The following is a 57671-nucleotide window of genomic DNA, read 5'->3' as shown; positions in this document are numbered from 1 at the left end:
TGTACTGTTTTACCAATAATATCTGTTGTTCCAAAGGTTCTGTTAGCCATACTATTGGTCATTATGATAGCATTTTTATCATTTAAGGGGCTATCATTTCCTTTTTCTATTGGAAATGAGAAAAGGTTTAAAAAATCTGGATCAACCCAACTCATATCTGCGGTAAGTTGTTTTTCGTCATTGATCAATAGTGTTTTGCCATCCAAATATCTTGTGATCATTGCGACACCTGGTACTTCATCTTGCAATGTAGGGGCAAAAGGCATGGATTGTGATGTATAAATGTCTGAGCCTTCTGGAATTTGCCACTTGGCATAAACTTGATATATCGAATCTCCTTTTTCATGAAAATTATCGTATGACAATTCAAAAAAGGCCGCCATGCTTAATAATATAGACACCCCAAATGCAACAGATAACCCAATAATGTTAAGCGTAGTAAAACCTTTATTTTTCCAAAGGTTTCTCCAGGCTATTTTGATATAATTCTTAAACATAATCGTTTGTTTTTTATACCGAAATATGTTCGGTTGATTTGATGAATTTATTCTGCTCGCAGGCTTTTAACTGGATTCACACTTGCAGCTCTAAAAGCCTGAAAACTTACGGTTAACAATGCTATTACAACTGCCATAAATCCAGATAAACAAAACACCCACCAATTAATAGGAATTTGATAAGCGTATCCTTCTAGCCATTTTTGCATTGCATACCACGAAAAAGGTGTCGCTACGACTATGGCAACAACCACCAGTTTTATAAAATCTATAGATAGTAGTTTTACTATACTTGATACTTCGGCCCCTAGTACTTTTCTCACTCCAATTTCTTTGGTTCTTTGTACAGCACTATACGTTGCCAAGCCCAATAACCCTAAACAAGCTATTAGAATAGCCAAACTAGAAAACAGTGTAAATAATTTCTTGAACCTGATATCTGCAACATATTGTTTATTAAAAGAATCGTTCAAAAAATTATAAAGGAATGGGCGATGCGGAACCATGGATTTCCATTGGTTTTCAATTTCTGCAATGGTATTAGGTAAATTTTCGGATTGTATTTTTAGAGTTAGATATCTGCTACTCAAAGGTTCAAATCGAAGCGCCATGGGTTCAACATTTTGATGCAAAGAAAGATAGTTAAAATCTTTTACCACCCCGACAACTCTTCCTTCTTTTCCCCATTGAGAAAATCGTTTACCAATAATCTGGTTAGGGTTTTTATAACCATACAACTTGGCAGCGGCTTCGTTGATTACCATTGATGAAGCTGTATCTGCCGGGAAATCTCTTGAATAAGGTCTTCCAGCGGCCATATCGATACCAAAATGAGGAATAAAATCAACATCAACCTCAAAAAGTGAAAGAGTTTGATGTACCATATCGCCTTCAGGTATTTCTATTTCTGTACCCGCTCCCGGAAAATAACTACCGGGTACACTTCGTGAAGCAGAAACCGAACTCACGTTAGCATTCGATAGAAAAGCACTTTTGATAACGTCCAATTTGTTAAGAACTTGAGCATCATAATTAAAATCAACCGTAAGCATGTGCTCTCGATTAAATCCTAAACTTTTATTAAGCATATACTCTAATTGCGAATACACAATTACTGTACTGGCAATAAGAGCAATAGAAAGACTAAATTGAAAAATCACAAGGCCTTTTCTTAAAACGGCCCCCTTTGGAGATGTTCTAAAAATTCCTTTCAATACACTTGCTGGTTTGAAACCGGATAAAATAAATGCTGGATACATCCCTGCCAGAAAACCAGTACATAGGACTGTAGCAAAATAAATTATCATGGTAAATCCATCAAAAACATGCCTTAATTCGAAGTCTTTTCCTGTTAATTCTTGCATTCCTTTGAGAGCAATAATGACAACTATAAGACCAATGATCGACGCCAAAAAGACCATGACCAGAGATTCTCCCAAAAATTGATAAATCAGTCCTTTTTTGTCGGCCCCAATCACTTTTCTTATGCCTACTTCTTTTGCTCTTTCTAAAGATCGAGCAGTTGCAAGGTTCATGAAATTGATACAAGCTATTACTAGGATAAACAGGCCTATGACCATAAAGACATAGATGTTTGAAAGATTTCCGGTAATTCCCGGTTGCCTATCAGCATCAGAATATAAATAAGCTTTTTTAAGCGGTTCAAAAGATAAAGAATAGGTTTCCGCCTCATCTTCCGGAAGGTTTTCTTTTAGATATTGATCTACTTTGGATTGAAATGAAGGAAGATTAAACCCATCTTTTACCAGAAAATAGGTGTAGAAGTCTACATAACCCCAAAATTCGAAAATATTTTCGTTGGATTGACGAAACGAACTCATTGACATCAATACATCAAAACTAAAATGAGAATTTGAAGGGACATCTTTCATAACCCCAGTGACTGTATAGACTCCTTCATTGGCTCTACCCCCTGTTCTTCCTCCTTCTATGGTTTTACCTATCGGATCTTGATTACCAAAATACTTTTTTGCTGTGCTTTCTGTCAATACTACAGAGTAAGGAGCTTCTAATGCTGTTTTTGGGTTTCCAGATATAAGTGGCCAGCTAAAAACATCTAAAACAGATGCGTCTACATAAAAACAATTACTTTCTTGAAATGATATATTTTCATGTGTAAGCAAAATGTCACATCTCCCAGAAAATTGTACCGTCTCTTGTACTTCAGAAAAATTTGATCTTAATGCTTCGCCGATTGGTGCACTACCCCAAATCTGACTAACTTCAGAATTTTTGTTTTTAAAATGATGAACTGCTCTATATATATTATTAGCATTATCATGATATAGATCATAAGAAAGTTCATGTCTAATAAACATGGTTATTATTAAAAAACATGCCATACCTATAGCCAGCCCACCAATATTAATAAAGGAATAAACTTTATTCTTTATTAGGTTTCTCCACGCTATTTTGATATAATTCTTAAACATAATCGTTTGTTTTTTATACCGAAATATGTTCGGTTGATTTGATGAATTTATTCTGCCCGCAAGCTTTTAACTGGATTTGCAATTGCTGCTCGAATGGCCTGATAACTTATAGTAGCTATTGTAATTATTGTGATCCCTACAATAGCAACGGCAAATACCCACCAGTCTATAGTAATTCGATATTGATAATTTTCTAACCAGTTGTTCATAAAATACCAGGCAACTGGTGAAGCAATCGTTCCGGCTATTAAAATAAGTTTGAAAAAATCTTGGGTGAACAATAACAAAATATCGCTTACTTTCCCCCCTAATACTTTCCGGATTCCTATTTCCTTGGTTTTTTGTGCTACAAAAAATGAGATTAATCCATAAAGTCCCAAACAGCTTATAAAAATTGCCAATCCCGAGAATAACTTAGAGAGTGATAAAAACCGTTGTTCTTCTTCGTATTGTAATGCTACACGTTGATCAAGAAAATTAAAATCATATATAAACTTGGGAAAGACCTCTTTCCATAATTTTTCGATCTGCGCTAGTGTTGCACTTGTATTTCTAGGGTTTATTTTTATACCATACTCATAGTAGTTTTGGTTTCGAGGCGCAATAAACACTGGTGAAATACCTGATTCAAAATTCTGGTCATGAAAGTTTGCTACCACTCCAGAAATTGTAGCTTTAATACGCCCTCCATTTAACTCCAGATATTTGCCAATTAATTCCTGGGGAGAAGCAAGTCCCAATTTTTCGGCTAGTCTTTCGTTAACTACAACCTCGGTAATAGAATCAGAAACGATAAAATTTCTGCCAGCGATTAGTTGTAAATCAAACGTATTTATATAATTTTCGTCTGCCAACTTCGCAGAGATTGAAAACTCTTCACTCTCTGGACGATGATCATATTTTATATTAGTTCCCCAGTTATTAAAAGACCCTCCAGGGCTTGTAATACATGCCGTGGCATTTTTGACTCCTGCAAGGTTAGTAAAACGATCTCTTAGTCCCTCAATTTTGACAAGTTTAGTATCTCTAGGAATACTAAGCATTACAATGGCATCTTTGTCAAATCCCAAATCGGCATTTACAGCATAATTGATTTGCTTTCCTACCACAATAGTTGCCACAATTAATATTATAGAAATTACAAATTGAGCGGTTACCAAAACTCTTCTTGTGAGGTGGCCTCCCGTATCACTTTGTTTAAGTTTACCTTTTAATGCTAGTGTAGGTAAAATTCGAGCCAGCAAAACTCCTGGATAACTTCCCGCAAATAGAGAAACGCCTATTAATAACAATAAAACGAATAGCACAAACTTGATGGTAAAAAGTGATTGTAAGGAAAGGCTTAAATCAAATACCTGATTAAATTTTGGTAATGCCAAAAATGTAATCATTATACCTATAATCAATGCAAAAAGACTTATGATAAATGTTTCTGAAATAAATTGCCAAAAGAGATGTTCTCTTTGTCCGCCTAATACCTTTCTTACTCCTATTTCTTTGGATCTGGTAAATGCCTGAGCCGTAGAGATATTAATGAAATTAATACAGGCTATTGTAATAAGAAATACGCCAATAAGCCCAAAAATCCATAACAAATTAATATTAACCCCGCCATAATCACTATTTAAATGAATGGTTTTGAGTTGTTGAAGTTTATAACGATGTACGTTTTTACTTTTGGGTCGATGTTTTGATACCAAAGGAACCAAAGAAGCTTCTATATGATCTATATTCTGATTGGGATGTAAAACAGCAAAGCACTTTAAATCACTATTGATGCCTCCCCAGGATTGACTAGAAACAAAATTGTCGTATGCCTTTAAGGTTTTAAATGAAATAAAAGCTTCTCCTTGAATTGTAGAATTTTTAGGTAAATCCTTTAATATTCCAATTATTTGGATCGTCTCCAGGTTTTCCAAAACAAAGCTTTGCCCTAAAGAGTTTTCTTTACCAAACATTCTTTTGGCAAAACTTTCGGTTACATACGCAGTATTGGGTTCAATTAAACTTCGATTGTCTAATTCTTCTGTCTTCGAAAAACTAAAAACCTCAAAAAACTCAGAATCAGTAAAAGCAACATCGCTTACAAAACGCTTAGAAGAATTATCTTCAATGGTGCTTACTTGCCATTCATCTCTAAAATAAATACTGGTTACTTTTTGAGCATAATTAAAATCATTTCTAAAGGCATTGGCAAAACCAGGAGGTACGGCCGCTTCATATTCAATTTCGTCACTACGCTCTTCGGTAACGATTCTATAAATTTGATCAGAATTTTCATGAAAGTTATCAAATTGGAGGTGATGATTGATGAATAGGAATATCAACATCCCACAACCAAAACCAAGTGCCAATCCCAGAATATTGATAAAGGCAAATACTTTCCTTTTTCGAAGGTTTCTCCACGCTATTTTGATATAATTTTTAAACATAACTGTTTGTTTTTTGATGATTTATTCGGCTCGTAAGCTTTTTGTGGGATTAACCATGGCTGCTTTTATACTTTGAAAACTCACGGTGAGTATTGAAATTACAATCGCCAATAATGTTGCAATGACAAAAACCCAAATATTAATTTCTATTCGATATGAAAAACTTTCTAGCCATTTTGCCATGGCATACCAACCCAAAGGAAGTGAAACCAAAATAGCAACTCCCACCAATCGCAAGAAATCGATAGATAACTTATATGTTATTTGCCCTACACTTGCCCCAAGTACTTTGCGAATGCCTATCTCTTTAATGCGTCTTTCGGCATTAAAAGTGGCCAAACCAAATAATCCAAGACAAGCAATGATTATTGACAGTAACGTAAAGGTCATGAAAATGCGACCCAATCGTTGTTCTGCCTGATAGGTATTATTAAAGGATTCATCCATGAAGTAATAAGCAAAAGGAGCTTCTGCAGCCATATCATTCCATATTCTTTCTATTTGTGCAATGGACTCAGAAAAACTCCCTGCCCGTAATTTGGCAACCATTACATCAGAATCTCTTCCCAAAGAAAGACTTAAGGATGCTATATCATTTTTTAAAGATGTGAAATGAAAATTCTTTACCACTCCTATGACTGTAGAAAGCGTTTGATTTCCTTCCCCTAAATTACGTTTAAGTCTCATTCCTAGAGCCTCTTCTGGTGTAACACCCATGTTTTTTACCGCAGTCTCATTAAGAATAATAGCCGTAGAATCTGAAACAAACTGGCGATCAAAATCTCTACCGGCAATAATCTCAAGACCTAATGTGTTTATGTACTCATGATCTACCCGCCAGGCTTGCATGTTGATTGCATGCTCTTGATCCATTACCCCTTCTATGAAAAAAGAACTATCGGTTCGTGCAGAAGGTGTAGGCAAAAAACTACTTATAGAAGCACTTTTTACCGAGCCAAGTTTTTGTACTTCTTCTTTAAACGACAAAGCTTGATCACCAGCACTATACACATCTTCAATCACCAAAACCTGATCTCTAGAAAAACCTAAATCTTTATTTTGAATAAATTTGAGCTGTTGAAAAACGATCAATGTACTTACAATCAAAAAAATTGAGATGGTAAACTGTACAACAACCAATGAATTTCTAATCCCACTACCACCTATATTACTTTTTCCTGATCCCTTAAGTACTTTGGCAGGAACAAATTTTGACATAAAAAATGCGGGATAAGATCCCGAAAGAATCCCTAACAGCAAGGCCGAAATCAATAGTAAAATCCAGAAATATGGATTTGTAAAAGGAATTGCTATGCTTGTATCTGCCAGCTCATTAAACAAAGGCAACACCAAAGTTGCTAGTAGTACTGAAAACAGCAATGAAATGAATGAGATCAAACCAGATTCTGTAAGAAATTGTCTAATTAATCCAGCTTTATTGGACCCTAATGTTTTACGAATTCCAATTTCTTTTGCTCTTTTTAGAGATACCGCTGTTGACAAGTTCATAAAGTTAACGCATGCCAAAACAATCAGGAATATTGCTATAACCGCCAAAATGTATACATTTTGTATACTACCGTTTCTACTTAATTCTGCAGATCTATCTGAATAAAGGTGAATATCTGTTAAGGCAATTGTATCATATAGTAGATGGTTTCCTGCTGCGATAAATTGTGCTTCGGTGATCCCTGGAAAATAATCTTGTGCCCACGGTATTACGTAGGCTCCTAAAACGGTGTTTAGATACTCTTGAAAACCTTCAATGTTGGCGTCAGGTCTCAGTTTAATAAATGTAGGATAATTATGATTTCCCCATTCGCCATTTCTAGAATCCTGATAGCTGGCCATTGACATAAAAACCCCATGATCTCTTAGGAATGAGTTTTTAGGCATATCTTCAATAACCCCGGTAACCGTATAGGTAAATTCATTATCCATTAATAACGTTTGCCCTACAGCATTAACAAGGTTAAAATGTTTTTCTGCTGCCGTTTTGGTCATTACAAGAGTATTAGGTTCGGTTAATGCGGTTCTTGCATCTCCGTGCAGCAAATCAATGCCAAACATTTTAAAAAAGGTAGAATCTGTAAAAGCAACACCGTTTTCTTTTACATTTAGAGATTCATCCCTTTTTCTAATCAGCATACTACCGTTATTTCTGAAACGTGTGGTCAACTCGATGTATGGATAATCTTTTTGAACCGCTTCTGCCATAGGGGCCGATACCTCGGCAAACACTTGTTCAGTTCCTCCAAATTTTACATCGGCATTGATTCGATAGATGCGATCTGCATCTTTGAACATGGTATCAAAACTAAGTTCGCTGTGTATGTATAAAGAAATAAGAATACCCCCAGCCATACCTAAGGCAAGCCCAAAAGTGTTCAAAAATGTGAAGAATGGCTGTCTCTTCAGGTTTCTCCAGGCGACCTTGATATAATTTCTAAACATAACTGTTTGTTTTTTGATTGATGTAACGACCTCGATTGATGAACTCTTACTTCATTTTTTGAATTTTTGCTTTGCCAATAATGATCCCTTTATTGATAGAGGGGTTCCCGTTATATGCCACTGTAGCTTCTCCATAGGCAGTTACCTTTAAATTATCTGAAACATTAATTCTAAAGTTTCCTTCACCGTATGCGGTAATCTTGGTTCTTCCATTATTCATCCCTAACGTATTTACTTCTCCTTCACCATAAACAGTATACTTTTGACTATCCACACTTCCTTCTTTTACTTCAAGATATCCTTCGCCATACATGGTTACATTTAACCCTTCAGTCTTCAAAGCATTCATCGTTATTTTGGGTTCTCCATAAACTTTGAGTTTGAAGTCTTCTTGCTCGATTGGGCTTTTACAAACAATAATTTCCTCACCTCTTATAGAAAGTTCTTTGATATTCTTGTAGGTTACTTTGGCTACCACTTGAGTTCCTTTGTAGATAGGTTTTCTGGTTTTCCAACCCTTATGATTGTATTCTTTTTCGGTTTTGGTAATCATTTTGGCTCCATCCAGATAAATTCTAAGTGTTTTTCCTTCAACTTCAATATTGATTTTGTCTCTGGACACGCTTGCACTTTCGATGGTCACACTTTCTTCAGGTCCTTCTTCAAAAGTTACCTGGATATGTGGGCTTATAATTGCTTTATTAAATTTTTCAACTGAAATAATTTCTTGAGCATAGCTTGTGATGATCGATACTAGAAAAAGAACAATTGCTACTAGGTATTGAGATACTTTTGTCATGATTTATGATTTTTTTGTGTGTTGTATAGTATTATTTAAGCGTTCACTTCGAATGGCTTATTTTGACTTTCGGTTACTATTTGGCCATCAAAAAGGTTAATTATTCTATGGGCATAATGAGAATCTCTATCAGAGTGGGTAACCATAACGATTGTTGTTCCTTCTTGATTTAGCTCGGTAAGTAAATTCATTACTTCAATCCCATTTTTTGAGTCGAGATTTCCGGTAGGCTCATCGGCAAGGATCAATTTTGCATTGGTTACTACCGCTCTTGCGATTGCTACACGTTGTTGCTGTCCTCCTGATAACTGCTGCGGAAAATGTTTTTCGCGATGTGCAATTTTCATTCGTTCTAAAACTTGTTTTACTTTTCTTTCTCGCTCGCTTTTTTTCATATTAAGATAGATAAGCGGAAGCTCGACATTTTCGAAAACAGTAAGTTCATCGATAAGGTTAAAACTCTGAAACACAAACCCAAGGTTTCCTTTTCTTATTTTGGTACGCTGGTTTTCTTTTAACCCCCCTACTTCATGATCACCAAAGTGATAGGTGCCTTCTGTAGGATTATCCAGCATTCCTATAATATTAAGTAAAGTAGATTTTCCACATCCAGATGGTCCCATAATGGCAACAAACTCTCCTTCTTCAACGTTTAGGTTTACGCCATTTAGCGCTAGGGTTTCAACTTCTTCAGTTCTAAAACTCTTTTTTAAGTTTTCTATCTTTATCATTTCTTGATTGATTTATTTTAATACTATTTTTTCGGCATCGCCAAAACTGTCATAGTTTGAAGTGATTACTTTTTCTCCTGCCTCAAGGCCTTCTAATAATTCGTAGTACCTCGAGTTTTGTTTTCCAATTCTAATTGGTCTTTTCCAGGCGGTTGTACCCGAACCATCTACTACAAAAATCCATTGTCCCCCGGTACTTTGAAAGAAGCTTCCTTTTGGTAATAGAAGTGCATCATTTGAAGCCCCTAGTTGAAGTCTTAAGTTATAACTTTGACCTGATCGGATCGTTTCGGGTTTTTGATCTACAAAAACAAGATCGACATTAAACTTACCATTTCGAACTTCGGGATATACTTTGCGCAACCGTAATTGATACTCTTTTCCATTACGTTCTAGAACCGCGATAAGGTCTCTTTTTACACGATCGATATAATGCTCGTCTATAGAGGCTTCGATCTTATAATCTGTTAATACATTTACCTGACCTATTCGTTGCCCTTGTTGAATGTTTTGCCCAATTTCGGCATCTAGAAACCCCAATTGCCCATCTGCCGGTGCTCTTACATTAAGGTGATCTATACGCTCGTATACCATCGATAGTGTTTTTTTCATTCGAGCCAAATCTGCATCCAACTCTTTTAAAGAAGTACTACGCAAAACATTATCTTGGTCTGTTTGTAATTTGATGATTTCGAACTGCTTTTGCGATAATTCGTAATTTTCTTTAGACGTAAGATATACTTCTTTCGATATCAACTCGTCTTCGTACAACGCTTTATTTTGTTCGTAGGTTCTCTTTAACCTTTGTAATTCATACCTAGAATTTACCAGATCTTTTCTTCCTTCAACCTGTCTTGCATCAAAGGTAAGTTTGGTAGATCGCAGGTCATTTTGTTTCAAAGCCAGGTTGTTTTCGCTTGCCAATATTTGCTCATAAAGCGCTCTGTTTTCAAGCTTCAAAATAATATCTCCTTTTTTGACCATGGCTCCTTCTTCGATTAATTTTTCTGTAACACGACCTCCTTCATATGCATCCATATAAATAGTACTTATAGGAGCAACCGATCCATTTATAGTGATATAATCATCAAACTTCCCGAAGGAAACTTCAGCAATTGATAATTTCTCTTTATCGGTCCTAAAAGTAGCTGCAGAGTTACCAAAAGCGATTTTCCAACCTAAAAAAAGCAAGAGCACTGCTATAACAATGTACCCATAATGTTTAGGTCTTAATCCTTTTTTCTTTTCAATTTTTATATCCATTTTATTGTGTTCTATTGATGTTAAATACAGGCAATCCTTTATAAAAGTCTAAGGTACTTTCATTAACCTTTAATCGCAATTGCACCTGCAAGTTTTCATTTTGTGAGTTAGCAAAAAGGTTTTTTGATTGATTTAGTTCTATAGCATTGATTAATCCTTTTTGATATCGTTTTTGAGCAATCTCGAATGCAAGCATTTGTGCTTTCATTTTTTGCGAGCTTTGTTCGTATTCTGTTTTTAAGGCCTCTCCTTCTTGCACAAGTTGCTGTATTAATTGATACATTTCTTGTTTTTGAATATTGTAATTATTTTCTGCTCGCATTTTTTCTATTTTCTGCTGCTTCACTCTAGACCAATTTGAAAATCCATTACTAATAGGAATATTAAGTGAAAGACCCACTGCCTGCGCCGAATTATCTTTTATTTGCGTAGAAAAGGGCACAAGGATACCTGTATCATCATCAAAATTATTATCTACATATCGTGTTCGTATCCCAGCAAACAAAGAAAGTGTAGGATATAATGCCCCTTTGGCTGATGCGAGTTGCTTTTTGGCTGCCTCAAACCTAAACTCTTGTGCTTTGATAATTGGCACAAACTCTTTTGCTTTATTAAAGATCGAATCATTATCTGTTAAAACAAACTCTTGATCAATAATTTCATTGGTCAAAGATTTTACAGAAATGGTTGTTGCTCCTTCTAAGTTCATTTCTTGCATTAATCTTAATTTTGCAGCCGTTACATTGTTTTGATTTTGAGTAACCAATAATTGATCGGCTATAAGTGCGGATTCTGCTTCATATAAATCGGCTTTGGCCATCTGTCCTAACTCTACTTGCCTTTTAACCAAATCAAAGTTTTCTTTGGACACTACTTCCTGTTCTTTTGAAATAGAAAGTAGTCCTTCCATAAATTGAATATCATAAAAAGCAGCCATTACCCTAAAAGCTAAAAGGTATTTCTGATGAAGTACTTCTTCAGTAGTGGCCTTGTATAAATATTTTGAAGCTCGTATTGCATTCACTTTTTGAAACCCTTGAAACAAATCCAATTGTGCATTTAAACTATACGATGTAGAAAGAAACTCGGTATTTTCAAAAACATTGGTATTCGGGTTCGGAGATCGACCAAAATTCTTTGTAACATCAGAAGCTCCATTAATTGTTGGTAAAAGATTTCTAACAGACTGTCTGTAGTTTTCTTTATTTACATCTTTATTATATTTAAAATCTTGTAACTGAAGATTATGTTGTATCGCGTAGGTTACACAGTCATCCAATGACCAGGATTCTTGCGAGTAACTTATGCCTGATATAAGCAGTACTAAAAATAATATGATTTTGTTTTTATGATTCATCGATTATGAATAAGTAAATAACTTTTTGATGCCATACCATACCCTAATGTCATGCCATAATCACAAACTATTAAAAATCAATTCTTTACAATTTTATTTTAAAATATCGAAACGACCTCATGTAAAAAAATTATACAAATAGTGTCCAATTTTTTTACATATTAATAGATCTAACATTTCAAATTAGTAGTTTTATTCAACTATTTTAAATTCTTTATCATGCAGGACGGGAAAATCTTAGTAATCGATGATAACAAAAGTGTCTTAAGCGCACTAGAAATTTTATTGCAGTTTGAGTTTAAAACGGTAAATACAATTTCTAATCCGAATCAAATTTCCTCTTTAGGAGACCTTAATACATTTGATCTGGTATTGCTGGACATGAATTTTTCTGCAGGAGTAAACACGGGTAATGAAGGATTATTCTGGTTGCGTGAAATTAAAAAGAAAGCTCCGCTCATTTCGGTAATAATGATGACGGCCTATGGTGCTGTAGATCTTGCCGTACAAGCCTTAAAGGAAGGAGCAACCGATTTTATATTAAAACCCTGGAATAACGAAAAATTATTGGCTACTATAAAATCTGCCTATTTACTTCGTAAATCACAAGATGAAGTAAAAAAGTTGAAACAAAAAGAAAGTCATCTCAAACAAGTCATCAATCAGGACACCAACTATATTATCGGAAATTCAAAAGCTCTTAACGCTGTACTTAACCTAGTAAGAAAAGTAGCCAAAACCGATGTAAATGTTCTTATTACAGGAGAAAACGGGACAGGAAAAGAATTGATAGCACGAGAACTACATAGACTTTCCTCCAGACAAAATGAAGTCTTTATTGGAGTGGATATGGGTTCGATATCAGAGACTTTATTTGAAAGTGAACTTTTTGGGCATACCAAAGGAGCTTTTACCGATGCCAAAGAAGATCGCGCAGGTAAATTCGAAGCTGCCAACAAAGGCTCTTTATTTCTTGATGAGATAGGAAATTTATCCCTACAAACACAAGCCAAATTATTATCGGCTATACAAAATAGAACTGTAGTGCGAGTAGGGTCAAATAAGACCATACCTGTAGATATACGTTTAATCTGTGCTACCAATTGTAATCTGGATCAAATGGTAAACGACGGTATTTTTAGGGAAGATTTACTTTACCGAATCAATACCATACATATTGAAGTACCTCCATTGCGAGAAAGAGAAAATGATATTATAGTTTTAGCAGATTTTTATCTCAAAAAATTTGCTTCAAAGTACAACAAGCCTTCATTAAGAATAAACCATACGGCCGAAGAAAAATTGATGTCTTATCAATGGCCTGGAAATGTTCGAGAATTACAACATACCATCGAACGTGCGGTAATTCTATCTGAAGGAAATGTGCTTAAGCCCACCGATTTCTTGCTTAGCAAAAATGCCGAAATCTCGCTAGAGACCGGTCCCGAAACTCTTGATGACATGGAAAGATTAATGATCAACAAAGCTTTAGATCAACATAATGGAAACTACAGTGCGGCAGCAAACCAATTAGGTGTATCCAGGCAAACATTGTATAATAAAATCAAGAAATTTGAGAACTAATGATAAGTAAGACTTTTTATGTAAAATTGGTTATCAGAGTACTCATGCTTGTATTGGTCGCTCTGCTTATGGTATTCTTTTTCTTGAAGGAACAATACGTACTATCGGCATTTTTGTTGTTGGTCCTTTCATTACAAACCATGTTTATGATTAGGTATCTTAATCATAATAACCGGAAAATAGCCTTCTTTTTTAATGCGATAAAAAATGAAGATTTCACACTGAGATTTCCCGAAAAAGGAGATGTTGGATCTTTTAACGAATTAAATCGTAGTCTAAATGCGCTTAACGCTATGATGCAGGACGTATATTTAACCCATCAGGCTCAAGAACAATACTATCAAGAAATCATAAAACAAGCAGAAATTGGTATGCTTACCTTTAATAATAAGGGACATATTCTTTTTGCAAACCCAAAGGTAGAAAAGTTATTAAACTATACTCCTTTAAATCATATAAAACAATTAGCTCAGGTTGATGAGGAGCTTTATAACCTATTTAGAAATATCGAACCTTTTGAGCGAAAGCTTTTTCAATTCACCAACGAAAGGGAAACAATACAATTGGCCATAAAATCAAACGAAATTCTACTTAACAAAGAAAGACTGAACCTGGTTACCATTCAGGATATTAATAATGAACTTGATAAAAAGGAGACCGACTCATGGATAAAATTAATACGGGTTCTTACTCATGAAATCATGAACTCGGTAACACCTATTACCTCTATTTCTGAAACCATATTAGGTTATTTTAAAGATGAAAAAGGTATTGTAATGGCCGATCAAATCGATAAAAATAAAATATACAATGCGGCAAAAGGATTAGAAGTCATCAAAAACCAAGGAAACGATTTGATGAGTTTTGTACAATCGTATCGTAGTTTTTTAAATGTTCCGGCTCCAGACAAAGAACTTATCAAAGTCCAACCCTTACTAGAAAAGATAAAAGTATTGGCCAGTCAAGAAAATGGGTTCGATTCGATTTCGTTTGAATCTATTTTGCATGATGAAAACCTGGAAATTTATGCCGATGAAAAATTAATTACTCACGTTTTGTTGAATCTTTCAAAAAACGCAATTCAGGCCTTAAAGGATACACCCAAGGCCCAGTTAAAGTTTATCTCGGGTATTACCGAAAAAGGCAAAAAATATATAATAGTCAAGGACAATGGTCCTGGGATTCCTCCAGAGATTATGAATCAAATCTTTATTCCATTTTATACCACCAAGAACGAAGGTACCGGAATTGGATTAAGCTTATCTAAACAAATTATGCATTTACATGGAGGTATGCTAAATGTTTTCTCGGCGCCAAACCAGGAGACTTCTTTTACGTTGCTTTTTGAATAGCAAAAGTACTCACTTGTTCAGTTTTAGGGTCTTGATCAAGGCTTCAAAGTAAAACTCTTCTTGCTTTGGGACAATCAAAACTTTATAAGCGGTATTCTTAATCACATAATACGAATTATGTTCCGGATCGAGAACTGTTGAATGTTTATTTACAATTTTTTGAATGAAATCGTTAATCAAAAGTACCTCATCATAGGTAATCTCTCTTCGTATGGTAGGGTTAGCACTTTTATAGACTAAATAATCATTCCTAAAACTTAGTGATTCACAAGTGCCATTTTTCTTATGAAATTCAAAAGTAAAATCTTTGGAAGCAAAAATTTTATTGATATTATTCGGTGTTGGTTCTAGCGAGCGAACGCAACTTACCAGAATAATAGCAACGGTGACTATAATACTTTTTCTCATACCTATTTTATAAGAACAAAAAATACCAAATAAAAAAGAAAATGCCACGTATAGATTTGTTAATAAATCATATACATGGCATTTAATGCGTTGAAACTTTGATCAGTTTTATTTTACGGCTAGACGTTTTATAGAATTTTCAAAATCTACATCTTCAAGATTACTAATCGATAATCCAATACCTCCATACTTAGAGGCTACGATATATTCAGTTTGAAATTTTTTCTGAGTTTTAAAAGCTTTTAGGTATTTAAGCTTAACTACTTTTGACGTAGGTGTAAAGAAATATCTTCCATGAATTCTTTTGTACTTTACATCTTGTACATTAGATTCATCTTTTCGCTGATTATTCATGGTAGCCACAACCCTTGCTGCTCTATGTTCATCAAGTTTATAGAAATCGGTAGCATACACAAAAATATAGTTTTCAACATTATCTTCGTGAGCAAAAATTTCAAAATCAACCTTTTTGTCTTCAATTTTTTCTAATTCCTGAAGAGCAATTTTCTTGAATTTTGAAGCATCATTAAGCTCATTTACTCTTCTTTTGAAATCCTCAGAAGTAGTTTTTGTGTATCCACTTGTAAGAAGAATCGTATTATTCTTAAACTCAATAGTGTTCTTCTTAAACTTTGGAAATTTAGCCTTTTCTGCTACGCCATTAGAGAAATAATCGCAACTGGTAGCAAGAATTACGATACACAATAGTAGAAGTTTTTTCATAGGGCATTTGTGTTAAATTTTAAATTTCGATCAATTAAAACTTAAATGATTGAGGCGCAAGATAATAAAAAAAAATCAATTTATTGCCATTCAACGGATTTTTTAAGCACTTTAACTAGTTTTTCCTCTTCGCTTTCCGGTTTTGGATGATGGTCATACCGCCATTGTACGCGGGGTGGAAGGCTCATTAGGATACTTTCTATTCTACCATTAGTTTTTAATCCAAAAAGGGTTCCTTTATCATGAACCAGGTTAAATTCTACATAGCGTCCTCTACGAATCTCCTGCCAATCTCTATGGTCTTGAGTATAAGACAACTCCTTTCTTTTTTCTACAATTGGCACATACGCCTCTAAAAAACTATTTCCTACTTCAGTAACAAAATTATACCAATTTTGCATCGACATTTGATCTGTTTTCTTACAATAATCAAAAAACAGGCCTCCTATGCCGCGGGCTTCTCCCCTATGCGCATTATAGAAGTATTCGTCACATTTCTTCTTATACAAAGGATAAAAATCGGGATCATGTTTGTCACAGGCGTTCTTACAAATCTTATGAAAGTGGCTTGCATCTTCTTCAAACAAATAATACGGCGTTAAATCCTGTCCTCCACCAAACCAGCTATCTACAATGTTTCCTTGTTTGTCATACATCTCAAAATATCGCCAATTGGCATGAACTGTTGGTACCATAGGACTTTCGGGATGCAGGACCAAAGATAAACCGCATGCAAAAAAATCAACATTGCCTACCTTAAAATAACTCTGCATGGCCGCTGGCAGAGGACCGTGTACTGCCGAAATGTTTACGCCTCCTTTTTCAAATACATTACCATTTTCGATCACACGAGTTCTTCCTCCTCCACCCTCGGGACGTTTCCAAATATCCTCCTGAAATTTTGCTTTACCATCAATCTCTTCTAGTCTAGCTGTAATTTTATCCTGAAGTCCTTGTATGTATGTATAAAATGTATCTTTCATTCTGGTCTATATCTCTTTGTCCTAATAATCTATTCTTTAATTTTTTTTGGGTTTTCTGAAGGATCTGCGTTTGCAATTAATTTTTTATCATCCAGGATCTTTACGGTTTCTGTAGAAGCCGCAACCACAGAGATTGGTAATGTTATTATAAACCCTATTATTGGTATAAACAGCATTAAAACAAACACAATTCCATTACCAATAGCTGTCCCTCTGTGTTTTCTTACAAATTGTATGCTTTCTTTGTAATTAAAATGACGTTCCATTGTATAATCCATATTACCAAAACCAACGTAATAGGCCTGAATCAAAAATATAAGAACCGTACCTACTATGCCTATCACCGGGATAAAACTGAGAACAAGCAAAGGAATCATAAACAACACTTCTCGTATTAGGTTTCGCATATTGATTCGAATACCCCTAGAAAGTTGTTGCCCAAATGAGGTATTACGATGTTTGTGTCCTGTTTCTCCAAGTAAATGCGCTTCAACTTTTTCTGAAACCGGGCTCATAAATGGTGCAGAGAGCGCCATCACAATATGTTTATATAGGATTAAACCCAAAACTAATATGACCAATCCGCCAATATAGGTACTTATAGTAGCAAAAGTCTCTGCACCCCACTCCCAAGGCCATACTTTTGCTATCAATTGTCCTAAATTATCTGAAAAGAAATAGGTCAATGCTACAAATATTAATCCCGTAACAACACTAATTAAGATGGGTATCGCAAAATATTTCCATAAACCAAGTTTTGCAATAAGTTTAAAAGTCCCAAAATAAGCTTTGATTCCGTTAACGATATTTTTGAGCATAGTATTTATTATTTTGATGCCGAAAATGGGTTCGTCAAAAATTGATTACTAATAATTAGTAGTAATTTGTAGCAATATGTTTCAAGATTAACTTTCTAAAATATACACCAAATCATTTTTGTGCTTCTCTATTGCACGTATCTCTGTAATTTTCTTGGCATTTTTGGTAAGCCCATTCAAAAAATCAACTATTTCTTCCTCGGACCGATGCTTTAACCTTTCGAAATATTGTCTCCCAATTTCATTATTGTGCAAATCCATCATTTCTGCCAATGGTTCATTTTTCATCAATTTTTCATGTAAATCAGTGATTTTCTTGGCCCAATCAATGGATTTTGCCTCATTTTTGCTGAATTTAAAAATATTCCTACAAATTAAAACATTCCATAATGCATGCCTAAAAGCGTTTGCTTTTCCGTTCTTATGATGGCTATCCTTATAAAGTGAATCACAAATGTTTATAGTCTGTCGAGTTGCACGCAAAGTAGGATTAATATATAAAGGTTTCTGAGCACCCAAGAGTGACAATTTAAATAGCTGTCTATAGCTAAATTGTTTTACCAGGGTCCAAATATCCATCCTATTGTGCTCTATATTCCTTTACTGCATCAACAAAAGCTTTGGCATTATCTACAGGAATATTTGGTAAAATTCCATGACCCAAATTGGCTATATATCGATCCTTACCAAATTCATCGATCATTTGTTTCACCATTGTCTTGATTTCTGATGGTGGTGATAACAATCGTGAAGGATCAAAATTGCCCTGTAAAGTAATTTTTCCTCCGGTAAGATATCGTGCATTTTGCGCAGAACAGGTCCAATCGACTCCAAGAGCCGAAGCCCCAGAATTTGCCATTTCCTGTAACGCAAACCAACATCCTTTTCCAAAGACAATTACTTCGGTCTCCTCTTTAAGAGCATCCACGATTTGGTGAATGTATTTCCATGAGAATTCTTGATAATCTACAGGAGATAACATACCGCCCCAACTGTCAAAAACCTGTACGGCATTTACACCGGTTGCTACTTTGGCTTTTAGATAGGCAATTGTAGTATCTGTAATTTTTTGTAATAATTGGTGCGCAGCTTCGGGTTGGGTAAAACAAAGTTCTTTGGCTTTATCAAAATTCTTAGACCCTTGTCCCTGAACGGCATAACATAATATAGTCCAGGGCGAGCCCGCAAAACCAATTAAAGGCACCCTATTATCAAGATGTTCTTTAGTAAGTTTTATGGCATCCATAACGTATCCCAGTTCTTCATACACATCTGGAACTATAACTTGCTCGACATCTTTTAAAGAGCGAATTGGGTTTGGCAACCAAGGTCCTATCCCCTCTTTCATCTCTACTTCGATATTCATAGCTTGTGGGATCACCAAAATATCACTGAACAAAATGGCAGCATCAGGTCCTATAATATCGATAGGCTGCACGGTTATCTCTGCCGCCAATTCTGGCGTTCGGCAACGGGTAAAGAAATCATACTTTTTCTTTAAGGCCATGAATTCGGGTAGATATCTTCCTGCTTGTCGCATCATCCAAACTGGTGGACGCTCAACTGTTTCTCCTTTTAGGGCTTTAAGAAATAGGTCGTTTTTTATCTGTGTCATACTTAGTTGTCATCCTGAACTTGTTTCAGGATCTTTTTATCATTTTATGTTACTCTCGATAGATCCCGGGATCAGGTCCGGGATGACAAATCGTTTTTAAAATATTTTACCGCCTGCACAATCACATTTTCTACGGTGGGTTTGTTTGCAATGATAACATTATTGGTATGCTTTTTAGCTTCAGATGCTGTTGTATTTCCAATGCAAAAAGCAATACTGTTATCGATATTATTGTCTAATACGAAACTTTGTACTCCCGATGGGCTAAAAAACAATATTCCCTCAAAGGGACGATCAAATTTTTTCGAATTAGAGTGTGTTTTGTAAACTATTTGTTCTTTAAAACGTACTTCATTTTTCGTTAGAAGTTCGGGTAATTCATTTCTTCTTAAGTTTCCGCAAAAAAACAAAAAAGTCTCTTTTTTATACTTTTTTATCAAAATTTGGGCTAAATCTGAAGCATTTTGGGCAGTTTCAACCACTTTTTGTCCATTTTTCTCCAAAAGTCTTTTCGTGTTTTCTCCAACACAAAAACAATTTGAAATGTTTGTTTCAGAATCAAAAACTGCTTTCACAGCATTTTTACTGGTGAAAATAGCATTATCTACGTTCTCAGGTATTTCAGCTTTTAAAAGTTCTATTTTTATTGCGTCATATTCTACAAAACCAAGCCCGGCATTAAGTAATAATTCTTTTTGGGAAGCGGAGAGTTTCTTTGTGGAGAGTATTGTTACTTGATTTCCCAACTTATTTCATCATAGTTTTAATCTCCTTCATCACCTCTTCACCTCCATTATTAAGTACTTCTTGTGCACAAATTTTCCCTAAACCTTGTTCTGCACCAACCGTTACTTTTTTGATTACCTCGACTTTTTCTTTTCCATCCAGGCTAAACAAAACTCCCTTAAATTGAATCTCTTCTCCCTCTATTTTTGCCAAGGCACCTATCGGAGCTGTACATCCTCCCTCTAATTCTCTAAGGAATTCTCTTTCAATATGTACACAGATCTCACTTTTTTCATGATTAAGTTTTGCCAAAGCTTCTTTGCAAAAGTCATCGTCTTCTTTGGCAACTACGAGCATAGCTCCTTGTGCAGGAGCGGGAACCATCCAATCAAGATCGATATAATTTTCTGGTTTTAAATCAATTCGTTCTAACCCAGCTGCAGCAAATATTGCCGCATTCCAATTACTGTTGGTTAGCTTTTGCATACGGGTATTTACGTTTCCGCGCAGATCAACAACATTATGATCGGGATATTTGTGTAACCATTGTGCTTTACGTCGTAAACTACCGGTGGCAATTGTTCCACTTGAATTTAAAAAATCCAGCCCTTTGTGTACCAAAATATCATTTACATTGGCCCTTTCGAGTATAGCAGCTTCTACAATTCCTTTTGGTAAAGCCGTTGGCACATCTTTCATAGAATGTACGGCGATGTCAATATCATCATTCAGCATTGCAATATCCAACGTTTTGGTAAAAATCCCTGTGATTCCTAATTCATATAGAGGTTTGTCGAGTACAATATCTCCTGTAGATTTAACGGGAACCAATTCTGTTTTATGTCCCAAATTTTCTAAGCACTCTTGCACGGTGTGAGCTTGCCAAAGTGCTAATTCACTATCCCTTGTGCCTATGCGAATCGTTTTATTCAAGATTATTTATTTTGTAAATGGAAAACCTTTTGAATCAGTTCTATGCTCTCATCTGCCGAGGTATTTTCATCCTTAAGGTGATTGGCAAAATGATTGGTAATTTTCTGAATGATTCTACTGCTTACGATATCGGCTTGTACCTCATCAAAATCTGCATACTTTTTACGTTGTAGATTAATTTCGGCATCCTTTAATGTAGTGAGTTTATTTTTTAAGGCTTTAATTGTTGGTGCAAACTTTCGAGTTTCTAACCAGCTATTAAACTCTTCTTTTATTTCTTCAATAATACTTTCGGCCTGCGGAATGTGTTCTTTTCTTCGCTGAAGGGTTTGATCTGTCATTTTTGATAAATCATCCAGATGTACCAAAGTTACATTTGGTAATTCGGTAACATTGGTAGCCACGTTGCGTGGTATGGATAAGTCCAGAATTAGTAAGGGCTTTTCTGAGTGGATCAATTCTTTGGAAATTGTGGGTTTCTGCGCTCCGGTTGCTACAATAAGAACATCTGAATTTTTAATCTCAGATTGAATATTTGCATAATCCTTGACTACCAAATTGAACTTCCCGGCAATCTCTTCGGCTTTTGTTTTGGTTCTGTTGATCAAAACGATATGATCATTTTTGGTATGCTTTACCAGGTTCTCACACGTATTTCTTCCTATTTTTCCGGTACCAAAAAGCAATAAATTTTTGTCTGAAACATAGGGAACTCTGGCCAAAATATATTGCACCGCTGCAAAACTTACCGAAGTAGCACCGCTAGAAATCTCGGTTTCATTCTTGATACGTTTACTCGCCTGTATCACCGCATTGGCCAAACGCTCCATAAACGGATTCAACATATCTTTCTTTTTGGATTGTTTAAAACTGGTTTTGATCTGACTAATAATCTCAAAATCACCTAGAATTTGACTATCCAATCCTGTTCCTACTTTAAAAAGATGGGACACTGCCGCACTATTTTTATGAACATAGGCCACTTTTTCAAACTCTTCTACAGTACCGTGGGTATGCTCACAAAGTAATTTAATTAATTGAAATGGATGATCTGCAAATCCGTATAATTCAGTTCTGTTACAGGTAGAAATAACAACAAGTGAATAAATGCCCTCATCTTTGGCTTGAGAAAGAATATTTTTTTTGGCATCATCATCAACACTAAAATGCCCTCTTATCTCGGCATCAGCCTTCTGATAACTCAGACCAATTGTATAAAAATGTTTTCCTTTAGCTCTCAAATGGGGCTCCATGTATCTCTTATTCCGTTTACCGAACAAAAATATTTTACAAAATCTTTATAAAATAACGCTAGAGGAACAATAAGTAACGAAAAGTGGTAATATCGATAGTTTTTTGCTTTAAAATGACCCAAAACCTTTATTTTTGCCCTAACCGAAAGAAACTTTCCTCGATAGTTTAGACTGTTTCTAAATAAAATTTTTCGTTACTTATGGAAATCGAACTAAAAAATAACGCTCCCGGTATTTTGGAAGAAACCCTTATAGAGGAGGGTTTTTTAATTTTGAAATTTCAAAACGAAACCAATGAAAGTCAAGGTGTTATACGAGAAATTGATAGTAGTTTTATTCAATTTCACTTTTGCATCAAAGGTGCTGTTAAGTTCGGTTTTAACAACGGAAGTTACGCTATAAATCTATCTGAAGAAAATTCACTACTTCTCTATAATCCTCAACGTGATCTCCCCATGAATCTTGCAATGGAAAAAGATTCCTGGTTAATTACAATTTTAATCTCCATAAAAAAGTTTCATTCTTTATTTTCAAAAGAAGCCGACTATATTCCTTTTCTTGGAGAAGGTAATAGGGACAAGAAATACTATACTGATGCTATACTATCACCATCGATGGCCGTTGTTTTAAACCAAATCATGAACTATAGTTTACATCCTTCTATCAAACTATTATATTTTAAGGGTAAGGCATACGAATTGCTTAGTTTATATTTTAACCGGCCCGAAGATGCCAATATCGAACAGTGTCCATTTTTGGTCGACGAAGAAAACGTACTAAAAATAAAAAAGGCAAAAGAAATCATTATTACGAAAATGGCAGAACCACCTACTTTACAAGAACTATCCAAAGAGATAGGATTGCCTTTAAAAAAGTTAAAAGATGGATTTAAACAAATTTATGGCGAACCGGTTTATGCATTTTTGTTTGATTACAAAATGGAAGTAGCCCGACAGCTTCTCGCATCCGGAAGTCATAATGTAAACGAAGTAGGCTTAAAGGTAGGATACAGTACGGCAAGTCATTTTATTGCCGCATTTAAGAAAAAATTTGGCACTACTCCAAAAAAATATGTGATGAGTCTTTCTTAAAGACTGCCTAGTCCAATGACTCTACTCGAGGAATACCTACCCCTTTTTGTAAAGACACAATAGAGTCATACATACCTTGATCTTCCTCTGTGGCATCTGCCAATACAGATACAAAATCAAATTGCTCTAATAATTCTAATACAAAAGGTAGTTTGTCTTTTTCGACATCTACAATTATACGTTTCATGTGTTCTAAATATTGTTTGTTAACAGTCACATGTCGCCTACAACAATTAAAACAACCTAATAGCCAATAATTAAGTTACTTTAATCGAATTGGGTTCATCTTGCTTTTTTATTCCTCCTAAAAGTACTAAAATAATATGTTTCAACTTTCAGTTTATCAGAATTTAACGTAATTATAAGTAATGTTTGGTAATTTAAAATTATTGTAGCTTGACCTCAGTAAAATTTGCAAATTACAATATCAAAAACTCTTATTGTTTTTATGATCATTCCTCTTTATAGTTTGTATTTTTGTTGTGCGAAAAAAGAAAAATTATGAGTAAAGGAATTCTCCTTGTTAATCTGGGATCTCCAGACAGTACTGACCCAAAAGATGTTAAAAAATATCTGGGTGAATTTTTAATGGACCCTCGAGTTATTGATGTTCCATTATGGGCCAGAACATTACTTGTAAAAGGTATTATCCTTAATACCCGTCCAAAAAAATCGGCTGCAGCTTATAAAAAAATATGGTGGGACGAGGGTTCTCCCCTTATAGTACTTTCAGAACGGCTACAAAAAAAGGTACAGGAGCGCGTAGATATTCCTGTGGGATTAGCCATGCGTTATGGAAGCATGACTCTTAAAAAAGGGTTACAAGCACTAGTAGACCAAGGTGTAGAAGAAGTACTTACCATACCTTTGTACCCGCAGTTCGCTATGGCTACTACAGAAACGATAGATGTTAAAGTTGAAGAACTTAAAAATGAGTTTTTTCCTTCGCTTACTATTACCTCATTACCAGCTTTTTACAACAAACCAGAATATATCGATGTTCTTTCCAGCAGTATTGCAGAAAAATTAGAAGGTATTGAATATGAACATCTATTATTCAGTTATCATGGGGTGCCCGAGAGGCACATCAGAAAGAGTGATATTAGTAATGGTAATTGTAAAATGGATGGGAAGTGTTGCTTTAAAAAAGGCTCAATACAACACGAGTTCTGCTATCGTCATCAATGCGAGATGACGACAGTACAAGTAGCAAAAAAATTAGGTCTTAAAAATGGAACCTACTCTACCTCATTTCAATCTCGATTAGGTTTCGATCCATGGTTACAACCATATACCGATAGAACCATTGAAAGAATGGGAAAAGAAGGTATTAAAAAAATGGCTATCGTCACTCCTGCATTTGTATCAGATTGTCTGGAAACTCTAGAAGAAATAGCTATGGAAGGTCAAGAAATCTTTCACGAGGTTGGCGGAAAAGAATTTACAACCATCCCTTGTCTTAACGATCGCGATGATTGGGCAGATGTGCTAGCCAATTGGGTAAACGAATGGGCCCATGCCAAAACAACAGTAGTATAAATGGCAAAAGTTACCTCTGAAGCATTAGGAATCGAACCTATTGGTAGGCTATTAATCAAGCAAGCAGTTCCTGCTTCTATTGGTATTTTGGTTATGTCCTTAAACATATTGATTGATTCCATTTTTGTAGGAAATTGGATTGGCTCAATCGCAATTGCAGCTATCAATGTGGTATTGCCGGTATCTTTTTTTATTGCAGCATTAGGTATGGCTATAGGCATAGGGGGTTCAAGTATAATTTCAAGAGCTTTAGGTGCCGATAATAAAGAAAGGGCATTACATACTTTCGGGAACCAAATTACCCTTACTTTGCTTTGTACCGTTTCTTTGGTAATTCTTGGATTGACTTTTGTAGATCAAATCATTCCAAAATTTGGAGGAAAAGGAGACATTTTTGATCCTGCAAAAATCTATTACGTTATTGTTCTTTACGGGGTTCCTATCCTTGGATTTGCCATGATGGGAAATACAGTGATTAGAGCAGAAGGCAAACCAAAATTTGCCATGATCGCAATGATCATACCTACAGTAGGGAATCTACTTATGGATTACATTTTTATTAACGTAATGGGGATGGGAATGCATGGCGCTGCATGGGCCACCACAGGATCTTACCTTGCATGCTTTTTGTATATCTTTTGGTTTTTTACATCTAAAAATTCAGAACTGAAAATCGGTCTTCGCCACCTAGGATTGCGAAAAGATATTGTTTCTGAAATCGCTTCATTGGGTGGTGTAACTCTTGCCAGACAGGCAGTGGTAAGCATCACATACTTATTAATGAATAATATTTTGTTTGACCTTGGCCAGGAAGGGCTTGTTGCTGTATATGCCATTATTGGTCGTATGCTTATGTTTGCCTTGTTTCCCGTTTTTGGAGTTACCCAAGGATTTTTACCGATTGCAGGCTATAACTATGGTGCGCAACAATATCCACGTGTGCGAGAATCTATCAATACGGCGATCAAATACGCTGCATTAGTAGCGACTTTGGTTTTTATAGGACTTATGATTTTTCCTTCAGAAATAACAGCCTTATTTTTAAGTGATAATCCAAATATAAGTGCTAAAGAACTTGCTCTAAATCAATTTGTACTATCCCATACATCAGAACCCATGCGTTGGGTATTTGCAGCGACACCTATTATTGCTTTACAACTTATAGGTGCAGCTTATTTTCAAGCGGTTGGGAAAGCAACTCCAGCCTTATTGCTTACACTATCAAGACAAGGGTTCTTTTTTATACCACTCATCCTGATTTTACCGAAATTTTATGGCGAATTAGGGGTTTGGATCTCATTCCCCATTGCCGATGTGCTAGCAACTATTGTTACCGGATACTTTTTAAATCGAGAAGTACGCACAAAGCTTATAACCCCAGACCCGTGAACTAATTTTTGTTAATTGTTTAATTCGTTCTGGTTGCAGCTTTGCTAATAATTTTCCATTCACCTTTAATTTTTTTCAGCAGAAATATATCTACGTACCTGATATCTTTTCCTTTGGCAAGAATTTCGGCTTTGGCCATCGCAATATCATTTTCTTGATCGATAGAAAGTATGTTTCCTACTCTGCCGTTAAACTGACCTCTTTCTTTTTTTTCAAACCAGGATGCATATTCTGCAATAGGGACTATCCATATTTCCTTTTCTTTATGCGACAGAAAAAGATTTGCTTCTTCATAAAAGGCTTCTTTGATTGTTTCAGGTTTGTTATACGAGGTTCCTTCGATATATGTATTGATGGTGGTTTTAATTTGCTCTTCTTCAGATTGAGCAGTTATGGTTATGCCTATCATCAAAAATGTAAGTGTCAAAAAATAAGTTTTCATCTGTTGTATTTATAGTTTTGTTTAAAGTGTATCGTTTTTTATTCTCACTATCTTACCATTATCTTCATCGGTAAGCATATACAATTTCCCCTCTGGGCTTTGCGCCACTTTTCTGGATCGAACTCGATCATCTATAAATAATTCTTCGGCACTTTTGATCGTATCATTTTCAATTCTGAATCGCCAAAGGCTACCCCGAGACAAACCGGGAACCAAAAGATCATTTCTCCAATCTGGAAACTCATTTCCTGTGTAAAACATAAGACCTGTTGGCGCCACAGTATGCTGCCAATACCAAACTGGGTTTGCATATGTTGCTCCTTCAATAGTTGGGGGTACATAATCCCGACTTCGATATCCTCCGGTAGTAATGATAGGCCAACCATAGTTTGCACCAGCCTTTAATAAATTTACCTCATCTCCCTGTCTGGTACCATGTTCACTAAACCAGATCTTATTCGTTTCAGGATGTACCGTGATTCCTTGTGCAGCTCGAATTCCGATTGCAAAAATTCCAGGCACTGCATCGTCTCCAAAATCGGGATTATCATTAGGGATGCTCCCATCGGGATTAAGACGATATATTTTCCCACGCTTATCTTGTAGATCTTGAGCAATAGGCATTTCGGGTTCGTCGATTTCCTTAAATAATCGCTCACCTATCGTAATGTATAATTTACCATCGGGCCCAAAGGTTATTCCGCCACCATAATGAAAATATTCCCGAGTAAACGGACCCGCTTCAAGTATGGTTTTGATACCAGTTAAAGAATCATTTTGTAAAGTAGCTCTTACCACTTTGGTCGTGCTTCCTTTACCGGGTTTTTTTGCCGCATAAGAAAGATATATGAAGTTGTTATTTTTGAAATCAGGATGTAGTCGCACTTCAAAAATACCAGAGTTATCACCTCTCCAAACCACTCGAATACTGTCGGTCAAATCCCGCGGGAAACCTTTGATCACCTTTTTCTTTTTTGAAGAAAGGTTCACCTTCAAAAGGTCTCCATCTTTTTCTGAAACCAGGGCTTCGTCTTCAGATAAAAAAGTGATGCTCCAGGGATGCTTCAGGCTATCGATAATAACTTCTTTTACGGGTTTTGTTTTTGAAGAAATCTGAATTGATTTTTCTGCTTTGCCGCACCCAATTATGACAAGTGTCAACAAAAGAACTAGTTTTTTCATTTTTTGATTTTTGAAGTATTTCTGATCGCAAAATGAAAAGGATATGCTCAAAACCCTTTAAAAAACATGATTTTTAAAATGATTTTTAGGCAACCTTAAATCGATTTCGGTATTGTGAGGGGGTAATTTCGGTTTCAGCTTTAAAAACCAAATTAAACGAAGTAACATTACCAAACCCACAATCGTAAGCAATGGTTGCAATTTTTTCGTTGACATACTTGGGATCAACTAATAATGCTTTTGCTTTTTGAATCCTGTAGTGATTTACAAATTCTGAAAAGTTCTTCTGCTCATTTTCATTAATTACTTGTGACAATTCACGCGGGGTAACTTCCAGTTGTTTAGCGACATTATTTAAGGATACATCATTTTGTAAAAATATTTCATCTTCTACCAGCAATTTTTTGGCCTTTTTCAGCACTTTTTTTGAGGTAAGTCTATCAATGGTAGAATTGCTATATTTCTCCAAAGCAAATACATGTCGTTTCAACAAAAGGTAGGTAAACAAATACATTAAAAACGAGAATGAGATTGCACCCAAAATATAAAATGGGATCCATCGTAGTAAAATTCCAACATAAAGTACCCATACTACGCTTACACCTACAACAATATTGCGATACCATTGTAAAAGTTGTGGTGTGATTTGATCTTTTACTTTGAATATATAGTTCCAACAAACACCCAGATAGATTCCCAAATGAACAAAAACCAGTCCATAAGCAATATATGACGCCGTATCACCTCTATTGGGAATTATCGGACTGAGCAATACAAACAATCCAAAGGGTATCAAATGCAAGTATTGTTTATTAGAAAAGGTTTGTTGTTTCTCGAAAAGTGCTTTGCCATAAAACCACAAAAAAGGACCCACCGCCAAAATGGTTGCGATTGCTACATTTCTAATTCTTGGATCTACTTCGATATAATTATGAAAAATAGACTTCCCAATTCGAATAGTTAATCCCAGCAAAACGAAAGCCAAAAAACGATTGGCTCTTTTGTTTCCCTTTTTTACCGTAAACAAATAAAAGCACAAGAATAAAGCCTGGATCACCCCAAGACAACTAAGCACTAATATAAAACCTTGTTGAAGCATACCTATAAATATAATAACATCATTAACATGATATAAAATCATTTAGATTTAGGTATAAAAAAGCGGATAAATCATGATCTCTAAAACCAATAAATTAATTATAGTTTAGTTAACGTATCTGTAATAAAATTTAACTCATTTAAAACCTATATTTAGCAATAACAAATTTAAAATTACACAAATTATGAAGAAAAATAATGTAAACATTTTGGAACTTAAAAAAGAAAGCATTTCGAAATTAAATAATAAGATCGCAATTCGTGGAGGAAATGATACGCGAACAGAAAGCAATGGAATTTGTCATGAAGATAATTGGTGGACTAATCAAACAGGAGATTGTCCTTAAAAAATCATCTCACTAGTGACATCTTTATTTGGCTAATTTAGAATTTAATATAGTTATTTAAAATCCAAAATCTCTAATTCTAAGTGTATTGTAACTCTTATATTATAAATAAACATTTACGCTGAAAGCACAGAAAATCCTGAATTCGAACTTCAGGATTTTTTTATGATCAAATGACTAATCTGATGGTACACAAGGTTAAAATTACGTGAAAATCTTTTGAAATTATTTTTAATTCCAGACTTTAGTGTCCCCTCAAATCTACATGTACAAAATGCTAGGGTATTTCAACTAAAACTCAGCTAAACATGCACTCACATTTCAACAGGGTACTTTGTATACTCTTTTTCATTTTTGGAAGTATTTTTACCGGCAATTCTCAAACCTATAATCAAGAACTCTACGATGCCCTAGAGTATCGATTAATAGGACCTTTTCGTGGGGGTCGAAGTGCCGCGGTAACAGGCGTACCTAACAAACCGAATCTATTTTATTTTGGAGCCACGGGAGGTGGGATCTGGAAAACCACCGATGGCGGTCGTACCTGGGAAAATATCTCTGATGGATTTTTTGGTGGTTCGATTGGTTCTATTTCGGTTTCAAAAAGTGATCCTAATGTAATTTATGTAGGTGGTGGCGAAAAAACACTTCGTGGTAATGTATCCTCTGGATATGGTGTCTGGAAAAGTGTTGATGCCGGTAAAACATGGGTGCAATCTGGTCTGCCAAAAAGTAGACATATTCCTAGGGTATCCATTCACCCAACCAATCCTGACATTGTATATGCCGCAGTTTTGGGAAATATCTATAAACCCACACAAGATCGAGGTGTCTATAAAAGTACAGATGGTGGAAAAACCTGGAACAAAGTGCTGTTTGCCAATGCCGATGCAGGTGCAGTTGATCTTACCCTTGATCCTAACAATCCTAGAATTTTATATGCTTCTACCTGGAATGCCCGAAGAACACCTTATAGTTTAAGTTCTGGAGGAGCAGGTTCTGCACTATGGAAAAGTACTGATAGTGGAAAAACCTGGAAAGAAATTTCGAAAAACAAAGGATTTGCCAAAGATACACTAGGAATTATGGGGGTAACCGTGTCTCCCGTAGATAGCGAACGTGTTTGGGCCATAGTAGAAAACAAAGAAAAAGGTGGAGTCTACCGAAGTGATGACGGTGGCGAAACCTGGAGTCAACTAAATAGTGATCGAAGCCTGCGACAACGTGCCTGGTACTACTCACGTATTTATGCCGACCCGAAAGATAAAGATGTCGTTTATGTAGTAAACGTATCCTACCATAAAAGTAAAGACGGCGGTAAGAATTTTAGCAGTTACAGAGCACCTCATGGAGATCACCATGACCTTTGGATCGCACCCGAAAACCCTAAACGTATGATTATTGGTGACGACGGTGGGGCGCAAATCACCTATGATGGCGGTGAAACCTGGAGCACATATCACAACCAACCTACTTCACAATTTTATAGAGTGACCACCGATAATAGTTTCCCGTATCGTATATATGTTGCACAACAAGACAACTCTACCATACGTATTAATCACCGAAGTACAGGATGGACAATCTCTGAAGATGATTGGGAACGCACGGCCGGTGGAGAATCTGCCCATATTGCAGTAGACCCAAAAGACAATGATATTGTGTATGGTGGGAGTTATGATGGATTTTTGACCAGGGTTAATCATAAAACCGAAACTGTTCGATCGGTAAGTGTATGGCCAGATAACCCGATGGGACATGGTGCCGAGGATATGAAATATCGTTTTCAATGGAATTTCCCTATTATGTTTTCAAAACATAATCCAAATAAGCTGTATACATTTTCCAATCATGTACATGTTACTGAAAATGAAGGGCAAAGTTGGAAAGTAATTAGTCCCGACCTTACCAGAAACGATCCTGAAAAACTAAAATCATCAGGTGGACCAATTACGCAAGACAACACTTCAGTAGAATATTACTGTACTATTTTTGCGGCCGCCGAAAGTCCTATTAAAGAAGGGTTACTTTGGGTAGGCAGTGATGACGGATTGGTTCATGTAAGCCAGGATGGTGGAGCAACATGGAATAATATTACACCAAAAGGAATGCCCGAATGGATGATGATCAATAGTATCGAGCCTAGTGCTTTTAACGAAGGTACGTGCTACATTGCCGGAACAAAGTATAAATCCGGAGATTTTGCTCCATATCTGTACAAAACTACAGATTACGGTAAATCCTGGACCAAAATTACTACAGGAATTGCTTCAGAGCATTTTACAAGGGTTCTACGAGAGGACCCTAAACGCAAGGGATTATTATATGTGGGTACTGAAACCGGTATGTACATTTCTTTTAACGACGGAAAAAATTGGCAACCCTTTCAGCTTAATTTGCCTATCGTACCTATTACCGATTTAACGATTAAAGAAAATAACTTGATTGTTGCCACCCAAGGACGAAGTCTTTGGATTATTGATGATCTTACCGTTTTGCATCAATTAAGTGATAATTTAAAAACCAAGGAGCACATTTTATATCAACCAAAAAATGCATACCGTATGGGCGGTGGTAGTATTAAAGATTCCAAAACTGCAGGAACTAATCACCCACCAGGTGTGATCACCTATTTCTATCTCAAAAACTTTGATAAGAAAAAAGATACGATTGCACTTACGTATTTTAATACCAAAAATGACACCCTCAAATCGTTCAATAACCAAGCAAAAGAGAAAAAAGATAAGCTTGACATTGAAGAAAAAGGAGGTCAAATGTTTGCCTGGAACATGCGTGGTGATGGTGCCGAAAAACTGAAAGGAATGATCCTTTGGTGGGCCAACCTTAATGGTCCAAAAGCTGTTCCTGGAGATTATAAAGTGAGTCTAAGTGTAAACGGAAAAGAGGTATCCAGACAACCTTTTAAAATCGTTGCCGATCCTAGAACCGAAGCTACACCCGGGCAAATGCAAGCGCAGTTTGATTTTATCACCAGTGTAAATAAAACTATAGACAGCGCTCATAAATCGATCAAGAAAATTAGAAAGATCAATACACAGCTCAAAGCCTTTTCAACACAATATAAATCAGACGAAAAGACCAAAGACCTGGTAAAAAAAGCATCAGAATTGCAAAAGCAATTTGGCGAGATCGAAAAAGCTTTATATCAAACCAAAAACCGAAGTAACCAGGATCCATTAAACTTCCCAATCAAATTAACCAACAAACTTGGACATCTTAATTCTTTGGTTGGGATGGGAGATTTTGCACCTACAGAGCAAGATATTGCAGTAAAGAACGAGCTTACCAAAAAGATAGAAGAGCAACTACAGGCTTTTGATAAATTAATTTCTGAAGAAATTGCAGCATTTAATTCAGCGTTTAATACTTTGCAACTTCATTATCTTTTTGTAGAAGAATAACCCTCTCGACGAAGTGTATGTGTTCAGCGAAGACGAAATACTCGACGTGACAGTAGTTCACTTATCCTTAGTGCTGTCATCCCGACGAATCTAGAAATAAGCAACAAAAAAGCAGGGGTAATTAAATAATTACCCCTGCTTTTTTATTTTTACCTGTCTTTTTATTCCTATAGAAACGATCAATAATTAACATAGATCATTTTTGTTTCGTGATCCAAGCCTGGTTCATTATAGTCTATGACACATACATAGGAGCCCACGGGCACCCGATTGCCTTTATGGGTACCGTCCCAACCATCATTCGGACCTCCATAATGGGCCATGAACACCAAGCGTTGGCTCAGGTTATATATCTTCACCACGTTATTCTTATACTGTTCAAGACCTTCGATCACCAGGGTATCGGCAATGCCATCGCCATTAGGAGAAAATCCTCTATTGAAATCTGCGACAGGCTTTGGCTCTGACTCGCAATTGCCAGCCGCTTCAACGGTCACTGTGGCGGTAGCCGTAGCTGTGTTGGTGCCATAGGTAGCGATAAGGGTTACAGTTATCGGAGTGCCCACATCATCACAGGTGAAGGTATCCCTGTCAAGACCAAGTTCTGGGGTATTGTTACAGCCATAATTGGAACCATCGTCCACATCCTCTGGTGAGATAGTCGCCTGACCGCTGGTATCCAAGGGTACGGTAATATCTTTTGCTATGGCTACAAGGTTGTCCAAATACTCTTTGACGGTCACCGTTGCCGTAGCCGTTGCCGTTTCACTGCCTTGAGTAGCGGTAAGGGTCACCATCACCGGAGTGCCTACGTCATTACAGGTAAAGGTATCTATGTCCAGGCTCAATTGCGGGATATTGATATTGCCACAGCCATAAACAGAGCCATTGTTTATATCCTCTGGCGAGATGGTCGCCTCTCCGTTGTTATCTAACTGCACGGTCATGTCCTGAGCCATGGCCACAAGGTTTTCTAAATGATCTTCTACGGTTACCAAAGCTGTTGCCGTGGCCGTTTCACTACCTTGAGTAGCGGTAAGGGTAACCGTTGCTGGTGTACCTACATCATCACAGTTAAAAGTAGTTTTATCAAGATTTAAGAAGATAGGATCAAAGTTGTTACAACCACCCCTTGAACTCCTGTTTACTTGTGCTGGGGTAATGGTCGCCTGTCCACTGGCATCCAACTGTACGGTAATATCCTGGGTAACAGCTATTACTCGATCACCCTGAACGATTACTGTAGCTGTTTCCGTTAACGGCATACTACAACCTCCATTGCTTACTTGTGTTAGTTCCAGGGTCGTGTCCGAGTCTGCTCCGTTTACTATTACATTTACCGTTTCATCAGCTTCTATAATTGCTGTTCCACTTAAGGCCCCGCTATAGGTTACTATATCACCGGGGGTTCCGGTAATGGTAAATATGGCATCTTCACCAGAACATATAGGGGGATTTGAACTTATTATTGGAGCTACCAGTTGGGGATTGACACGAACTACAATCTCAACGCGTGCACTCTCGCAATCGTTGCTGTCGTTTGTTTGACTTACATAATAGAATGTGTCCCCAACAGTTCCCGTATCTGGTACCGGTGCCGTGGCACTTCCTGTACCTCCCGTCTCGCTATCGTACCATAACAGGTTTGTTCCGGTTGCCGTCAATGCAACGGCACTATCGCCTATACAATATTCAACCAGTAAACTACTTATCTCGGGTTTTTGTATAGCATTGACCTTTACCATTGTACTTGCTGGTAAATTGGAGATATTGCTGACAGGTTCCACTACATTTTCAGGAACTTTGATCTCGATGATACCATTGCATAATTCTGGTTTGATGTCTGCGGTATATGTAGCACCGCTACCTGTGAAATTGCTTGCGGAGGCATTGGTCAGTTTAATGTCATCTATCGTAAAACCTGTCACACTCGAACCAAACGTAAATGTGACCGTAAAGGCCGATATATCTGTTATCTCTTCTACTGGCACATCTTCTATGGAAACCCCAATCCCTTCTGAGGTGGTTCTAAAGCCCGTCCACCCGGCAGCTTCATAAGCATCTATCCTGCCTACAGGCACTATCAAATTTATTTGATTACGGTTTGCGTTTGTAAAGGGATCTTCGGGATCTGCTTTAATTAATGGGGGGTCGTACCCGGTTGACAACACTGTGGCAAGGTCTGGATTGTCGGAAAAAGCATCACGCTCAATATTTTTCACACCATCCTGTATGTTCACACGGGTCAAGGCGTTGCTATTAAAAGCACCAACCCCAATACTGGTCACACTGCCAGGTATGTCCACACTGGTCAAGGCGTTCCTACTAAAAGCACTAAACCCAATACTAGTCACACTATTAGGTATGTTCACACTGGTCAAATTATTGCGCTGAAAAGCACTTTCTCCAATGCTGGTAACGTTTTGACCAATGGTAACATTGTTCAATTGTTTGTCCGCAAAAGCAAAGTTCTCAATCTTGGTAACTTCAAAGTCATGCCCCCCATTGCGTACAGTTTCGGGGATGAATACTCTGGTAAGTGCACTCTCGTAATCTACAATCATTACCTCGTTGGGGACACCGAGTGCCGTTACCTGATATTTGATACCTTCATTTGTAAAGGTGTCTCCAATGTCTACTTTTTCTCTGATGGACTTAAAACCAAAGTGGTCCCAAGCTGGTACATAATTATCATATGCGCCCTTGGGGACAATGACATCTATTTGGTTACTATTTGCAAAGGTGTTTGCCTGGATTGATGGGGGATCTGTGCGCTCTGATACCACTGTGGCAATTGGGTTATTCCTAAAAGCTCTAGCCTCAATAGTGGTCACATTATCGGGAATCGCTACATGAGTCAACTTGTTAAAGGCAAAAGCATCAACCTCAATACGGGTAACGCCTTGACCAATGGTCACGCTGGTCAATTTGTTAAGTGCAAAGGCCCAAGGACCAATTGTGGTCACTCTATCGGGAATAACCACGCTCTCCAAGTTATTGCCCTGAAAAACATTTGGTTCAATACGGGTAATACCCTGACCAATGGTCACGCCAGTCAAGCCGCTATATCCAAAAGCCCTTAGGTCAATCCTTTCCACACTATTGGGAATGACCAACGCAATTCTCAATTTGTCGTGGAGGTCAGGGTCATGTTCGTTTCCTGCAAAAGCTTGCTGCTCAATAAATCTTACAGTGTTTGGTATGGTGACCTCACTCAACCAATACTCATAACCAAAAGCTTCACTATTAATACCGGTAACTTTATATTCTCCCTGAGGACAATCAATACTTATCGTTCCGTTGTTTGTTGGCCTAAAGGCATTATTGGGGCAGGTTACGGTTGGAGGTATGTCTAGTTTTCTAACAAAAGAACCTGCTGGGAAACCTTTAGGATGCCCAAAAATCTTTACCTCCTTAGGGCTAGTGCTAGTTATTGCATATCCGATACCGTTGTCTGTATAAAAATAGTCATCTATTTGCGGTTGCTGTCCATAGCCAGGAAGCGCTACTAGCAACGTAAAGACGATGTATACTATTAATTGTAATTGTTTTTTCATTTGCGGGTTCATTTTTCTCACTTTTGAATATTATTTACAAAGTATTACTGTACAAAAGAGATATCCAAAAATTAGTGCTAAAATCAATTGAAAGCGGGACAAAAGCATGGTTTTTAGAGATATTTGAGAAAGGGAATCGACCCGGTAGCAAGGTATTTTACTCGATAATCCCGCAGACAGGCATGGCGAGATTCATGCCCTGAGGCCTGCTCCCCAGGTAAGTTCACTGTAAAAATTCATTTTTCTAAACAAACTACCCTATACTAAAGTGTTGAAACTGATAAAAATTGCGATGACCAAAGAAGAAAAAACTAGTTTTCGTCAGAGGAGATTTTAAGCTGTTAAAATTACTTTCAGAATGCAAAAATACACGCTTTTTAAAGAATTATTTGCTTCTCAGCTCCTCTTGAGGTGACAGTACATGATTATTTTCATATTTTTGATCCCAACTTTACTAACGCCGTCATCTTGAGCGGAGTCGAGAGGCATTTCAACTTGTTATCACCTCGACTCCGCTCGGTGTGACAGCTTGTTTTACGATAAAAAATGCTTGAATATTATAATTACATAAAAGCCCTGCACCTCATCTTTGTGATTACATGGTTTGCAGGGTTATTTTATATACCAAGATTATTTGTTTATCAAATTGAAGCCTTCGATAAGCCTTCTCCAGAAAAAGAAATATTAGGCAAACAACTTAAGTTAATGGCCAAGCGTTTGTGGTTTATCATTACCTGGCCCTCTGCAATTTTGGCTACACTTTTTGCCATTTGGCTATTAATTTTGATGCCTGCATGGTTACAACAACCCTGGATGCATGTCAAACTTGGATTCGTAGTATTACTTTTTGCCTATCATGGTATATGCCACCGAATATATAAGCAGTTACAAGAGGATATTATAAAATGGTCATCCAACCAAATGCGAATGTGGAACGAAGGTTCTACCATCATATTGTTTGCCGTTATCTTTTTGGTAATTGTTCGGGATGCGGTGAATTGGATCTACGGAGTTATTGGGATTATTGCTCTTGGTATTTTGCTGATGTTGGGCATCAAATTATACAAAAGAATTCGAGATAAAAATCCTGAGGCTTGATGTATTTAAGAATGAAGTACAACGTATTTAGCAACTAGATTGTAGTGCAAAAACGAATGTATTTGACAAAACTCTTCTTTGGCAAGGGTAATGTACCTCCCTATGCTGTATAGGGGTCGAACCCAAAAAAAGGTAGTTCGAGGCCGCGAGTTAATGCTTCTTTGGCGCTCATTATGGCTTCGAGATCATACATTCCCTCTTATTTTTGATACATTGTGGCTTCGAGACCAAATATTGATGCTTTTTTGGATGAAGTTATGGCATGGCAATCCAAAAAAAGGTGGTTCGAACTACCTTAATGCGGCTTCGCACTACCTTTGTCTGGCCTAAAAGCAGCTTTTTGCTTCTTAAAACTACAACGATCCGGCCTAAAACTACCTCATAATGGCCTTGAAACTACCTTTTTAATACGTCGAAGTACCTATACATAGCGAAAGACCCCGCTAACGCCAGTATCTTGTTACATGGGATACGAGCGTGATGCTCGCACCAGCATGGGTTTAGCAATTATCACTCATGACCTTATAGCCCTAATTTGCTTATATCTTGACTGGTTTCCAATTGCACCAATTCTATTTCTTTGAAAGGATAATAGGCTATTTCTTGTTTTTTACCGTCTCTAGAAATTTTTATAACCGAAGGTTCACTAAAATCGTGATGAATAGAATATTCAAGTATTATATCTCCCTTTTTAAAACCTGCCTTCTGCGCTTCAGAATTTTCGTTAACAGACTCAATTACAAAATCCCCAGAATAAGTAAATCCACGATCATATACTTTGGCTTTTTTGACATAGTTTAAATCAAATTCTGAAAAAATTTCTGCAAGTTTTAGTAACTTTCCTTTTTCGATATGATTGTCAAAAAAAGATGACAGATCTTGATCAAGATATTTATTTGCTTTTTTAACAAAATAGTCATGAGAAATTGTTTGTCCAGTCTCTCTTGCATCATTTAAAAAATCCATCATTAAATTATCAAGCGAATGTTTATCTTTTGAATCTTTACGTATCTTTTGATCCAGGTAAAAAGCAAATAGTGCCCCTCTATTATAAGGCAAATCTTTATATTCCTTAATACCCCAAAAGTTTTCTTCTGTAATTTTGTTGTTGGGCTCTTCACCTAATTCTGAGGTATATAGGCCAGCAATGATCTCATTAAGCTCTGAAGTAAAATATGTCACTCCTTCATCGTTTTGCTTGCTTTTGGCAATATTTTTATGAGTATAGTATTCTGTAAATCCTTCGCTAAACCAATATTGCTCAACTTCATTATCATTAGAAATAATCTTACCAATCCAATTATGCATTAATTCATGATTAAAAAGATAGGTTAGTTTTTCCAGTTTGGTATTCTTATTATTAGTAGCACTACTCTGAAATGAATTAGTAAGACTTGTACCTTGCAAAACACTTCCGTTTTCCATGTATGCAGAAGGAGATAATGTAACGGTAAAGTACTTTTGGGTATGGTCATTCCAGAAATCCCTTTGAAATTGGATGGCGTTAGAAAGTAAGCCTACAATTTGAGAATCTTGAAAAGACATCCAATCCCCTCTGGTGGCGTAGTATACATTATTCTCTTCAATTTTTATGGGATAAACACGGTAATCACCTCCCAAAAAAATTGCAGATATGAAATCGTTGAGATTCATGTTTTCCATTCTTTGTTTTCTCCTATTGCTTCCAAAACTATTATGTATTGTATAGTTCTTTGGAAAGTTTTGCCATTCAAGAGAAACATTAGCTATATCATCCAGCGTTTCTGGAATCATAAACAAGTTATGAGACAAAATGTGAAAATATTCTTCTTGTATTACCGGACGATAAATTTTCCCCATTTCCATCTCCTTTTCGGTATCTTGTTTTAAGATATATTCTACAGAAATTTCTTTTAATTTTTTAGGGTGCTCAATCATGAGCCATCCGCTATCCTTATTTTTTACAATTTTTCCTTTTTCAGAAAGTACTTTTACAGATTCCAAGCATTTATACAAATCCTTTTGTCCCCAAGCCCGATCACTATAGTACAATTTGGTTATCCCATTTTCATTGGGTTTAAAAGAAGAAATAACTTTTATCTTTGAGATACTATCATTATCTATTTTGGAAATCTCATAATTAATTTCAGGAACTTGAGCCTGCATTAAGCCAATTGAAATAAGAAATAGAAACAACATACCTGCATATGGATTCTTTGGCATAGGAATTTGGTATTTAAAAATTAAAACTGGAGGTAAATATAACTAAAAAATTAGTTACAACTAATTTTTTAGTTATAAATCCTTATTAGAAGCTTTTCCGTATCTTCGTGCAACTTTTTAGCATACTACTATGATCAAATCGATGACAGGCTTTGGAAAGTCCATTCTTCAGCTACCTACAAAAAAAATTACGATCGAGGTAAAATCTCTTAACAGTAAAAACCTGGATCTTAATGCCAGAATTCCTTCGCAGTATCGCGAAAAAGAATTACAAATGCGTAACACCATTGCAAAATCCCTGCTAAGGGGTAAGGTAGATTTTGGATTATATGTTGAAATCACAGCCGAAGAGACTTCTACAAAAATTAATGAAGCCGTTGTTAAAGACTACATCAAACAGCTAGAAACCATTGATAACACTGGAGACAGTACAGAATTGTTAAAAATGGCCGTTCGAATGCCTGATGCCCTAAAAACGATTCGAGAGGAAATTGATGAAGAAGAGTTTAAAGCAATCAACAATGCTCTTTTGGACGCACTGAAGAAAATAGAGGCATACAGAACCGATGAAGGAAAAGCTTTGGAGCAAGATTTCCTGTTGCGTATCAAAAATATTGGCGAATTACTAGAAAAAGTAATCGCTATGGATCCCGAACGTATTGAAGGAGTGCGTGAACGCTTACACAAAGCTGTTTCAGACCTTAAAGAAGAGGTAGACCAAAATCGTTTTGAGCAAGAACTCGTCTATTATCTTGAAAAATTTGACATCACCGAAGAAAAAGTTCGATTGTCAAATCATTTGAAATATTTTTCATCAACGCTTAATTCCCCTGATTCTAATGGTAAAAAATTAGGATTTATCACCCAGGAAATAGGTAGAGAAATTAATACCATTGGTAGTAAATCCAACTATGCACCAATGCAGCAATTGGTAGTACAGATGAAAGATGAGCTCGAAAAAATTAAAGAACAATTGCTAAACGTGTTATAAATGAACCAAGGGAAACTTATTGTACTTTCGGCACCATCGGGTAGTGGAAAAACAACGTTAGTTAAACACTTATTGCACAAAGAAGAATTAAATCTGGGATTTTCTATATCTGCGGCATCTCGTGAACCTCGTGGAGCAGAAATACACGGAAAGGATTATTATTTCTTATCGCTTCGAGAATTTAAAGACAAGATCAAAGCCGATGAGTTTTTAGAATGGGAAGAAGTATATAGAGATAATTTTTATGGCACTTTAAAATCTGAAATACATCGTCTTTGGGATAGCGGCAAACACGTTATTTTTGATATTGACGTTGTTGGAGGTCTTGATATTAAAAGAATTTATCCCGATCGCACATTGGCGATCTTCATTAAACCTCCGAGTATTGAAGAGTTAAAAATTCGCTTAAAAAAACGTAAAACCGAATCTGAAGATAAAATCAACATGCGTGTTGCAAAAGCTTCTACCGAAATGGCCACGGCACCACAATTTGATGCTATTGTAACCAATGATGATCTCGAAAAAGCCAAAGAAGAGGTATACCAATTGGTCAAAAAGTTTCTTTTAGGTTAAGTAATACAATTAAAAAACGGCTGTCTTGGCAGAAACAAAAAAAATAGGATTGTATTTTGGCACCTTTAATCCAATTCATATTGGTCATTTGGCTATTGCAAATCACATGGCAGAGTTCTCTGATCTTGACGAAATATGGTTGGTAGTTACTCCTCATAATCCATTTAAAAAGAAAAGTTCCTTACTCGATAATCATCACCGATATGAAATGGTGTTTCGTGCTACAGAATCGTATCCTAAATTAAAACCCAGCGATGTAGAGTTTAAGTTACCTCAACCCAATTACACGGTACTTACGCTAGCCCATTTACAGGAATTGTATCCAGATTATCAATTTAATCTTATCATGGGCGAAGACAATTTGAAAGGGTTTCATAAGTGGAAAAATTATGAAGTTATTCTAGAAAACCATCATATTTATGTATACCCAAGAATTGCTGAAGGAGTAGTTGAAAATCAATTTAAAGATCATCCCAAAATACATCGGGTTGATGCACCAATTATGGAAATTTCTTCAACATTCATCCGTAAATCAATTGCCGAAGGGAAAAACATACAACCCCTACTCCCAAAAGAAGTATGGCAGTATGTTGATGAAATGAATTTTTATAGGTAACAAGATAAAAACAGAAATAGCTTTTCTATGTGATCAAAAAGTATTTTATTATGATATGTAAATAACGAAAAATACCCCGATGCTTACCTACGAGGTATTTTAGTTTTCTTTGAAAAAGAATATTGTTTTTGCGTTATTTACATCTTGAAATTTATTGTCTTTCGCCCCCTATCATATAAAATAAATTGAACTTTGGGTTAGCTGACAAGGGAGATCCATCCAAACTTCTAAAATTAATGGTCATCCACAATTTTCCATTGTATTGTAAGAAATAAGATACATAAGCAAATTCTTTACTACTTCCATAAGATGTTACCATAGGCATTGGTCTTATATTAGCAAAATTTGCATAAGAATTTGGTATGGTTACTAAATAGTATGTTGTGTCTCCGGATCCAAGTTTCTCGACAGTAACTTCTCTGTTAAAAGGAAAATCGGTTTTAAGATTAAAAGGTGTATTATTACCATTATAATGGAGGTACCCCCCTGGTCTGAAATCATATAATAAATACTTATCTGTATAACTCGCAACAAAATCACTATTAGCGAGATTACCATTGATGTCGTAAATTCTCACTATAGCTTCAACGCCTCTGCTATTATTTTGGGTTACACTTTCGATCTCATAATACCTGGGAGCCATACCATAAGCAGTTACCTGAAAATGGCCATTATTACCGTCAACCGATTGCATTCCTGGAAACCGAACCCTATATTTTCCCGTTTGCAATCTGGTGATTTGGTTCCTTAAATCTTTGGAATTGTAGTCGTATGAGACAGAGTTACCAAAATTATATGCCGCATTGCTAATGTTACTTTCATTTCTTTTGTAAAGAAAAATGTTAAAAAATTGATTATTCGTACGGACACCTGTATCACCATCAAAGGTAAGAACATACGCTATTAAATCATTTCCCTGTCTTCCCCAATTTCTAACTTGTGCAATGTCATCTCCCAAAATGCCAGAAACATGAATAACTCCATTATTGAGATGACTCAATCCAGGAAATGTGACTTTATAAAGTCCTGTGCTTTCCCTTTGGATATTAATATACTGATCGCTAGGATGAAATTGCATTTCGGGGTTGGCTGGCAAACCATTATAAATCGCCCAGGCGTTTCCCCGTGAACCTGATGACTTACCTTTTACAGCGTGATCAATAACTGATTCTTCAAGAGCATTTTTTTCAGTGCTTATTTCATCAATATCAGTACTACAACTATTGAATAAAAATAAGGAAGCAAAAAGTAATAAACAGAATACATTTTTTTTAATTTTAAAAGTGTTCGTCTTCATGATTTTAGTTTTAAGAGTTACTAAATAGTGCTTTTTCAATTTCTGTACATATAAGAACTTGATTTTATTAAATTAAATAGGTTTCTTCTTTACCGCTAGGATTATATAACAAGTATGTAACATTTGAAGGTTACAAGTATTTCTATGAAATAATACCATTAATTGGTTAATAACATCTTTTTGGTATCTACAATTTTTCCGTTTACAATTAAACTGTACATATACATTCCAGATGGTAATTCTCCAGAAGCAATGGTAATTTGTTGTTTCCCTTGAAGATTTTTGAATACTTTCTTTTGTGAACCCTGCATATCAAAAACATAAATACTGGCGCTCGACACTTCTTTTGGCAAATCATATCGTATTGAAGTAGATGTATCGGAAGGATTAGGAGTATTTTGATAAAGTTTTATCTTTTCTACCTTACCTAATCCTTCCAATTCATCCTTAATCACATCTGATTGCTCTTGATTGGCCAGTATAGATTCGAGATTTTCGATTTTTTCTTCCAAGACCTTGTTGTTTGCATTTACCTCTTTAAGTGCTTCAATCAATACAGGAATGAGTCCTTGATAGTTTACGGCTTTATAGCCGTTTTTGTTTTCTTTTACCAAATCTGGCAACACTGCTTCTAACTCCTGGGCTATTACACCATATTGCTTTCCTTTTGGCAATTGAATTCCCGAGCTTTTTATTTTTTCAGAATCTTTAAACTGGTAGCTTACTCCTTCTATGCTATTAATGGTTTCTAGGGCATTATTGATTTTTTTTCTGCCTTTTTTAAACTTTTTATCAGAGCTTAACCACAGACCTGTGGCAAAAGCTTCTCCGTTTATAAATAAACGATACGTATTATCAAGTGTAGTGTTACCCAGGGCAATGTTTCCTGTATTAAAATCACCTAGAATTAATGGAGTAGCATTAATATCTCCATCCTGAATGTATAATCGATTATTTACATTACCGATACCAAGTCCTGCTTGGTTTCCTATAAATACATTATTATTACCATTATTATTATACCCTGCAGCAGTACCAATGTATGTATTATTTGATCCTTCACGACTCTGTAAACCAGTCTCGAAACCGATAAAAGTATTTTTTGAACCGCTTTCATTAAAATAACCCGTTCTATAACCCATAAAAGTATTTGAGTTTCCGGCCCTATTTCGTGATCCGCTATTTGCACCATTAAAAGTATTTGAACTTCCTTCGGTATTATAATATCCCGAACCACTACCAGTAAACGTATTAGAATTTCCTTGGGTATTAGAGTAACCTGCTACATATCCATCAAAATGATTATCACTTCCTGAGGTGTTTTCAAAACCGGCTTGTAAGCCATAAAATACATTTCTGTTACCTATCGTATTTTTATGGCCGGTTCCATAACCAATAAAAGTATTATTAAGCCCAGTAGTATTATCATGACCTGCTCGTTGACCTATAAATATGTTTCTACTACCGGTTGTGTTTGAATACCCAGCTATATTACCAATAAATACATTTCCCCATCCGGTGGTATTTGAATACCCTGCTTTACTACCGTTAAATGTATTAAGGTCTCCAGTTGTATTGTTGTAACCAGCCTGTTCTCCAATAAACGTATTATCATTGGCGGTTGTATTAAAAAGGCCAGCTTGATATCCCAAAAAGGTATTGTCATGTCCCGAGGTATTTGAATAACCGGCACTTGCTCCATTAAAAGTGTTATTATTTCCGGTGGTATTTGAATACCCGGCAAAACTACCGTTAAATGTATTCTGAGTTCCTAGAGTATTTGAATATCCAGCAATGCTGCCACTAAAAGTATTATGAGTTCCTTGCGTAGTTTTATAACCGGTGAGTTGCCCTACAAATGTATTATAACTTCCAGTGGTATTAAAACGACCGCTGTCATACCCAATAAAAGTATTTCTGCTACCACTGGTATTTGATAATCCTGCATTTGTTCCTATGAACGTAAGATTACTTACTGTGGTCACATTCCTGCCTGATTCACTACCTATAAAAATGTTATTACTACCTGTTGTAAGCCTATAACCTGTATAAAACCCCATAAGCGTGTTATCATGGCCATTAGTAACATTGGTTCCTGACCAATGACCTAAAAATGTATTGGCGTTTCCGGTAACTTTGTCACCCGCGACTCCTCCTATAGAGGTATTAAAAAAACCCGCATTACCAGCATTTTGTCCCAAGTTTGTATTAAGCTGTGCTGTTACATCGGGAGATACGATTATCAATAATAATAGTACAACATATCCTTTGTAAAGATTTTTCATGATTTTATTTTTAGAATTACTAGTCACTTTAAGATGATTTGATAATTCTAAAGTATAGAAGACTCTTTTCAACAACTTCTTGTAATGTAACAAAAGCTAACAGATATGTAACAGACAGCTAAAATTGTTAGCTTATAAGGGGTAATTAATAAATTTATAATCCGTATTTATCTTTTGCAGAATTTAACTTACACTTTTTCTCGATATTCTGTCGGAGTACATTGATAAGTTTCTTTAAAACATTTGTTGAAATATGATATGGTATCAAAACCTACATCGGTTGCAATTTCTGAGATATGTAAGTCAGAATTTTTTAAAAAGTGGGTTGCTATTTTTAATCGTTCATTATTTATAAACTCTGTCGTTGACAAACCAGTGAGGCTTCTCAGTTTTCTGTGTAAAGTCATCCTTGACATATTCATTTCTTTGCAGAATTCATTTGCAGTAAATGATGAATCCTTTAATCGAGTATTCAGAATTTCTTTTGTTTTATTCCAGAATTTTTCTTCTACACTATTAACTGCAATTATTCCAGGTTGTATTTCGGATTCTTTTTGATAAAGTTCTCTTATTTTCTGGCGTCCAGAAATAATATTGTTTACTTTATATGTTAATATGGCCTTGTTAAAAGGCTTAATAATATAATCGTCTGCTCCAGTTTGTATTCCCTTTAACTCATGTTCTTCTCCTACTTTTGCAGTTAATAAAATTATTGGGATATGGCTGGTTCGTTCATCATTTTTAAGTTCATTTGTTAACTCGATTCCATCTTTAATAGGCATCATTACGTCAGAAATAATTAAATCCGGAATGTATTTCTGCGCAAGTTTGATACCCTTTTCTCCATTTTCTGCCTCAAAAACTTTGTACTCATCTATAAACGTTTTATTTAACAACATCCTTAAATCTTCATTATCTTCTACAATAAGTACGATTGGTAATTCACTATAATTGGCTGTTTTAAGGTTTTTTTCAATTGATTTATTCGCAATTGTTGTAGAAAAAGTAATTACATCGTTATCGATTGCCATATCTGATGCTTTAAAATCATTTCTTCCAACGGCAAGCTCCACTTTAAAAACGGTCCATATATTAGGCTCGCTTTCTACGCTTATTTTACCTTTATGTAACTTTACTAGTTCTTTGACCAATGAAAGGCCAATTCCAGATCCCGGTTGATGCTCATCTACTTGATAAAATCGATCAAACACTTTTTTAGCTTGCTCTATAGAAAGCCCTTGTCCAGTATTCTTTACTTCCAGATATAATACTTTCTTCTTCACAGTAGCATTGCACGATATTTGTCCTTTATCTGGAGTATATTTCATGGCATTAGACAATAAATTCATGGTTACTTTTTCTACAATGTCTTTATCAAACCAGGTTTCTTTTACTGTTTTATCAATGTTAATCGTAAATTTAATACCGCTCTGCTTGGCCGTATAAAAAAAAGTGTTAGCGAGAATCTTTATAACCTTCAGTACATTACCTTTTTGTATTTGCAACTTTTGCAAGCCAGATTCAGCTTTCGAAATTTGGAGTAATTGATCTACCAATCCCAATAATCTTTGATTATTGCGTTGAATCATTTCAAAATCAGCTTGATCTTTTTCTGATAGAGATTGACTTTCCAGTTTTTCCTGAATTGGCAACGAGATTAAGGTAAGGGGTGTTCTAAATTCGTGAGTTATATTGGTATAAAATTCAGATTTTAAAGCATTCATTTCTTTTTCTTTTTTAGACTCAAGAACTATTTTATACTTCTTTAAATCTAAATAAGAAAGAACACTCATAAATATTGCCGCCTCGATTGCAACAATTGGTACCAGAATAAAAAAATTGGATTTAATTGCCACAATATAACCGATAATAAGGCAAATGGTACCAATAGTAATTATTCTTGTTTCAATAGTATTTTTTTTGAGAAAAGCATAGATCAAATACCCAAAATTGACTAGTGTAATTAAATAAATAGCACTACTCATAAATAATAAATGATCAGACCAATATGGGTTTATTATAATCATACTATTATAAAAAACAATAACCCCAATAAAACAGACAATAGTCCAATTATTTACTTTATTCAGTTTTGGATAATTCAGCTTTATTTCTATAAAAGACCTATAAAAAAACATATAGAAAAGCTGAGCCAATAGTTGACCATTTTGATTAAAATAGAAATAAAGAATTGGCTTTACCTCTGCATAAAAATTATAGAAGAAAAAAGTTCTGTATCCATAATTGAATATAAGACAAAACATATAAAGGCTATAATATAAGAAGTAAACCTTTTTGATGATTAAAAAATGAATCATCATGAAAATAAATGAAATAACGATCATCCCGATAAGCATGGCAAAAATAAACTCAAAATTCTCATTGTCTTGTATAACTTTTCTTTGCTCATCTTGATAGAAAGTTGGCGAACTACGATATGCAGTTAATAAAAAATCTGAGTATACAGCATTGTAACCAAAAAAAGAAAGGGGGGTATTTTTTACATAAAAATGTTTGTCAAAATCAATATTTTTTGTTGTGACATGAATCTTACTCGCATCATTGAATTCTACTATAGGTTTTTCAAAAATTAACAAACCCGTTTGATATTGCTTATAACCTCCTCCCACTTGTGGGATATAAAGAATTAGTTCGTCAGATTGCGAAAAAACAAAATCTATACTTTCTACCTGTATTTGATTTACTTCTATTTGAAATCTTGCCCAGTGGTCTTTTCCAACTATTGGATTGTCTATCGGCTCTTTCGAAAAATTTAGGAATATTGCTTGTTGTATTGTTAATGAATCTCTGGTAATTGGTTTAGAATATCGTTCAAGTTCAATGGTGTAATTTGTATCTGGTTTGACCCTTATTTTTTCTTGAGAAAATGATTTTCCAAAAAAAAGAAAAAGGAAAGAAATTACCACTAATTCCCGAACCGCTAGTGTTTTTAATTTTAAGCATTTAAAATTCACTGGTTGCAAGTATTGAATATACGAAATTCGTTATGAGATTATACCTGCCCCAGAGCCTCTTTCACTCTTTTAAGAAGACGATGCATACGACCACTACCGCCTGCAATAATTCCTGCGGTGAGAATTACGTCTATAGATTGAATGATCGTAAATTGTATTTCGGATAACGTTTCTTGGGGACCATTAAATATAATGCCCGATATGAGTCGTATTCCTGAAAAAGAAAGTACTAACCCAATAATGAAAGCGATTAAAGTCGTTCTTCGATGTCTTTTTTGACCGCTAACCATCAAAATATTTTCCAACTCTTTCTTTTCTTTCATCATCTTTTCTACTTCTTCATCTGCCTCAATTTCTACCTCTTCAGATTCTTCATTTGCAATTGCTGGACTTACCGAAACAGGAATGGTTTCCATATGCTCTTCTATTTCTTCAATACGGTCTTTACACTGTTTCTTCACCTTCTGGTTAGGGTCGTCTATAAAAACCTCTATACATTGTTCTACAACCAACATCACAACAGATATGTACCCCAGCATGGCGATCACATTGCCTGGTTCAAGACTCGAAAGATCGATAGATGGCAATTGCTCTTCAAAAAAAACAAAACCACCAATTGATAATACGGCAAGAATAATTGCAATTGGGTTTTTATAAAGCGCTTTCATGGGTTAAGGATTTAAAAGTAGTACTATAAAAATACGAAAAACTCTGCTTGATTATATATTGTAAGGCTTCACTTATAAATTAAAAATAGAAGACCTCAAGAGTTTTAAAACCCTTGAGGTCTACATACAATCGTATACTTATAATTTATTTTCCAGGAAATTCGGCCTTTCTCTTTTCCAAAAATGCCGAAGTTCCTTCTTTAAAGTCTTCGGTACCAAAACAATTTCCAAACTGTTCAATTTCGGTTTTAAAACCATTTATACCATCTTCATATCCGGCATTTACCGATTTAATAGCAGCACTAATGGCCACCGATGAATTTCTCATGATTTTACCAGCAATTTTTTCGGCTAGCGGAAGCAACTCTTCTAATGTGGTTACATGATTTACCAAACCATATTGTAATGCTTGGTTAGCATCAATCATTCCGGCAGTCATAATCATTTCCATAGCTCTTCCTTTTCCAACAAGTTGTGGTAGGCGCTGTGTTCCCCCATACCCTGGTATAACACCCAGTGAAACCTCGGGTAATCCCATTTTGGCATTATCGCTAGCCACTCTAAAGTGCGCTGCCATAGCCAACTCAAGACCACCACCCAGGGCAAACCCGTTTACCGCTGCTATAACTGGTGTTGATAGATGGGCAACATAATCAAATAATAACTCCTGTCCTTTTGCAGCCAGTTTCCCTCCTTCGGTAACCGAAAAATCGGCAAACTCGCTAATATCTGCCCCAGCAACAAAGGCTTTCTCACCACTACCCGTTAAAATAATTACACTGGTATCGGCATCAAGGTCTGCTACTCGTAATGCTGCATGTAGTTCTTGAATAGTTTCTTTATTAAGCGCATTAAGTTTTGAAGGGCGATTAATTGTTATCCTGGTAATCCCTTTATCTTGAGATGTAATAATGTTTGTGTACATATTTTGTATGTTTTATTCTTTTGGGAATTTTACTTTAAAAACAGTTCCTTTTTCTTCTTGGGAAGTAAAGGTAATACTTCCTCCATAGGTTTCAACAATATTTTTTACCATTCCGAGCCCTAATCCCATTCCACTGGTTTTTGTGGTAAATTTTGGTTCAAAAATCTTCTTCTTGTTCTCGGCAGTAATTCCTACGCCATTATCGGCAACAGTTATAACCACTTCTCCGTTTTCTGAAAAAACATCTACTATTATCTTTGGCACCCGATCTTCGGGTATGGCCTGTATTCCATTTTTTACCAGGTTGGTAACCACTCTTATGAGCTGTGTTCGGTCAAATTTGGCAATAATTTTTTCTTTTTCTGAAGGAAAAATAATGTAATCTTCGTTAAAAATATCCAAGGCGAGACCGACTATCTTTACTACATCCAGGGTTTCATTTTTTTGTGCAGGCATTTGCGCAAAATTTGAAAACGCCGAGGCAATCGAACTCATCGTATCGATTTGCTGGATAAGTGTATCACTATATTCTTGTACTTTTTGTTGAATATTGGGGTCTTCGGGGTCAAATTTCCGTTGAAAACTTTGTACAGTAAGTCGCATAGGTGTAAGTGGATTTTTAATCTCATGGGCCACTTGTTTGGCCATCTCGCGCCAAGCCGCTTCGCGTTCACTTTTTGCCAACATAGCAGCACTTTGTTCAAGCTCATCAATCATACTATTATATGCATTCACCAAGTTATAGATTTCTTCACTTGCATCCCCTATATCGATTCGTTTATTGCGTTTATCCAGCCTTGTTTGATCAATGGTATCTGAAATAGTTTTTAACGACCTGGTAATATATTTTGATAAAAAATATGCCAACACAATAGCAATGAGAAACATAAATATGTATACCTGTCCAACTCGCTGAAGAAATTCTATAAGTTCTCTTGTTATAAGATCGTCATCTTCTAAATAAGGAAGATTTAAAATCCCTAAGGGCTTTGCCCGACTATCTGAAATATAAGTATATGATGATAAAAATTTTACCCCATCTTTTTCTGATTTAACCAGGTATTTTTTATCATACAGCGAGGCCAACGTATCAAGAATATGAGGATTAAGCTGTTTGTCGGTGGTGTCTTTAACAAAAACACCTTCAGATCTAATCAAAAGCTCTCCAGATAGTGCATAAACATTAATAGGCAAGGTATGTTCTTCAGAAATTTGATAGATTCTGTCTCGCTCTTTGAAAATTAGTTTTAGATTTTTTTCATTTACCGGGTATGTCGTGCTCTTAAGAGCATTATCGATAGCGATTTGAATTCGATTCTCTTTTCTTTCGAGCCGCTCCTGGTGATATTCTTCGGCTTCTTCTTTATATTGATAAATCGAGACGGCACCAATTAATATCGAAGCTATAAGCACTAATAACGTCATTGAAATAAAAATGCGGGTACGAAGAGAGAGTTTTAATAGCTTCATAGTATTCTTTGAGGCATAAATATAACAAATATCAGACCAAAATAGTTCTAAAAACCGATCTTGAAACGTCCCGAATTTCCTAAATTTACCTAGCTTTATTTTTATGAACGATACAACATTACTTTCTGTAGAAAACCTTTGTGTTTCATTTTTATCTGAAAAAAAAGAAAATCGAGTGTTACACGATATTTCTTTTGAGGTTGGAAAGAATGAAATTCTGGGTATTGTTGGAGAATCAGGTAGCGGCAAATCTGTTGCTTCACTGGCTATTCTTGGTTTATTACCTACCAAAACGGCCAAAGTTTCTGGCGAAATCAAGTATAACAATGCGTCTATTGCTCATCTTGGCCAGAAACAGTATCGATCAATTCGCGGAAGCGAAATTGCTATGATTTTCCAGGAGCCTATGAGTTCTTTGAACCCTTCTATGAAATGCGGAAAACAGGTTGTTGAAATTCTTTTAGAACATACTTCATTATCAAAAAGAGAAGCCAAAGAAGAAGTTTTAACCTTATTTGAAAAGGTAAAACTTCCGGATCCTGTAAGAGCTTATTCTTCATATCCTCATCAACTAAGCGGTGGGCAAAAGCAACGGATTATGATTGCCATGGGTATTGCATGCAAACCCAAACTTTTGATTGCCGATGAGCCAACAACCGCTTTGGATGTAACAGTGCAAAAGGAGATTATTGGACTTTTAAAAAGCCTGCAACTAGAATATGAAATGAGTGTGTTATTTATTTCTCATGATCTTTCCCTGGTATCTGAAATTGCAGATAATGTTTTGGTAATGTATCAAGGCAAAATAGTTGAGTCTGGTGCAACAGATCAAATATTTCATCATCCCAGACAAGAATATACCAAGGCTTTGATAAATGCAAGACCTGATTTGGATATTCGGTACAAAAAATTACCTACTATTGCCGATTTTCTTGAGGGTCATGGACGTAAACGAGAAGTAATTAGTAAACAACAGCGCAAAGAACATCATGATAAATTATACAGCTCACCACCTCTGCTGGAAGTTATAAATGTCGAAAAGACGTATTTCTCTAAAGTAGGTTTGTTTGAAAAAAAAGAATTTAATGCCGTAGACGGGGTAAGCTTCAAATTATATGAAGGAGAAACTCTTGGGCTGGTAGGCGAATCGGGTTGCGGTAAATCAACCCTTGGTAACGCTATTTTACAACTCGATAAAGCTACAGCCGGCCAGATACTTTATCGAGGAAAAGATATTACACGATTGCCGTTGACCGATATGCGTAATTTGAGAAAAGAAATTCAATTAATTTTTCAGGATCCGTTTGCTTCATTAAATCCAAGACTTACCGTAGGCAAGGCTATTATGGAACCCATGCAAGCCCATGATTTGTATACCGATGATATCGAAAGAAGATCAAAAACTATCGAATTGCTGGACCGTGTTGGTCTTAATGAAGGATATTTTGATCGCTATCCTCATGAGTTTAGTGGTGGTCAACGTCAACGTATTGGTATTGCCAGAACTATTGCCTTGCAACCCAAACTTATTATATGCGATGAATCGGTAAGTGCGCTGGATATCTCGGTACAAGCACAGGTATTAAATTTATTAAATGAATTAAAGGAAAAGTTAGGATTCACCTATATTTTCATATCTCACGACCTTGCGGTTGTAAAATATATGTCGGATCAATTATTAGTAATGAATGAAGGTAAAATCGAAGAGTATGGTGAAGCCGACACTATTTATGCCAATCCCAAAAAAGAATACACACAAAAATTAATTTCGGCTATCCCAAAAGGAAAATAAACCCTATCTACAAAAAAGAAAATCATATTCATAAAAAAAACCTGTTAAGCAATAAGTCTAACAGGTTTAATTCATCGCGACTTGGGGGCAAAGGTTGCGCGATTTGTTAACAACAAAAAATCACATCAACAAAAATACTTTCTTAGCTAAATACATACAGTTAGAAATCAATTCCATTGTTGGTTTAACTGACTTCTGTAGACGATTCATACGCTTTTTCATAATAGGGATAATATGTGTGGGTTAATAATTTATTTTAAACTTAAAAAACAATGTATATAGGGGCATCATTTTCTAAGGGGATACTAATATGCAAATTATTTTCAATAATGACGTTTAAATACATTAAAAATCGACAAAATACACAAAATTTTAACATTTTAAACATTATTACCCGTTTTTACAGGTTAAAGGAAAGGTTTAAGGGAATACAAAACCTGTTGAAAGTGTAGTATTTTTCTTTCAAAATTGAGTTTGTAAAGGCTTGAAAACAAATAACGTAATTAATTCAGATTTATTATCCGTTTAGATCTATTTATTATCCGTTTAGATCTTCGTAGAATTAGATAAAAATTTAATCCAATACCATCTCGGGAATATTCCCCTCTATAATCAAATTTCCTTCGGTCGCATTCTTTATTTCCTCGACACTTACACCAGGTGCTCTTTCAAGTAATTTGAACCCTTTTTCCGTAACTTCGAGTAATGCCAAATTGGTTACTATTTTTTTTACACATTGTACCCCTGTAAGAGGAAGAGAACATTGTTTTAACAATTTGGATGCTCCTGCTTTATTGGTATGCATCATGGCTACGATAATATTTTCTGCGCTCGCCACAAGGTCCATGGCGCCTCCCATTCCCTTGACCATCTTTCCTGGAATTTTCCAGTTGGCTATATCTCCTTCTTCAGAAACCTCCATAGCTCCTAAAATGGTGAGATCTACATGTTGCCCACGAATCATCCCAAAACTAGTTGCCGAATCAAAAAAAGAGGCTCCCGGCAATGTTGTAATAGTTTGTTTACCTGCATTAATAATATCGGGATCCTCTTCTCCTTCAAAAGGAAATGGTCCCATCCCTAAAACACCATTTTCGCTCTGAAACTCTACTTCGATACCCTCGGGGATATAATTAGCCACTAGAGTAGGTATGCCAATACCCAAGTTCACAAAGTATCCGTCTTTAAGTTCTTTTGCAATTCGTTTTGCAATTCCGTTTTTATCTAACATTTCTTAATGTATCAATATGTATAATTTAACAATGTATCATTTACCTCGATTTGATACTTGTACTTAAAATTTTATATAAAATCAACCCCAGCTCTTTTACTTTATTATTTAAAACTGAATTGACAGGGTAGTTTTTAGACTTTTCACAAAGAATTAACCAATATTTAGTTTCCTCTAATTCCTTGGTAGCGATCTTAATTTTATGAATAAAATCCGCCTTACTTTCAGCATTTTGAGCTTCATGTATATTCGCTCCTATACTCGTTCCTGATTTTAATAATTGTTTTGCTATCACAAACTTTTTACTATTTTCCAAAGCTTCACAATATTCAATAATTAATAATGCAACTTCTATAGATTTTTCAACAACTACATTCTTCATTACTACATTGGTAAATTGCTATATTGAAAAATTAAAGTCTTTTCCTTACTGTGCGTTGCTCAATGCGTTTTTCATATTTCTTCCCTTGAAAAATACGTTGTACAAATATTCCAGGAATATGAATGTGATCTGGATCCAATGTTCCTGCAGGAACCAATTCTTCGACCTCGGCCACAGTTATTTTTGCTGCTCCGCACATACAAGGATTGAAGTTTCTTGCTGTTCCTTTAAAAATTAAATTTCCCGCTTCGTCTCCTTTCCAGGCTTTTACAAAGGCAAAGTCTGCTTTGAATGCATGTTCAAGCACATACATTTTACCATCAAACTCCCGGGTCTCTTTTCCTTCGGCTACTTCGGTGCCATAACCTGCTGGGGTGTAAATCGCAGGAAAACCTCCTTGCGCGGCTCTACATCGTTCTGCCAGCGTTCCTTGCGGAATAAGTTCGACATCCAGTTCGCCGCTTAACATTTGCCGTTCGAACTCATCGTTTTCTCCTACATATGAAGAGATCATTTTTTTAATTTGTTTTTTTTGAAGTAATAAGCCCAACCCAAAGTCATCTACCCCGGCATTGTTGGATATACAAGTAAGACCAGTAATATTTAATTTTACAAGTTCGGCTATTGCATTTTCGGGAATACCGCATAGACCAAAACCTCCTAGCATCAAGGTCATATTATCTTTTATACCCGATAAAGCTTCAGAAACATTGGGTACTGTTTTACGAATCATACGTTGTTAATTTTAGCACTCTAAAAGTACTAAAAAAATAGTTCTACAACGTTTGAAATATTGCAGTTTTATAAATAATTTAATGGAATAAAAAACAAAGCTTAAAGACTGAATTCGTCGTCGATATTTTCTTCTATAACATTCTTCTTTTTAAACTCATCACAATCAACTTCGATAGTTAATCGTTCTGGTTCTTTGAAAGCATCTTTGGAGACTTTTAGTGTCTTATCTGCATAGCATTTTTTCATATATAGTGCCCAGATAGGCAGTGCCATAGTTGCTCCTTGTCCAAATTCTGTGTCTTTAAAGTGAGTAGATCTGTCATCTCCTCCTACCCATACTCCGGTACACAAATTAGGAACCATACCCATAAACCATCCATCACTCTGATTTTGCGTAGTTCCGGTTTTTCCTGCAATAGGGTTATCAAATCCATAAGGGTGTCCCGTTACCACATTCTTTATAGAATACCTGGTGGATGGTCCTGTACGCAATCTTACACCAGAGCCCGATTGTGTAACTCCTTCCATCAAATTTACAGTTACATATGCCGCTTCTTTACTGATCACATCACGCGTTTCTGGAACAAATTGATATAGCGATGCTCCATTTTTATCTTCGATACTTGTAATCATTACGGGTTTTGTATAAATACCCTGGTTTGCAAAAGTACTATAAGCACCTACCATTTCAGATAATTTTAAATCGACCGATCCTAAGGCAATGGACGCTACTTCAAGAATATCGGATTTTACACCTGTTTTCTTAGCCAAACGAGCAATTGGTTCTGGTCCAATCTTATCCATTAAGCGAGCAGAAATCGTGTTCACCGATTTTGCCAATGCTTCTTTAAGACTCATATACCCCGAATAATCTGAACTTGTATTTTTGGGTGTCCAGTCATTCTCTATAACACCATGAGAACCTATTGGGATTGTAATCTGTGATACGGGTAAGGTGTCACAAGGTGAAAGCTTTAATTGATCGATAGCTGTCGCATATACAAAGGGTTTAAAAGTCGATCCTACCTGACGTGCTCCTTGGTATACATGATCGTATTGAAAATGTTTATAATTCACACCTCCAACCCAGGCTTTAACATGACCTGTTTGCGGTTCCATCGATATTAACCCCGATCGTAAGAATTTCTTATAATACAAAATGGAATCTTTTGGAGTCATAATGGTATCGATTTCTCCTTTCCAACTGAAGATTTTCATCTCTGTTTTTTCATCAAACGAAGCCAGAATCTCTTTTTCGCTCTTTCCTTGAGACAACATCTTTTTTCTCCTTGCAGAAGATTTAATACTTCTATTAATGATCCCCTTTAGTTGGTCTTTGGTAATATCTCTAAATGGACTGGTTTTATTATTTTCTTCTTGCTTATCAAACTCTTTTTGAAGATTAGCCATATGCTGTGCAGTAGCTTCTTCGGCATATTTTTGCATTCTTGAATCTATAGTCACATTAATTCGCAACCCATCTCTATAGATATCAAAATATTCTGTTTCGCCTTCTTCATTTACTCCTTTAGGATTATTCTTTACCCAATCGGCCATCCAACTACGCACATACTCTCTAAAATATGTTGCGGTTCCATCAGAGTGACCTTCTGGTGAATAATCTAGCGTAAGCGGCAGTTGTTTTAGGCTATCTCTTTCTTGTTCGGTTAGGTAACCATACTTTTCCATTTGGTTAAGCACGACATTTCTCCTGTTTTGCACCATTTCTGGTCTTCGCAATGGATTAAAAAGTGACGAGTTTTTAAGCATCCCAACCAATACGGCAGCTTCTTCAACCTTGAGTTCTTTTGGCTTTTTACCAAAGTAAATTCGTGAAGCAGAGCTTATCCCAATAGCTTGATTAAGGAAATCATACTTGTTGAGATACATGGTAATAATTTCATTTTTGGTGTACTGTCTTTCCAACCGTGTCGCGATTACCCATTCTTTTAGCTTCTGTTTAATCCGCTCCCATAGATTTTT

General features: G+C 35.8%; 45 protein-coding genes (2 of these 45 cut by a window edge). 12 read left to right on the top strand and 33 right to left on the bottom strand.

The features are described from left to right. The 8 genes in view from U6A24_RS17190 to U6A24_RS17155 are tightly spaced (at most 47 nt apart) and all read right to left on the bottom strand, a layout consistent with a single transcriptional unit that may run on beyond the window. On the bottom strand, window positions 1-497 hold the 5' portion of the coding sequence (locus U6A24_RS17190; protein ID WP_324181236.1) for an ABC transporter permease. 1918 nt of this gene lie to the left of the window's left edge; 497 of the gene's 2415 nt are visible here — the first part of the coding sequence; the start codon lies at window positions 495-497; the stop codon falls past the left edge of the window. A 47-nt stretch (window positions 498-544) separates the two neighbouring features. Continuing rightward, the gene (locus U6A24_RS17185; protein ID WP_324181235.1) at window positions 545-2950 is read right to left on the bottom strand and encodes an ABC transporter permease; all 2406 of its coding nucleotides are present in this window, start codon (window positions 2948-2950) and stop codon (window positions 545-547) included. 47 nt (window positions 2951-2997) lie between these two features. Continuing rightward, window positions 2998-5382 carry an ABC transporter permease gene (locus tag U6A24_RS17180; RefSeq protein ID WP_324181234.1) on the bottom strand — a complete coding sequence of 795 codons (2385 nt, stop codon included), beginning with the start codon at window positions 5380-5382 and terminating at the stop codon, window positions 2998-3000. Between the two features lie 21 nt (window positions 5383-5403). Then, a complete protein-coding gene (locus U6A24_RS17175; RefSeq protein ID WP_324181233.1) occupies window positions 5404-7836 on the bottom strand; it encodes an ABC transporter permease in 2433 nt (810 codons plus the stop codon). Window positions 7837-7882: 46 nt separating this feature from the next. Next, on the bottom strand, window positions 7883-8635 hold the full coding sequence (locus U6A24_RS17170) for a head GIN domain-containing protein (RefSeq protein WP_324181232.1): 753 nt from the start codon (window positions 8633-8635) through the stop codon (window positions 7883-7885). A 35-nt stretch (window positions 8636-8670) separates the two neighbouring features. Further along, window positions 8671-9366, bottom strand: coding sequence for an ABC transporter ATP-binding protein (locus tag U6A24_RS17165; protein ID WP_324181231.1), 696 nt, complete (start codon window positions 9364-9366; stop codon window positions 8671-8673). Between the two features lie 12 nt (window positions 9367-9378). After that, on the bottom strand, window positions 9379-10629 hold the full coding sequence (locus tag U6A24_RS17160; protein WP_324181230.1) for an efflux RND transporter periplasmic adaptor subunit: 1251 nt from the start codon (window positions 10627-10629) through the stop codon (window positions 9379-9381). Between the two features lies 1 nt (window position 10630). Further along, window positions 10631-11986 carry a TolC family protein gene (locus U6A24_RS17155; protein WP_324181229.1) on the bottom strand — a complete coding sequence of 452 codons (1356 nt, stop codon included), beginning with the start codon at window positions 11984-11986 and terminating at the stop codon, window positions 10631-10633. A gap of 219 nt (window positions 11987-12205) precedes the next feature. Between U6A24_RS17155 and U6A24_RS17150 the strand changes: the two genes are divergently transcribed. Both U6A24_RS17150 and U6A24_RS17145 read left to right on the top strand, forming a co-directional pair. Further along, window positions 12206-13570, top strand: a complete 1365-nt coding sequence (locus U6A24_RS17150; RefSeq protein WP_324181228.1) for a sigma-54-dependent transcriptional regulator — start codon at window positions 12206-12208, stop codon at window positions 13568-13570. After that, on the top strand, window positions 13570-14922 hold the full coding sequence (locus U6A24_RS17145; RefSeq protein WP_324181227.1) for a sensor histidine kinase: 1353 nt from the start codon (window positions 13570-13572) through the stop codon (window positions 14920-14922). The genes U6A24_RS17150 and U6A24_RS17145 overlap by 1 nt, the downstream gene beginning before the upstream one ends. A gap of 9 nt (window positions 14923-14931) precedes the next feature. Here the strand turns inward: U6A24_RS17145 and U6A24_RS17140 are convergent, their stop codons facing one another. From U6A24_RS17140 to hemA, 9 genes are all read right to left on the bottom strand, one after another. After that, window positions 14932-15330 (bottom strand): hypothetical protein, encoded by a 399-nt coding sequence (locus U6A24_RS17140; RefSeq protein ID WP_324181226.1) that lies wholly within the window; start codon window positions 15328-15330, stop codon window positions 14932-14934. Window positions 15331-15438: 108 nt separating this feature from the next. Further along, entirely contained in the window at window positions 15439-16053 is a 615-nt protein-coding gene (locus tag U6A24_RS17135; RefSeq protein WP_324181225.1) for a hypothetical protein, read from the bottom strand. Between the two features lie 80 nt (window positions 16054-16133). Continuing rightward, a complete protein-coding gene (hemF, locus tag U6A24_RS17130; protein WP_324181224.1) occupies window positions 16134-17036 on the bottom strand; it encodes an oxygen-dependent coproporphyrinogen oxidase in 903 nt (300 codons plus the stop codon). 29 nt (window positions 17037-17065) lie between these two features. Continuing rightward, complete coding sequence (locus U6A24_RS17125) at window positions 17066-17854, bottom strand: EI24 domain-containing protein (RefSeq protein ID WP_324181223.1); 789 nt, start codon at window positions 17852-17854, stop codon at window positions 17066-17068. An 87-nt stretch (window positions 17855-17941) separates the two neighbouring features. Next, window positions 17942-18433 carry a DUF6973 domain-containing protein gene (locus tag U6A24_RS17120; RefSeq protein ID WP_324181222.1) on the bottom strand — a complete coding sequence of 164 codons (492 nt, stop codon included), beginning with the start codon at window positions 18431-18433 and terminating at the stop codon, window positions 17942-17944. 1 nt (window position 18434) lies between these two features. Then, a complete protein-coding gene (gene hemE, locus U6A24_RS17115; protein WP_324181221.1) occupies window positions 18435-19469 on the bottom strand; it encodes a uroporphyrinogen decarboxylase in 1035 nt (344 codons plus the stop codon). A gap of 71 nt (window positions 19470-19540) precedes the next feature. Beyond that, the gene (locus tag U6A24_RS17110) at window positions 19541-20215 is read right to left on the bottom strand and encodes a uroporphyrinogen-III synthase (protein ID WP_324181220.1); all 675 of its coding nucleotides are present in this window, start codon (window positions 20213-20215) and stop codon (window positions 19541-19543) included. Between the two features lies 1 nt (window position 20216). Beyond that, window positions 20217-21131 carry a hydroxymethylbilane synthase gene (gene hemC, locus U6A24_RS17105; protein WP_324181411.1) on the bottom strand — a complete coding sequence of 305 codons (915 nt, stop codon included), beginning with the start codon at window positions 21129-21131 and terminating at the stop codon, window positions 20217-20219. After that, window positions 21131-22381: a glutamyl-tRNA reductase gene (gene hemA, locus U6A24_RS17100; RefSeq protein WP_324181219.1), complete on the bottom strand. Its 1251-nt coding sequence runs from the start codon at window positions 22379-22381 to the stop codon at window positions 21131-21133. The genes hemC and hemA overlap by 1 nt, the downstream gene beginning before the upstream one ends. A gap of 200 nt (window positions 22382-22581) precedes the next feature. Here hemA and U6A24_RS17095 point away from each other — a divergent pair, with 200 nt between their 5' ends. Continuing rightward, window positions 22582-23472, top strand: coding sequence for a helix-turn-helix transcriptional regulator (locus U6A24_RS17095; protein ID WP_324181218.1), 891 nt, complete (start codon window positions 22582-22584; stop codon window positions 23470-23472). 7 nt (window positions 23473-23479) lie between these two features. On the opposite strand, the gene U6A24_RS17090 is transcribed toward U6A24_RS17095, so the two are convergent. After that, the gene (locus tag U6A24_RS17090; protein WP_324181217.1) at window positions 23480-23659 is read right to left on the bottom strand and encodes a hypothetical protein; all 180 of its coding nucleotides are present in this window, start codon (window positions 23657-23659) and stop codon (window positions 23480-23482) included. 314 nt (window positions 23660-23973) lie between these two features. Between U6A24_RS17090 and hemH the strand changes: the two genes are divergently transcribed. After that, window positions 23974-25011 carry a ferrochelatase gene (hemH, locus tag U6A24_RS17085; RefSeq protein ID WP_324181216.1) on the top strand — a complete coding sequence of 346 codons (1038 nt, stop codon included), beginning with the start codon at window positions 23974-23976 and terminating at the stop codon, window positions 25009-25011. After that, window positions 25012-26400 carry an MATE family efflux transporter gene (locus U6A24_RS17080; RefSeq protein ID WP_324181215.1) on the top strand — a complete coding sequence of 463 codons (1389 nt, stop codon included), beginning with the start codon at window positions 25012-25014 and terminating at the stop codon, window positions 26398-26400. Between the two features lie 19 nt (window positions 26401-26419). On the opposite strand, the gene U6A24_RS17075 is transcribed toward U6A24_RS17080, so the two are convergent. The 3 genes from U6A24_RS17075 to U6A24_RS17065 all read right to left on the bottom strand — a co-directional run bounded on the left by U6A24_RS17075 (window position 26420) and on the right by U6A24_RS17065 (window position 29165). Beyond that, window positions 26420-26842 (bottom strand): nuclear transport factor 2 family protein, encoded by a 423-nt coding sequence (locus U6A24_RS17075; protein WP_324181214.1) that lies wholly within the window; start codon window positions 26840-26842, stop codon window positions 26420-26422. Between the two features lie 21 nt (window positions 26843-26863). Beyond that, entirely contained in the window at window positions 26864-28024 is a 1161-nt protein-coding gene (locus tag U6A24_RS17070; RefSeq protein ID WP_324181213.1) for a PQQ-dependent sugar dehydrogenase, read from the bottom strand. 85 nt (window positions 28025-28109) lie between these two features. Next, window positions 28110-29165: a helix-turn-helix domain-containing protein gene (locus tag U6A24_RS17065; protein WP_324181212.1), complete on the bottom strand. Its 1056-nt coding sequence runs from the start codon at window positions 29163-29165 to the stop codon at window positions 28110-28112. A 142-nt stretch (window positions 29166-29307) separates the two neighbouring features. On the opposite strand from U6A24_RS17065, the gene U6A24_RS17060 reads away from it, so the two are divergent. Together U6A24_RS17060 and U6A24_RS17055 are read left to right on the top strand one after the other, a co-directional pair. Next, window positions 29308-29469, top strand: a complete 162-nt coding sequence (locus U6A24_RS17060; RefSeq protein ID WP_324181211.1) for a hypothetical protein — start codon at window positions 29308-29310, stop codon at window positions 29467-29469. Between the two features lie 308 nt (window positions 29470-29777). Next, window positions 29778-32891, top strand: a complete 3114-nt coding sequence (locus U6A24_RS17055; protein ID WP_324181210.1) for a VPS10 domain-containing protein — start codon at window positions 29778-29780, stop codon at window positions 32889-32891. Between the two features lie 179 nt (window positions 32892-33070). Here the strand turns inward: U6A24_RS17055 and U6A24_RS17050 are convergent, their stop codons facing one another. Next, the gene (locus U6A24_RS17050) at window positions 33071-36448 is read right to left on the bottom strand and encodes a leucine-rich repeat protein (protein ID WP_324181209.1); all 3378 of its coding nucleotides are present in this window, start codon (window positions 36446-36448) and stop codon (window positions 33071-33073) included. A gap of 546 nt (window positions 36449-36994) precedes the next feature. On the opposite strand from U6A24_RS17050, the gene U6A24_RS17045 reads away from it, so the two are divergent. Next, window positions 36995-37546, top strand: coding sequence for a CopD family protein (locus U6A24_RS17045; RefSeq protein WP_324181208.1), 552 nt, complete (start codon window positions 36995-36997; stop codon window positions 37544-37546). A gap of 522 nt (window positions 37547-38068) precedes the next feature. On the opposite strand, the gene U6A24_RS17040 is transcribed toward U6A24_RS17045, so the two are convergent. Beyond that, window positions 38069-39748, bottom strand: a complete 1680-nt coding sequence (locus U6A24_RS17040; protein WP_324181207.1) for a M1 family aminopeptidase — start codon at window positions 39746-39748, stop codon at window positions 38069-38071. Window positions 39749-39878: 130 nt separating this feature from the next. Here U6A24_RS17040 and U6A24_RS17035 point away from each other — a divergent pair, with 130 nt between their 5' ends. From U6A24_RS17035 to nadD, 3 genes are read left to right on the top strand one after another with little or no spacing between them, the layout of a single operon-like run. Continuing rightward, window positions 39879-40739, top strand: a complete 861-nt coding sequence (locus U6A24_RS17035) for a YicC/YloC family endoribonuclease (RefSeq protein WP_324181206.1) — start codon at window positions 39879-39881, stop codon at window positions 40737-40739. Then, a complete protein-coding gene (gmk, locus tag U6A24_RS17030) occupies window positions 40740-41312 on the top strand; it encodes a guanylate kinase (RefSeq protein WP_324181205.1) in 573 nt (190 codons plus the stop codon). Window positions 41313-41337: 25 nt separating this feature from the next. Then, window positions 41338-41928 (top strand): nicotinate (nicotinamide) nucleotide adenylyltransferase, encoded by a 591-nt coding sequence (gene nadD / locus U6A24_RS17025; RefSeq protein ID WP_324181204.1) that lies wholly within the window; start codon window positions 41338-41340, stop codon window positions 41926-41928. Between the two features lie 151 nt (window positions 41929-42079). Here nadD and U6A24_RS17020 read toward each other — a convergent pair whose 3' ends face one another. From U6A24_RS17020 to U6A24_RS16995, 6 genes are all read right to left on the bottom strand, one after another. Continuing rightward, on the bottom strand, window positions 42080-43225 hold the full coding sequence (locus U6A24_RS17020) for a hypothetical protein (RefSeq protein WP_324181203.1): 1146 nt from the start codon (window positions 43223-43225) through the stop codon (window positions 42080-42082). 158 nt (window positions 43226-43383) lie between these two features. Then, window positions 43384-45510 (bottom strand): tail fiber domain-containing protein, encoded by a 2127-nt coding sequence (locus U6A24_RS17015; protein WP_324181202.1) that lies wholly within the window; start codon window positions 45508-45510, stop codon window positions 43384-43386. A 188-nt stretch (window positions 45511-45698) separates the two neighbouring features. Then, a complete protein-coding gene (locus tag U6A24_RS17010; RefSeq protein ID WP_324181201.1) occupies window positions 45699-48485 on the bottom strand; it encodes a response regulator in 2787 nt (928 codons plus the stop codon). 38 nt (window positions 48486-48523) lie between these two features. Then, entirely contained in the window at window positions 48524-49153 is a 630-nt protein-coding gene (locus U6A24_RS17005) for a hypothetical protein (RefSeq protein ID WP_324181200.1), read from the bottom strand. 145 nt (window positions 49154-49298) lie between these two features. Continuing rightward, window positions 49299-50078, bottom strand: a complete 780-nt coding sequence (locus U6A24_RS17000; protein ID WP_324181199.1) for an enoyl-CoA hydratase/isomerase family protein — start codon at window positions 50076-50078, stop codon at window positions 49299-49301. Between the two features lie 12 nt (window positions 50079-50090). Continuing rightward, window positions 50091-51548: a sensor histidine kinase gene (locus U6A24_RS16995; protein WP_324181198.1), complete on the bottom strand. Its 1458-nt coding sequence runs from the start codon at window positions 51546-51548 to the stop codon at window positions 50091-50093. A 103-nt stretch (window positions 51549-51651) separates the two neighbouring features. On the opposite strand from U6A24_RS16995, the gene U6A24_RS16990 reads away from it, so the two are divergent. Beyond that, window positions 51652-53340: an ABC transporter ATP-binding protein gene (locus U6A24_RS16990; RefSeq protein ID WP_324181197.1), complete on the top strand. Its 1689-nt coding sequence runs from the start codon at window positions 51652-51654 to the stop codon at window positions 53338-53340. Between the two features lie 574 nt (window positions 53341-53914). Here the strand turns inward: U6A24_RS16990 and U6A24_RS16985 are convergent. The 4 genes from U6A24_RS16985 to U6A24_RS16970 form a co-directional block, all read right to left on the bottom strand. Further along, window positions 53915-54571: a CoA transferase subunit B gene (locus U6A24_RS16985; RefSeq protein ID WP_324181196.1), complete on the bottom strand. Its 657-nt coding sequence runs from the start codon at window positions 54569-54571 to the stop codon at window positions 53915-53917. Between the two features lie 40 nt (window positions 54572-54611). After that, the gene (locus U6A24_RS16980) at window positions 54612-54953 is read right to left on the bottom strand and encodes a four helix bundle protein (protein ID WP_324181195.1); all 342 of its coding nucleotides are present in this window, start codon (window positions 54951-54953) and stop codon (window positions 54612-54614) included. Between the two features lie 31 nt (window positions 54954-54984). After that, window positions 54985-55686 (bottom strand): CoA transferase subunit A, encoded by a 702-nt coding sequence (locus U6A24_RS16975; protein ID WP_324181194.1) that lies wholly within the window; start codon window positions 55684-55686, stop codon window positions 54985-54987. A gap of 101 nt (window positions 55687-55787) precedes the next feature. Further along, on the bottom strand, window positions 55788-57671 hold the 3' portion of the coding sequence (locus U6A24_RS16970; protein ID WP_324181193.1) for a penicillin-binding protein 1A. The gene runs 465 nt beyond the window's last position; 1884 of the gene's 2349 nt are visible here — the last part of the coding sequence; the start codon falls outside the window, past its right edge — the gene reads right to left on this strand; its stop codon occupies window positions 55788-55790.

Source organism: Aquimarina gracilis, from assembly GCF_035285365.1.
Lineage (GTDB): Bacteria > Bacteroidota > Bacteroidia > Flavobacteriales > Flavobacteriaceae > Aquimarina > Aquimarina gracilis.
Note: the sequence above shows the minus strand (reverse complement) of the source record. Positions and strands in the feature narration are given on the sequence as shown.

Excerpts from the sequence above, each read along its gene's own strand:
- U6A24_RS17035 (WP_324181206.1), top strand. The coding sequence starts at position 39,879 with ATGATCAAATCGATGACAGGCTTTGGAAAGTCCATTCTTCAGCTACCT.
- U6A24_RS17050 (WP_324181209.1), bottom strand. The coding sequence starts at position 36,448 with ATGAAAAAACAATTACAATTAATAGTATACATCGTCTTTACGTTGCTA.
- U6A24_RS16995 (WP_324181198.1), bottom strand. The coding sequence starts at position 51,548 with ATGAAGCTATTAAAACTCTCTCTTCGTACCCGCATTTTTATTTCAATG.
- U6A24_RS17015 (WP_324181202.1), bottom strand. The coding sequence starts at position 45,510 with ATGAAAAATCTTTACAAAGGATATGTTGTACTATTATTATTGATAATC.
- U6A24_RS17060 (WP_324181211.1), top strand. The coding sequence starts at position 29,308 with ATGAAGAAAAATAATGTAAACATTTTGGAACTTAAAAAAGAAAGCATT.
- U6A24_RS17070 (WP_324181213.1), bottom strand. The coding sequence starts at position 28,024 with ATGAAAAAACTAGTTCTTTTGTTGACACTTGTCATAATTGGGTGCGGC.
- U6A24_RS16985 (WP_324181196.1), bottom strand. The coding sequence starts at position 54,571 with ATGTTAGATAAAAACGGAATTGCAAAACGAATTGCAAAAGAACTTAAA.
- U6A24_RS17045 (WP_324181208.1), top strand. The coding sequence starts at position 36,995 with ATGCTTGAATATTATAATTACATAAAAGCCCTGCACCTCATCTTTGTG.
- U6A24_RS17150 (WP_324181228.1), top strand. The coding sequence starts at position 12,206 with ATGCAGGACGGGAAAATCTTAGTAATCGATGATAACAAAAGTGTCTTA.
- U6A24_RS17020 (WP_324181203.1), bottom strand. The coding sequence starts at position 43,225 with ATGAAGACGAACACTTTTAAAATTAAAAAAAATGTATTCTGTTTATTA.
- U6A24_RS17160 (WP_324181230.1), bottom strand. The coding sequence starts at position 10,629 with ATGGATATAAAAATTGAAAAGAAAAAAGGATTAAGACCTAAACATTAT.
- hemH (WP_324181216.1), top strand. The coding sequence starts at position 23,974 with ATGAGTAAAGGAATTCTCCTTGTTAATCTGGGATCTCCAGACAGTACT.
- U6A24_RS16975 (WP_324181194.1), bottom strand. The coding sequence starts at position 55,686 with ATGATTCGTAAAACAGTACCCAATGTTTCTGAAGCTTTATCGGGTATA.
- U6A24_RS17155 (WP_324181229.1), bottom strand. The coding sequence starts at position 11,986 with ATGAATCATAAAAACAAAATCATATTATTTTTAGTACTGCTTATATCA.
- U6A24_RS17175 (WP_324181233.1), bottom strand. The coding sequence starts at position 7,836 with ATGTTTAGAAATTATATCAAGGTCGCCTGGAGAAACCTGAAGAGACAG.
- U6A24_RS17180 (WP_324181234.1), bottom strand. The coding sequence starts at position 5,382 with ATGTTTAAAAATTATATCAAAATAGCGTGGAGAAACCTTCGAAAAAGG.
- U6A24_RS17000 (WP_324181199.1), bottom strand. The coding sequence starts at position 50,078 with ATGTACACAAACATTATTACATCTCAAGATAAAGGGATTACCAGGATA.
- U6A24_RS17125 (WP_324181223.1), bottom strand. The coding sequence starts at position 17,854 with ATGCTCAAAAATATCGTTAACGGAATCAAAGCTTATTTTGGGACTTTT.
- U6A24_RS16990 (WP_324181197.1), top strand. The coding sequence starts at position 51,652 with ATGAACGATACAACATTACTTTCTGTAGAAAACCTTTGTGTTTCATTT.
- U6A24_RS16980 (WP_324181195.1), bottom strand. The coding sequence starts at position 54,953 with ATGAAGAATGTAGTTGTTGAAAAATCTATAGAAGTTGCATTATTAATT.
- U6A24_RS17165 (WP_324181231.1), bottom strand. The coding sequence starts at position 9,366 with ATGATAAAGATAGAAAACTTAAAAAAGAGTTTTAGAACTGAAGAAGTT.
- hemA (WP_324181219.1), bottom strand. The coding sequence starts at position 22,381 with ATGGAGCCCCATTTGAGAGCTAAAGGAAAACATTTTTATACAATTGGT.
- U6A24_RS17145 (WP_324181227.1), top strand. The coding sequence starts at position 13,570 with ATGATAAGTAAGACTTTTTATGTAAAATTGGTTATCAGAGTACTCATG.
- U6A24_RS17095 (WP_324181218.1), top strand. The coding sequence starts at position 22,582 with ATGGAAATCGAACTAAAAAATAACGCTCCCGGTATTTTGGAAGAAACC.
- U6A24_RS17090 (WP_324181217.1), bottom strand. The coding sequence starts at position 23,659 with ATGAAACGTATAATTGTAGATGTCGAAAAAGACAAACTACCTTTTGTA.
- hemF (WP_324181224.1), bottom strand. The coding sequence starts at position 17,036 with ATGAAAGATACATTTTATACATACATACAAGGACTTCAGGATAAAATT.
- gmk (WP_324181205.1), top strand. The coding sequence starts at position 40,740 with ATGAACCAAGGGAAACTTATTGTACTTTCGGCACCATCGGGTAGTGGA.
- U6A24_RS17170 (WP_324181232.1), bottom strand. The coding sequence starts at position 8,635 with ATGACAAAAGTATCTCAATACCTAGTAGCAATTGTTCTTTTTCTAGTA.
- hemE (WP_324181221.1), bottom strand. The coding sequence starts at position 19,469 with ATGACACAGATAAAAAACGACCTATTTCTTAAAGCCCTAAAAGGAGAA.
- U6A24_RS17065 (WP_324181212.1), bottom strand. The coding sequence starts at position 29,165 with ATGATTTTATATCATGTTAATGATGTTATTATATTTATAGGTATGCTT.
- U6A24_RS17185 (WP_324181235.1), bottom strand. The coding sequence starts at position 2,950 with ATGTTTAAGAATTATATCAAAATAGCGTGGAGAAACCTAATAAAGAAT.
- U6A24_RS17075 (WP_324181214.1), bottom strand. The coding sequence starts at position 26,842 with ATGAAAACTTATTTTTTGACACTTACATTTTTGATGATAGGCATAACC.
- U6A24_RS17120 (WP_324181222.1), bottom strand. The coding sequence starts at position 18,433 with ATGGATATTTGGACCCTGGTAAAACAATTTAGCTATAGACAGCTATTT.
- U6A24_RS17140 (WP_324181226.1), bottom strand. The coding sequence starts at position 15,330 with ATGAGAAAAAGTATTATAGTCACCGTTGCTATTATTCTGGTAAGTTGC.
- U6A24_RS17055 (WP_324181210.1), top strand. The coding sequence starts at position 29,778 with ATGCACTCACATTTCAACAGGGTACTTTGTATACTCTTTTTCATTTTT.
- U6A24_RS17135 (WP_324181225.1), bottom strand. The coding sequence starts at position 16,053 with ATGAAAAAACTTCTACTATTGTGTATCGTAATTCTTGCTACCAGTTGC.
- U6A24_RS17080 (WP_324181215.1), top strand. The coding sequence starts at position 25,012 with ATGGCAAAAGTTACCTCTGAAGCATTAGGAATCGAACCTATTGGTAGG.
- U6A24_RS17005 (WP_324181200.1), bottom strand. The coding sequence starts at position 49,153 with ATGAAAGCGCTTTATAAAAACCCAATTGCAATTATTCTTGCCGTATTA.
- U6A24_RS17040 (WP_324181207.1), bottom strand. The coding sequence starts at position 39,748 with ATGCCAAAGAATCCATATGCAGGTATGTTGTTTCTATTTCTTATTTCA.